This window comes from Fructilactobacillus fructivorans, from assembly GCF_001434095.1.
Lineage (GTDB): Bacteria > Bacillota > Bacilli > Lactobacillales > Lactobacillaceae > Fructilactobacillus > Fructilactobacillus fructivorans.
On the sequence record NZ_AZDS01000003.1, the window covers coordinates 173015 to 216812 of the forward strand.

A 43798-nucleotide genomic window follows, 5' to 3' on the forward strand; every position below is an offset into this window, starting at 1 on the left:
AAGTAATGACAGATGGCGTTCATTTGAACGTTCATGAGAGTAGCAAGTTTAAAACAACCGCGATGACGGTTGACTTTGTGGGACCGTTAGACCATCGAAAATTTGCGGCTAGAGCAATGGTAGCTGAAATGATGGAAAATTACAGTCAAAAGTATAATTCGAAACTTAAAGTGGCTAGAAGACTTTCTGAACTATTTGGTGCTGATTTTGGTACTAATGTCTTTAAGATTGGCAATCGAAGTGTTTTAAGAGTTGTGATGAGTTTTGTTAATAATGATTTCACGTTGGATAATTCAGATGTTTTGGATGAAGCTCTTGCTTTTCTTGCTGAAATGATTTTTCATCCTAATCAAGCTGATCATCAATATGTTGATGATCAGTTTCAGATTCAAAGGGATAATCTCGTTCAGTACCTGAATTCACTTAGTGATGATCGTCGTTATTATGCCCTAAAACGAACTCGTGAACTATATTTTTACGGTCAACCTAACTATTCAGAGTCAGTGATTGGAAGTCCCCAACAGGTTATGAGCCTTAAAAATCAAGATGTTTTAAATGAATTGAAGAACACTTTGGCAAATGATGAAATTCATATTTCAATCCTAGGACAACTCTCTCCGAAGCAAATTGAGGATGTTCAGCATCATTTGGCGTTTTCACCACGGCCAGATCTTAGTTCGAAAATAAAACCAGAGTTAGGTCAATCATCTGAACAAAGTAAGGTGGAAACCATCAAGGGTGAACAATCTAAGCTTGATTTGGCGTTTGATTTTCCCATCTTGATTGGGGATCGCAATTATTTTTCTGCCATCGTCATGAATGCATTACTTGGTGGGATGCAACAGTCGTTGATGTTTCATAATATTCGTGAAAAGCACAGTCTGGCATATTATATTTCAAGTAGTTACAATTCTACCCTTGGATATGTAGCAATTGAAAGCGGGATTAATGCGGATGATGCAGAGGAGGTTGAAGCTTTAATTCATCAGCAGATTGATTTAATTAAAGCCCAAAAATACGATGATCAACGCTTCTTGGACGTGAAATCGGCACTTATCGATGGATACGATTCAAAGTTTGATAGTCAGAGAAGGACTCTGAACGGCGACTTTGTGAATGAATTATATGGAATGGACTTGAGTGTTGACCAATGGATCCAAAAAATTAGGGCAGTTACTAAAGACGACTTAAGTAAGGTAGCTTCAATGATGAAGTTAAAGACAAGATTTTTATTGAAAGGAACAAATAATGGTTGAAGTTCGGTATGACAATTTAAATGAAACCATTCATCGTTATGATTTAGATAATGGGATGAAGGTGATGATTGACCCTAAACCAGGCTTTAATTCAACCTATGGGATCTTAAACGTTCATTTTGGTGCTATTAACAACGTGAGATTGAATGGTGATCAGCTTCAAGGGATGCCACTTGGAATTGCACATTTTTTGGAACACAAGATGTTTGATAAGCATGACTATGATTCTAGTGATCGATTTGGTAAATTTGGCTCTGATTCCAATGCTTTTACTAGTTTTGATCAAACCAGCTATCTTTTTAATACGACTAGTCATGTTAATGACAACTTAGATATTTTAATTGATTTAGTTCAACATCCATATTTTGATGAGAAAAAAGTCCAAAAAGAACAAGGGATTATTGGTCAAGAAATTCTTATGTATCAAGATGATCCTAGTTCAAGAATTTATTTCGACACGATTGGTAATTTGTATCATGGATCACCACTTGACCATGACATTGCTGGAACCGTTGATTCGATCGCTGAAATTACTGCTGATGATTTGTACGCCATGTATCGTCAGTATTATGTTCCTAATAACATGGATTTAATGTTGGTAGGAAAGGTTGATAAAGACCAGGCCATTGCGCGGATTAGTGATCTCGAAAAAGCGATCAAGCCAATTAATCCAACACAGATCGCAACGTTGAAACAAAAAACTAATGAGGCAATTCAGAAGAGTCCCATTGTTGCATCTGATTATTCTGAAATGAATCTTTCAACTGGTAAAGTAGCGGTTGGTTTCAGGGGACCAAGTGATCGAGTTTACGGTCCCCAATTTTCCAAGAATGAATTATCCCTAGGATTATTTCTATCCATGATTTTTTCCGAGGATTCAGAGTCATATCAACGTCTATATTCTGAGGGCATCATCAATGATTCTTTTGGGTATGATTTTGATATGGAAGCAGGCTGTCAATTTGTGATTTTCGCTGAGGATTCCGATCGCCCTGAGTTATTCCAGCAGTCGATTAAACGTGAAATTAAAAGAGCTTTAGATGATGCTTCAGGGTTAACTAAGATTTTCAATTTAATTAAACGGGAGGAAATTGGCCAATCAATTTCGGTCATGAATTCTAATTCAGCGATTGCTAATCAAATGGGCGATCCCTTAAATGAATACACGAATATTTTTGATGAAGTTCAGATCTTAAATCAGCTCTCACTTAGTGAAGTCATTGATTTTGCTAAATATTTCTTTGACTTTGGGAGAACGACCTTAAAGGTCATTTCTTAACGTATATCTTTTTTTAAAACAATGCGTTGTGATATACTTGCAATGAAATCTAAAACAATGGGGTTTTACATATGGATAAAGAAGATAAAAATCAAAAGAGTGTCAATATTGGTCAACTACTCCGTAAAGCAAGAGTTGACGCTGGGATGTCGATTGATGACGTTCAAAAGAAAACTAAAATTCAGAAACGTTATCTAGAGGCAATTGAGGAAGATAACTTTGCTGCGCTACCGGGTGATTTTTACGTGCGTGCGTTTGTTAAGCAGTTTGCTGATGCTGTTGGATTAAACGGAAGTGAGTTTATTCAAAAGTATGACCAAGATCTGCCAGGTGGAGAAAATGTCAATTCTATTGATAATGAAAGTCGTGAGGGTCAGAATTATACTGGGAATCAACCAGAGCCAGCCCAATCACAACAGTCTAGTCAAAGAACTGCTCGTCATGATCCATCCAGTCCAGAACCAAATCACTCTGGTTGGAATATGAGAAAGTTAGTTCCGATCGTTGGAATTGTAATTATCGTGGTTATTATTATCGGTGTAATTTGGGTTGGCGCAGGGAAATTAGCTCATCATAATTCTAATAGTGCCTCAAGCACCACCTCTGTTTCGGTCTCATCCGATAGTTCCAGCTCTAAAGCTAGCTCCAGTTCAAAACAAAAAGCTGCTGAGGATAAAGCAAAAGCTAAGTCAAAGAATACTAAGGCTACTGGAACTCAAATTACCAAAGGGTCAAATGAGAACGAGTATAACGTTAAGACCAATGAAAAAGAAACTAAGGTTAATTTAAAGGGAACCACTAAATCATGGTCGGCTGTATCCGTTAATGGATCACAGGTTTGGCAAGGAACCTTGAATCCTAATCAAACCCATGAGGTAACCATTCCTGCTAACTCTAAGGACTTTAACGTTAATTTAGGTAATGCTACTGCAACTGATATTACCATTAACGGGCAAAAGGCCAACTTAGAGAAACCTGCTAATAATGGCAGTGCTCAGGTTAGAAACGTTACTTTCAAGTTGACCAAATAAACTTTAACCAAAATAACGATCTGTTAAAGATAACAGGTCGTTATTTTAGCGTTTGATCCTAGGAGGATAGATTTTTGAACTTACCAAACAAATTAACTTTATTTAGAATAATTCTTATACCAATCTTTTTGATTTTATTGGTAGTACCCATGGACTTGGGTAGTGTGATGATTATAGGAACCATGATTCCAGTTACTCAAATTTTAGCAACGATCGTCTTCATTGTGGCCGCTTTAACGGATTTCCTGGATGGACAAATTGCTCGTCGGCAACATCTGGTGACTAATTTTGGAAAATTTGCTGATCCCTTAGCCGATAAAATGCTTGTAATGTGTGCCTTTATTGTTTTAGTAGGTTTAGGAAGTGTTGCTAGTTGGATTGCTGCCATCATTGTCTGCCGGGAATTGGCGGTTACTGGATTAAGACTCATTATCGTTGAAAACGATGGGGAAGTAGTTGCAGCAGCATGGCCTGGAAAAATAAAGACCTTTTTCCAGATGATTGCAATTATTATTTTGCTATTGAATAATGCCTTATTTAACAATCTTAACTTACCAGTGGGACAGATTTGTTTGTACATTTGTCTCTTCTTTACCATTTACTCTGGGATTGAGTATTTTTACAAAAATCGAAAAGTTTTTTCTGATTCATTTTAATTAATATTGTTAGGAGTGATTTGATGAATGCTGAAATAGTATCAGTCGGAACGGAAATTCTCTTAGGTGAGATTACTGACACAAGTGCTCCATACATTGCCCGTCGCTTAGCTAATCTTGGAATTGACGTTTATTTTCAAGATACTGTGGGCGATAACTATAAGCGACTAGAATCGGTTATTAACCTCGCTGAGAGTCGAAGCAATTTGGTTGTCTTAAGTGGTGGACTGGGTCCCACAGAAGATGACATTACTAAACTAGTTCTTGCTAAACATCTGGGACTTGCTCTCGATACAGATGAGCATGCTCTACAAAAAATTAATGACTTTTATAAGTCTTATCCAATGAAGGAACCAACGACAGCCGACATGCAAGCTAAATACATTCATGGTGCAACTGTATTACCGAATGATAATGGATTTGCAGTTGGAATGTTTTTAGAGACCAGGCAATGTGATTATTTAGTTTTACCTGGACCTCCAGTTGAAATGCAGCATATGTTTACTAAATATGCTTTGCCAATCTTGTCCAAGATGGCTAGTGGAAATCCAGTGATTGCTTCGAAAGTAATGCGTTTCTTTGGAATTGGGGAAACTGAACTTGAAGATCAATTAAAGCCTCTAATCTCTAACCAAAGTAACCCAACGCTTGCAACATATGCTAAGCATAATGAAGTTACTCTCAGAATTACTGCTAGTGGATCTAAAAAAGCTGATGTTGATAACCTAATTGATGGAATGGTTCAAAAGGTTAATACAATCGTTGGCAAGTATTTCTATGGATTCGGTGACGATAATTCCCTAGCTAAAGTGGCCGTTAGCCTTCTAAAGGATAAGAAATTGTCGATTACAGCAGCTGAGTCACTCACAGCCGGCATGTTTCAGAGTCGACTTGGAAATGTCTCTGGCGTATCTGAAGTCTTTCCTGGTGGATTTGTCACCTATTCAGCTAAGGTTAAAGAAAACGTTCTGCATATTCCCACTGAGGTCATTAACGATCATGGAGTTGTTTCGCGTGAAACCGCCGTATGGATGGCACAAAATTCAAAAAAGCTACTTAATACCAATGTTGCTGTTTCATTTACTGGAGTTGCGGGACCAGATCAATTGGAAGGACATCCAGCAGGAAACTTTTGGGTTGGAATTGCGCTCCCAGACGGAGATGTAAAGGCGAAAGAATTTAACTTTGGCAAAGATCGAAATGAGATTCGAGATTACGCTACTAAGTGTGGTCTTAAAATGGTTTACGATAATTTAAAGTAAAATAGGATGATATTTGTATCCTGTTTTTGTACATACTAGTTGACACTAATTTTTCTAAACTTTAGAATTAAGAAGTGAATAACGTTTGTGTTAGTTATTTAAATAAATTTTTTATTAGTGATACGGGGGCATATGTAAATGATAGTTACAGTTGTTTCCGCTATTATCGCTGTAGTTGTTGGTTTTTTGATTGGTCAGTTTACTTATAAGCAAGTATCTGAGAAGAAGTTAGATGCTGCTCATAAGAGTGCCAAGGATATCCTTTCGGATGCTGAGAAGCAGGCTGAAAATGCGCTTAAAGAGGCTAATTTAGAAGCAAAGGAAAAGGGTAATGCTTATCGTCTTCAGGTAGAAAAAGAACTGAAGAAGCGTCGACTTGAAGTTCAAAAACAGGAAGATCGGTTATTAAAACGTGAAGAGACACTTGATCGAAAAGATAGTGCGTTTGAAAAGCGAGATAATTCATTAGAACGTCAAGAAGAAAAACTTGAAAAAGAGAAGCAAGAACTGACTAAGAAACAACAAAAAGCAGATTCACTTATTGAAAAAAGGCAACAGGAGGTTGCCAGAGTTTCTAATTTAACTAAAGAGGAAGCTCGTACGATGGTAATTGATGAGACGAAGCAAGAATTGGCTGATACTCGTGCTCAAATGATTAAAGAAAGTTACGATTCTGCTAAGGAAGCATCTGCTAAGGATGCCAAGAATTTAATTGTTGAAGCACTTCAGCAGAGTTCAGCTGATATTGTCTCAGAAACTACTGTGTCTGTAGTAACTTTACCCAATGATGATATGAAAGGTAGAATCATTGGACGTGAGGGTCGAAACATTAGAACCTTTGAATCACTTACAGGAATTGATTTAATTATTGATGATACTCCTAATGCCGTGGTCTTGAGTGGTTTTAATCCGGTTCGACGTGAAGTCGCCAAAATGGCACTTGAAAAGTTAATTAAAGACGGAAGGATTCATCCGGCTCGTATTGAAGAGATGGTGGATAAGAGTAAGAAAGAACTCGAAGCCCAAATTCAAGAAACTGGGGAAAACGTTGTCTTTGATTTAGGGATTCATTCGATGAACCCTGATTTGATTAAATTAATTGGTCAATTGAAATACAAAATTTCATATGGACAAAATGTTTTATCACGCTCCATTCAAGTAGCAAAATTGGCGGGAGTGTTTGCTGCTGAGTTAGGTGAAGATGTTACATTAGCGAAAAGAGCGGGATTATTGCGTGAGATTGGCTTGTCGTCTAATAGTGGAACGGATGTTTCATATATTGATGCTGGCGTTGATATCGCAAAAAAGTATGGTGAGAGTCCCGAGGTAATTGATGCAATTCAATTAGGTGGACCTGAAAGTGAGCCTCATTACATGATTTCAGAGTTAGTTGATGTTGCCAACAAGATTTCAATGGCTCGACCTGGTGCAAAGAGTGACTCACTGGAAAGCTTTGTTCATCGTCTTGATAAACTTGAAAAGATTAGTAATAGCTTTGATGAAGTTTCAAAGAGTTACGCTGTTCAAGCTGGACGTGAAATTAGAGTGATCGCCAAGCCCGAAAATATCTCTGATACCCAAGCAATTGTGCTTGCTAGAGATATTAAAGATAAGATTGAAAAGGAAATGAATCATCCTGGTCACGTCAAGGTTGATGTGATTCGAGAAGTCCGTTCAGTTGAATATGCAAAGTAAAAGATCAGACATTATTCTGGTCTTTTTTATTTCAATTTATCAGTGTAAAATAAAGATATTATATTAGAAGACGGGGAATGGATATGCGATTTTTGTTTCTAGGAGATACGGTTGGTAATATTGGAGTGGCTACGGTAGAAAAATATTTACCATTATTAAAACACGATTTGAAGCCTCAGGTCACCATTGTAAATGGTGAAAATGCTACTAAGGTAGGTCGTGGGATTAATCATGAACTTTATTTAAAAATTATGAATGCTGGAGCTGATGTAATTACTCTGGGAAATCATGCCTGGAATAATTCCGAAATTTTCGAGTTTATCAATCAAACCAGAAATCTTATTCGTCCACTTAATTATCCTGGAAAAGATGTTCCAGGACATGGATACATAGAAATGAACGTGAATGGCAACCTGGTGGCTGTAATTAATCTTCAGGGACGGGTTTTTATGGATGAAATTGACGATCCGTTCGAGGATGTGGATAATCTCCTAGCTCAATTACACAAAGATAACGTGAATATTATTTTTGTTGATTTTCATGCGGAAACTACTAGTGAAAAAAAGGCCATGGCTCTTCATTTGGATGGAAGAATCTCAGCTTTGGTTGGAACTCATACCCACGTTCAAACTAGTGATGGTCAAATCTTGCCCCACGGGACAGCTTTTTTAACCGATGCCGGAATGACAGGACCAAATGATGGGGTCATTGGGATGAAGTTTGAGCCAGTCATTAATAAGTTTATGACAGCAAGGCCCAATCGGTTTGAAGTGCAAGAAACAGGTAGTGCAGTGTTATCAGGATGTTACATTGATGTTGACAGTAAATCGGGAAAAGCACGAAAGATTAAGAACATTTTAATTAATAAGGATCATCCGTACCAAGAATTTTAGAGGAGAGTAACGCATGGCAAAATCAAAACAAACAACGCCAATGATGCAACAATATCAGGAGGTTAAGGATCAGTATCCTGATGCTTTTTTGTTTTATCGTATTGGTGATTTTTATGAATTGTTTAATGAAGATGCCGTTAAGGGAGCTCAATTATTGGAGTTGACCCTAACACAGCGCAGCAGAAAATCTGATAATCCCATTCCCATGTGTGGAGTTCCTCATCAATCAGTGCAGAGTTACGTAGATACACTGGTTGATAAGGGATATAAGGTGGCAATTTGTGAACAGATGGAAGATCCCAAGACAGCTAAGGGAATGGTTGACCGTGATGTCATTCAATTAGTAACTCCAGGGACTCAGACGGATGCTAACGCTGAAAATGCAAAGATTAATAATTATTTAACTGCGGTGACCTATAGTGAAAGTAATAATGCATATGGATTCTCATACATTGACTTATCCACTGGTGAATTAAAGGTTAGTTTGTTAAAAAACGCGGAAGCTGTTTTAAATGAAGTGATTAACTTGAATTCTAAGGAAGTTGTTGTTGATGAATCGATTGATAGTGATTTAATTGATCAATTAAAGGGGATTGGAGTTCTAATTTCTCATGAAGACCAGATCTCTGAAATAGATTCAGATGAGATTATTTCTACCATTGATGATCCTACCTTACTTGATTCACTTAAAATGTTGCTATCGTATATTTCTGACACCCAAAAACGAAGTCTGTCACACATTCAACCCGCCGTTCAATATGAACCTAGTTCTTTTTTAAAGATTGATCATAATTCGCAGTATAATTTGGAACTCACCAAAAATATTCGAACCGGAAAAAAGAGTGGGACATTACTTTGGATTGTCGATGATACTAAAACGGCAATGGGTGGAAGAAAACTCAAGCAATGGTTGGAACGTCCCTTAATTGATCGAAAAGAGATTGAGCAACGGCAGAGTTTGGTTGAGACACTTTTAGATAATTATTATGAACGAAGTGAACTCGCTGATAATTTGATTAAAGTATATGACTTAGAGCGGTTAGCTGGACGAATTTCTTTTGGCGGTGTGAATGGCCGTGATCTAGTCCAATTAGAAACTTCGCTTGAACAAATTCCAAAAATCAAGCACGTGTTAAATGATCTTGATACTCCTGAATTCGATGAAATTTATCAAAAACTTGATGATGTTAATGATGTATACGAATTAATTAAAGCGGCTATTATCTCCGAGCCACCTATTTCAGTGACTGACGGAGGTTTAATTAGAGATGGCTATAGTGAACAGCTCGACCAGTATCGGGATGCCATGAAGAATGGTAAGCAGTGGCTTGCAGATATGGAAGCTAAAGAACGTCAGATAACTGGAATTCATAATCTAAAGATTGGCTATAATCGCGTTTTCGGTTACTACATTGAGGTTTCAAAGGGAAATCTAAGTAAACTGGATGATAGTCGTTATGAGCGTCTTCAGACGCTAACTAACGCAGAGCGTTTTTCGACTCCGGAATTAAAGGAAAAAGAATCGATTATACTTGAAGCTGAAGAAAAATCAAAGAGCTTGGAGTATGAAATATTCACACGGGTTCGCGATCAAATTAAAAAACAAATCCCGCGGATCCAAAAATTAGCAAGTGGAATCTCGCGATTAGACGTTTTGCAAAGTTTCGCTACCATCTCTGAGAAATATCAGTTTATTAAGCCCCAATTTAATGATGGTCATGACTTAAACGTTAAGGCAGGACGGCATCCCGTGGTAGAACGGGTAATGGGAGCTCAGAGTTACGTTCCAAATGATGTGGTAATGCATCCATCTGTTTCAGAATTGCTAATTACTGGCCCTAATATGTCAGGAAAAAGCACGTACATGAGACAATTAGCGTTGATTGTGATTTTGGCTCAAATGGGTTGCTTTGTTCCAGCTGAGAGTGCTGATATGCCTATTTTTGATCAAATTTTCACTCGAATTGGAGCCGCTGATGATCTTATTTCTGGAAAGAGTACTTTTATGGTGGAAATGAGAGAAGCTAATGAAGCTCTCAAACATGCCACAGATAATTCGTTGATTTTATTTGATGAAATTGGAAGGGGAACGTCCACGTATGATGGAATGGCACTTGCTCAGGCCATTATTGAGTATATCCATGACAATATTGGGGCAAAAACCCTCTTTTCGACTCATTACCATGAGTTAACCGATTTAGATCATGAATTAAAACATTTAAAGAATGTTCATGTTGGAGCGGTTGAAAAGAATGGTAATTTAGTCTTTTTGCATAAGATTATGAATGGTCCTGCTGATCGTTCGTATGGGATTAATGTTGCTAAGCTAGCGGGACTTCCTGACCAATTATTAAAACGAGCTAATACGGTCCTTGAGAAGCTTGAGGATGATGATCAACGGAAAAACAATCATGATGATAAGATTCAGAAAAATGAAGCACAAGTGAAGCATCCAACACTTCCCCAGAAGACTGAATCAGAAACGTCAGTTGACTTAAGTGATGGTGAACAGATGGCTTTATTTAAAGTTGATGAGCCTAAGAACCATTCACAATTAAGCAAGAATGAAAGTAAAATCATTAAAGATTTGGAGAGTACCGATCTTATGAGTAAAACCCCAATTCAAATTATGAATTTGGTGTACAAATGGAAAACTAAGTTAGAAAATTAGGAGGTGACACTATGGCAGATATTCACCAACTACCAACGATTTTATCATATCAAATTTCAGCAGGAGAAGTAGTCGAAAGGCCAGCATCGGTAGTGAAAGAGCTGGTTGAAAACTCAATTGATGCTAATAGCACCAAAATTGATATTGTGGTTGCTGAGTCGGGGCTTAAAAGCGTTGAAGTGGTTGATAATGGTTCAGGGATTGCTTCAAACCAAGTGGAATTAGCCTTTCGTCGCTTTGCAACCAGTAAGATTAGTGATAAGCGGGATTTATTTCGTGTCAGGTCACTAGGATTTCGTGGTGAAGCTCTACCAAGTATTGCTTCCGTGTCTGACGTTGATATGAAGACCTCTGATGGGAAAAAACAAGGGGCTGAGATTCAGATCCATGGTGGAAAAGTAGTTAAAATGGAGCCCTCTCAAGCTCGAAGAGGGACCTCAGTTTTGGTATCTGATCTTTTCTTTAACACGCCTAATCGGCTAAAGTATTTAAAAGCGCCAGCTACCGAATTATCTAAAATATCCGACATTGTAAACCGGTTAGCCCTTAGTCATCCTGAGATTGTATTTTCGCTTACTCACAATGGACGTGAACTCTTACGTACATCAGGCAGAAATAATATGCAGCAGGTCATTGCCGGAATTTACGGGAACCGCAACATGAAACAGATGATTGCGATCCAAGGAGAGAATCCCGATTTTAAGATCAGTGGTTATATTAGCCTTCCTGAATTAACACGGGCTAGTCGAAAATATACGTCAGTGATTGTTAACGGGCGTTTTATTCGTGATTTTGGATTGGATCATGCCATTATTGATGGTTACGGATCAAAACTAATGGTTGGTAGATATCCGATCGTGGTCATAAGCATTACGATGGATCCGAGTCTAGTGGATGTAAATGTGCATCCTTCAAAGGAAGAAATTCGAATTTCCAAAAAGAAGGAACTTAGTACTTTTATTTCGCAAACGATTTATGAGACCCTTTCTAAACAAAATTTGATTCCTGAAGCCATGAATAATAAAGCATTAAAAAACGGTGTTGCCCGGCATAATTCAACTGAAATTTCCTTTAATTTAGATCAATTGTATGAAGATGGAGAGCAAACGTTTCATGCTGATACTGAAGAATCAACTGGGAAACCCGATCCGATGGATTCTGTTACTCACATGGCCTCAGATTCATCGACCCATCAACCAATTATGATCTATCGAAAAGCCGATTTAAATGCGGCGGCAGTTCAAAATTTTAAGGCGAGATATGAGCATGAAAAGGGTGAACTCCCATTTGGCGGCAAGACTGAGGCTCCCAATGCTTCTCATGATTTTCCTCAACTAAGATATATTGGTCAAGTTCACGGAACATATTTAGTGGCTGAGAGTTCAGATGGAATGTACATTGTGGATCAACATGCTGCTCAAGAACGAATTAATTATGAATATTACCGAAAGCAAGTTGGAAGGGTCAGTGGGGACGAACAGAAAATGCTGGTTCCAATTGTACTTGATTATCCCGCAAGCGATGCTTTGGTAATTTCAAGTCATTTGGATCTTTTAGAAGAAAATGGGCTTCACTTGGAATCATTTGGAAAGAACAGTTTTGTAATAAGACAACATCCAGTTTGGTTTAAGGCGGGACAGGAGGAAGACACCATCAAAGAAATGATTGATTGGATTTTAAGCAATCAGCAATTATCAACGGCTCAGTTTAGAGAAAAAGCAGCCATTATGATGAGCTGTAAACGTGCCATTAAGGCCAATCATCATCTTGATAAACGACAAGCACAGGCGTTGCTAGACAAGTTGCCCGAGTGTGAAAATCCATTTAATTGTCCCCATGGACGCCCTGTTTTGGTTCATTTTTCGAATTCAGACTTAGAGACGATGTTCAAAAGGATTCAAGATCCACATCAAAGTGGTAAGAATGATTTTTAATTTAACGTGAAATGAGTTGATTGTATGTATGAGTATTTATATGGGATGATTACGAACGTAAGTCCCAAATACATTGTTCTCGATGTTAATGGAGTAGGTTATCTAATCTACGTAGCTAATCCTTATCACTATGATACTGATCAGCAGGTAAGAGTTTATATCCACCAGTCGGTTTCAGACAATGGGGTGGCGCTATACGGATTTATCACCTTAGAAGATAAACAACTTTTTGAGCAACTTCTGAACGTATCTGGCATTGGGTCTAAAAGTGCTCTGGCGATCATGGCGGGCAATGATAGTAATGGTTTAGTTAGGGCCATTAACGTTGGAAACATTAAATATTTGACCAAATTCCCGGGAATTGGGAAAAAGACTGCTCAGCAAATTGTGTTAGACTTAAAAGACAAAATTACATCCAATGATGTTTTTACTGGCAATGTTTCTGTAGATGATGTTGAAGACACTGGTAATAAACAATTAGATGATGCATTAAGTGCCCTCCAAGCATTGGGCTTTAAGCAACGTGAAGTTGATAAAATTAAGGCAAAACTTCAAGAAGTTGAGGAAGATTACACTACTGACCAATACATTAGTGCTGGTTTAAAACTGTTAACTAAGTAAGTTAGGAGGAAATAATGACAGATGATCGAATCGTGTCTGGAGCAAGTGATGATGAAAATGATGAATCATTTGAAATGTCACTTCGACCACAAAATTTTGATCAGTACATCGGTCAAGATGACCTAAAAAAGAAACTTAAGATATACATTCAAGCTGCACAACAACGTGAAGAATCACTTGATCACGTTTTATTATACGGGCCACCAGGTCTTGGTAAAACAACTTTAGCCAATGTTATTGCAAACGAGATGGGTGTTGACATGAAAACAACCACCGGACCAGCAATCGAAAAGAAGGGTGATCTAGTTGCACTTTTAAATGAACTACAGCCGGGAGACATTCTTTTTATTGATGAGATTCACCGCTTGCCAAAAGAAGTGGAAGAAATGCTGTATTCAGCAATGGAAGATTATTACGTTGACATTATCATTGGAAATGATGATGCGACTAAACATCCCGTTCATTTTGATTTGCCGCCCTTTACTTTAATTGGAGCAACTACTAGAGCTGGACTACTTGATTCACCGTTCAGAGATCGTTTTGGAATCGTTGAACGAATGAATTATTATAATGATCGTGATTTAGAAAAAATCGTGAAACGGTCGGCGAAAATTTTTCATAGTAAGATTAAAGAAGATGGCGCTCATGAAATTGCCCTTCGTTCGAGGGGAACCCCACGAGTGGCTAATCGTTTACTAAAACGAGTCAGAGACTTCGCTCAAGTTGCTAATCATGATGAAATCGACGTTAAAAGTGTGGATACGGCCCTTGATGCGTTAGGAGTTGATAAAAATGGATTGGATAGAACTGACATAAAATTACTTTCCACAATGATTGATTTTTATGATGGCGGACCGGTTGGTTTGAACACATTAGCTGCTAATATCGGTGAAGAATCTGAAACAATTTCAGAAATGTATGAGCCCTATTTACTTCAAATTGGTTATTTAAAACGGACAGCTCGTGGCCGAATGGTAACTAAAGCTGGCTATGAGCATTTAGGGCGGAAATATCCAGAAACTAATTAAATAAATTGGAAATTTTATCTTCAATTTGGTAAGCTATTGTTAAATAAAGAATGAGGTGAAAACATGCAAAATATATCACAATATGCTGGAATTATTGTATTAATTCTTTTGTTCGTTTTAATGTACTTTATGATGATCAGACCACAAAAGAAGCAACAACAAAAGCATCAAGACACTTTAAAGAACCTGCGCAAGGGTGATCACGTTGTTACCATTGGTAGACTTCATGGAATTGTTGATCAAATCAACAATGAAAAGCGGACAGTTACTTTGGACTGTGATGGTCTTTATTTAGTATTTGACCTCAATGCGATTGCAAGTGCAAGTCGTCCTGGAGAAGAAAAAGCTTCAGAAAATGATTCAAAGGAAAAAGAAGTTTCTAAAAAGAACGAACCAGAAAAAGCAGCTGATTCAAAGCAAACTGCAAATAGTGATGATAACGCTAAATAAAAAAGATCGGATTTATCCGATCTTTTTTATTGGAGATGAAAGAACGTACGTTTGGTGGGATTAAGGAGGATTATATTGGAAGAATCAATTAAAATTAATCATTCACGTGATATTTTACATGTTGATATGGATGCCTTTTTCGCTTCGATTGAACAAAGAGAGCACCCGGAGTTTATTGATCAACCATTAATTATCTCTAAGGATCCAAGAAAAACTGGTGGTCGTGGAGTAGTGACCACTGCTAATTATCCAGCTAGAAAGTTTGGCGTTCATTCAGCCATGCCTGCCAGTAAAGCGTTAGAATTGTGCCCAAATGGCGTTTTTAAGGCACCAGAATTCAAATTATATCGGGATGTTTCCCATCAAATTCACGATATTTTTCACGAGTATACGGATCGTATTGAAACGGTGGCCTTGGACGAAGCCTATCTTGATATCACGAAAAATAAAAAGCAAATTAGAAATCCAGTTCTCATTGCACACCTAATTCAAAGCGAGATATGGGAAAAAACGCATCTAACCTCTTCTACTGGAATTTCGTACAATAAGTTTTTGGCTAAAGAAGCCTCTGATTATCGTAAGCCGGCGGGGGTTACCATGATTGACGTTGAAGATAGTCATGAATTCTTAATGAAGCTCCCAATTGATCGGTATCGTGGGGTTGGAAAGAAAACACTTCAAAAAATGCAACAGCTAAACATTCAAAATGGGCAGGATTTGTATCGACAATCTGAAATGGACCTTATCAAAAATTTTGGGAAATTTGGTTATTTTTTATATCGTCGGGTTCGTGGTTCCGATGATCGGCCAGTTGAATATCAACGTGAGCGAAAGTCAATTGGAAAGGAACGAACTTATGGACCTGAATTAAAGAGCAGAGAAGAAGTAGAATCACAGTTGCATAAGATTGCTAAGATGGTCGAAGAATCCCTGAATAAACATGAAAAACATGGGAAAGTTTTAGTTCTAAAGGTCAGATATAGTGATTTTACGACGTTGACTAAGAGAATTTCTTGGAATGATTTTATGGAAAATGATGCTCGACTCTTCTATGATTTGGCGCTGGAGATTTTTGATGGTTTACCTGAGGCAACTTATGGCATTAGATTACTCGGGATAACGCTGACAAATCTATCAGACATTGGCTTTCAAAATATTAAGTTGCCATTGTATTCTGATCCACGCTTTGAAATGTAGCTGGAGTGGGTTATACTTAACTGTTAAATAATTAAGAGTATTAGAGGCCATTGTAATGAACGTAAAACAGCAGATTAATGAAAAAATCAAGGAATTTCCAACCATCATTATTCATAGACATCAGAGCCCTGATCCTGATGCAGTTGGGTCACAACTTGGATTAGCAAATATTATCAAAGCGTCTTATCCTGATAAGAAAGTTTTAACGGTCGGGAAGCAGTACCAAGGTTTTGATTGGTTAGGAAAAGTGACTGAGGCAAGTGACGATGATTATCAAAATGCCTTAGTAATTGTGGTAGATACTGCCAATCAACCACGAGTTGATGATAATCGTTATACTAAAGGGAAATACCTCATCAAAATTGATCACCATCCCAATGATGACCAATTTGGTGATTTGATGTGGGTTGAGCCGGAAGCATCAAGTACTTCTGAACTTATCTATGATTTATTTGCTGCAAACAATGATCTCAAGATGCCAGATAATGCGGCTCGTTTGTTGTATGCTGGAATCATTGGTGATACTGGTCGTTTCAAGTACTCCTCAACCTCTTCACATACTTTTGAGGTAGCAAGCAAGTTGGATGAATATCATTTTTCAATTACAGATGTTGCTCAAACCGAAGATGCTATAGATGTTGCTCAAGCCCGTTTGGCTGCCTATGTATACGAACATTTAACAATTGATGAAAATGGTGCAGCTTATGTGATTTTAACTAATGAAGTGATTAAGGATCTCAAGTTAGGTGATGATAGTACTTCTTCGGTAGTTCCACTTCCTGGAAATATTGGTGAAGTAGTTGCTTGGGCCATCTTCGTTCAACAAAAAGAAGGAAATTACCGGATCCGTCTACGTTCTAAAGGTCCTTCAATTAATGAACTGGCCAAAGAACACGATGGCGGTGGTCATGCGCTAGCTAGTGGTGCTAAGGCTTCCGATGACGATGAAATAAAACAGGTTGTGCAGCAACTTTCTGAAGTTGTGAAGCAGTATAAAAAGGAGAATAACTAATGGGAGCTTCGTTTAAGGATTATCATTTTCAACCCTTTATTGGTGACGCCATTAAAGATCTTGGATTTCGTAATCCCACCCCAATTCAAACCAAAGTAATTCCAACCATCAAACACGGAAAAAGTGTGATTGGTAAGTCCGCTACGGGAAGTGGTAAGACTCATGCTTTTCTTTTACCAATTTTTGATGGTTTAGATCTTAATAAGGAAGACGTTCAAGTAGTAATCACTACTCCTAGTAGAGAATTGGCTTACCAAATTTACGACAATGCCAAACAGATTGCGAAGTTTTCTGATAAAACGATCCATATCGGTAATTACGTTGGTGGGACAGATAAAGAACGTCAAGTTGAAAAACTTGAGCGTGAACAACCGCAAGTAGTAATTGGGACCCCTGGAAGAGTTTGGGATCTTGTGAAGAATGGTGATCTTGAGATTCATAGTGCCCACCAATTAGTAATTGATGAAGCTGATATGACACTTGATCTGGGATTTTTGGATACGGTTGATGAGATTGCCTCTAAAATGGCAGAAGATTTGCAAATGATGGTATTTTCTGCCACGGTTCCACCAAAACTAAAACCATTTCTTAAGAAATACATGAAAAATCCAGTAATGAATGATATTCCTACCAAAACCGTTATTAACCAAAATGTGTCAAACTGGTTAATTTCTACTAAGGGTAAGAATAAGAATGATTTAATTTATCAATTAATTACGATGGGCGAACCATACCTAGTTTTAATTTTTGCCAATACTCGTGAACGAGTTGATGAAATTTATAACTATCTAAAGCAGCAAGGATTAAAAGTTGCTGAAATTCATGGTGGAATGCAGCCACGAGTCAGAAAACGAGTCATGAAACAGATTCAGAATCTAGATTATCAATTTGTGGTTGCCTCTGATTTGGCTGCTCGAGGAATTGATATTTCTGGGGTATCGCACGTGATTAATGATGATATTCCCACTGACTTAGAGTACTTTATTCATCGGGTTGGACGAACTGGAAGAAATGGCATGAAAGGAATTGCCATGACCCTCTATGCTCCGGGTGAGGAACAAAGGGTTTCGGAACTGGAAAAAATGGGCATTAAGTTCATTCCAAAAGAGATCAAGCGTGGTGAGGTCGTTGATACGTATGATCGAAGGCGACGAATGAAGCGAAAAGAGCCCAAAAATAAGTTAGATCCGACCATGATTGGTTTAATTAAGAAAAAGAAGAAAAACGTTAAGCCAGGATACAAGAGGAAAATTAAACGAGCCATTAAACAAAAAAGTGATAAAGATCGGAAGATTGAAGTTAGAAATCAAATTCGGGCTCGAAAGAAACAGAAGAAACGTAGTTCACAGCGTTATCAATAACATTACTGATTGACAGTGTTTTATTTTCTGGATATAATTTAAGTTAATTGGATATATCAAATTAATAAGGTACCACAGAGAGGTTTGGATAATGAAAACAGACTGTGCTAAGTTATTTTGATGCTGCCAGATAGTAAATCGTTTCCCACGTTATAGGGACTAAAGAGGTAATGAACAACATCGTTGCAAGCAAAGTGGTACCGCGTTCCGGCGTCTTTGCTAGCAATGGTGTTTTTTTATTTTTTATTTTATGGAGGATATCATGAAAAAACTAAGCAGTAGTCAAGTTCGTCAAATGTTTCTTGATTTTTTCAAAGAAAAGGGTCACACTGTTGAGCCCAGTGCTTCTCTAATTCCGAAGGATGATCCAACCTTACTATGGATTAACTCCGGTGTTGCTACCATGAAGAAGTATTTTGATGGTTCAGAAGTTCCAAGCAACCCAAGATTGACTAGTTCTCAGAAAAGTATCCGAACTAATGATATTGAGAACGTTGGGAAAACCGCTAGACATCAGACCTTGTTTGAAATGCTTGGTAATTTTTCGGTTGGTGATTATTTCAAAAAAGAGGTTATTCCTTGGGCATACGAGCTTTTAACTAGTCCCAAGTGGTTTGGATGGGATCCTAACAATTTGTATGTCACAGTTTATCCTGATGATGAAGAGACCAAAAAATTATGGTTGAAGGTTGGAATTGATCCGGATCACATTGTGCCAGCTGAAGATAACTTTTGGGATATTGGTCAAGGTCCTTCAGGTCCCGATTCAGAAATTTTCTATGATCGAGGAGAAAAATATGATGATCTAGCTCCAGATGATCCTGAAAATTACCCTGGCGGAGAAAATGAACGTTACCTGGAAGTTTGGAACATTGTTTTTTCTCAATATAATCACACCCCAGAGGGGACTTATGAACCACTTCCAAGAAAGAATATTGATACTGGAATGGGTCTAGAACGAGTGGTATCCATTTTTCAAGATGCACCGACTAATTTTGAGACTGATCTATTTATGCCGATTATTAAGAAGACTGAAGAATTAAGCAACGGTAAGAAGTACGGTGGTAATCGGGAAGAGGACGTTCCCTTTAAGGTTATTGCTGATCACATTCGGGCCATTACCTTTGCCATTGGTGACGGAGCTCTTCCATCCAATGAGGGACGTGGTTACGTCATTCGTCGCTTGATTCGTCGTGCTACTGTTAATGGTCATGAATTAGGGATTAATGATGCTTTCTTATACAAGTTGGTTCCCGTTGTCGGCAAGATTATGCAAGCTTACTATCCTGATGTCCTCGAACAAAGTGACTATATTCAAAAAATCGTTAAAAATGAAGAAGAACGTTTTAATGCAACTCTAAATGATGGACTTCGGTTATTGAACGACATTATTGCTAATACCAAAAAAGATTCCAAAAAGGAGATTTCTGGTAAGGATGCTTTTAAACTATATGATACCTATGGTTTTCCACTAGAATTAACTGAGGAATATGCTGGTAATGAAGGTGTTAAAGTTGATGAAGAAGGCTTTGATGCTGAAATGCAAAAGCAACAAAATCGTGCTAGAAACGCTCGTGGTTCGAAAAAGTCAATGAAGGTTCAACGTGATTTATTACTGGACATCAAAACACCAAGTGAATACGTTGGGTATAATCAGTTAACCGTTGATGCAACTAAATTGGATGACATTATTGCGGATGAAAAATTAGTAAATAGTGTGGCACCAAGTGAAGGAGAAGTTGAACTAATTTTTGATAAGACCCCATTTTATGCAGAGATGGGTGGTCAAGTGGCTGATACCGGAAAGATTTATAATCAGAACGGTGACGAAGTGGCAGAAGTTGAGGACGTTCAAAAAGCTCCAAATGGTCAAAATCTGCACACGGTAAAAGTTATTAGAGATCTGAAAAAGGGTGAGCAGTACAAGTTAGTTGTTGACCGTAGTTTTCATGAACGAGTTGAAAACAATCACACTGCCACTCACTTATTGGATCAGGCACTGCGAAATGTTTTAGGAGGTCACACTCAGCAAGCGGGTTCGTTGGTTCGTCCCGACTACCTTCGTTTTGATTTTACTCATTTTGGTCGAGTAACCGATGATGAACTGCAAAAAGTTGAAGATATGGTAAACGAAAAGATTTTTGCATCCATCCCAGTTCAAACGGTGGTAACTGATCAGAAGACCGGAAAAAAAATGGGTGCGATCGCCCTTTTTGATGCTAAGTATGGTGACGAAGTTCGGGTGGTAAAAATTGATGATTTTTCCATTGAATTTTGTGGTGGCGATCACGTTAAAAACACCAATCAACTAGGATTATTTAAGATCGTTTCTGAAACAGGGGTTGGTTCTGGTGTAAGAAGAATTGAAGCGGTTACCTCTAAGGATGCGTTTGATCTTTTAAATGATGAGGAACGCATGTTAAAGGAAATCGGGAAAACGGTAAAAGCTTCTACCACCGATGAGACTCCAGGACGTGTAAAACAATTGCAAGCCCAAATTAAAGATTTAGAGAGTCGACAGGAATCCCTTGAAACCAAATTGGCAAACCAAGAAGCTACTGATATCTTTAATAATGTTCAGAATATTAACGGAGTCACTTTGATTGCAGGAAGTTTAAAAAATGCTAACATGAACCAACTAAGAGAATTAGCAGATTCGTGGCGAGATAAACGTGCTTCTGATGTATTGGTGCTTGGGACCGGTACTGATGACAAAGCTAATTTATTAGTGGCAGTTAGTGAGGATCAGGTTAAGTCCGGCATTAAAGCAGGCGATTTGATTAAATCGATTTCTAAGTATATTAATGGTGGTGGAGGTGGCCGTCCCAACATGGCTCAAGCTGGTGGGAAGAATCCAGCCGGAATTGAGGATGCGTTAGAGGCTGCTAAAGCTTGGATTGAGGAACGCAAGTAATAGTTGTTATTTGAAAATTAGTCGTGTATTATCATTTTTGTAGGGGAGGGATCTATGATGGAGCATAAACAAGAAGACGTTTCATTATTTGAAGACAAGTCTAATCTAGACATTCACAAGACGCTGGCAACTGTTTACCAAGCTTTAATTGAAAAGGGATATGATCCGTATGTTCAATTGGTTGGTTATCTAACATCTGGTGATCCAGCATATCTTCCAAAATTGAATAATGCACGGACACTTATGTGTCATTATGATAGAGAAGAAATAATCGATGTGCTTTTACATTCATACTTAAAGGGTAAAACACCATCGATGGATCGGACGGCAGATCAGTGAGATTAATGGGATTAGATGTAGGATCAAAAACAGTTGGGGTAGCCATGAGCGACGCTTTGGGATGGACATCCCAGGGAATTGAAATCGTTAAGATTAACGAAGACGAAAAAGAATTCGGGTTAGACCGCATTGGTGAATTGATTAAAAAATACGATGTAAATGGTGTTGTAATTGGTTTACCTAAGAATATGAATAATACTTCTGGTCCCAGAGTAGAAGCATCAAAAAATTATGGTGAGTTAATTAAAAAACACTTTAATTTACCAGTTGATTTTGAAGATGAGCGACTTACAACCGTTGAAGCTGAGCGAATGTTAATCGAGCAAGCTGATGTTTCTAGAGCAAAACGAAAAAAGGTCATTGATAAAGTTGCAGCTGAATTGATTTTACAAAGTTACCTTGATCGTAAGGGTAAATTATGTAATTTCTAATTAGAAAAGAGGGCTTAATATGAGTAAAGAAAACGAGAACAACCAACAAGAACAAGTTACACTTGTCGACGAAGATGGAAATGAGAGTTTATACAATATTTTATTTACTTTCTCATCTGATGATTACAATCGTTCATATATCTTTATTTATCCAGCAACAGATGATGATAATGATGAAGTTGACATTGAAGCCTATGCGTTACCAAAAGATGATGATCCTGCCAATCCGACTGGTGGAGAATTAGAACCAATTGAAGATGATAATGAGTGGGAAATGGTTCAAGAAATGCTTGATACATTCCTTCAATCAGGTCAAGATCAAAAATAATTAATGGGTGCTGGATTACCAGCATCCTTTTTTAATTAATTCTAAAAGATTTTCATGCTAAAATAGAAACATTGGCGGGAGGTTTTAATTTGGCAGGTAAAAATAGATTTAAAACAAAAATTGGTGGGAAAGAATATACATTTATTGGTGATGCATCTGATGAACACATGGAAACAACTGCACGTATTTTGAATAATCAACTTGCACAGTTAAAAAATTTATCTAAGGGTGTTAGTAATGAAGATGCTGCCATCTTAATTGCGTTTAACGCAATTTCTGATCAATTAAAAAAGCAACTAGAACTTGATAAAATTAATAATAAAGCGGAGGATGGCGAAGATTAATGTTGTTTACAATTATTATCATAATTGTATTGATTTTTTCAATCGTAAATGGCTACCATCATGGACTTGTAAATGAATTATTCAGCTTTATTAGTTATTTAATTGCTGCTGTCATTGCATTTGTTTATGTAATTCCGGTTGCAGATTTCTTAAGGTCTGCATCTAATATGATTTTGGCGACCCATGCTTATATCAATACTGGATTTTGGCGTGGTTTGTCGTTTTTAATAACTTTTGTAATTGTTGCGGTGGTACTCCGATGGGTTTCACACCTATTAAATCGGATTGCTTCGCTTCCAGTTTTACGTCAATTGAACTCACTTTTGGGTGCAGTTTTTGGTGCCATTATCAGTTTACTGGTTATGATGTTAATACTGGATGGATTACTATTAACTAATAATGATTGGGTTAACACTGAATATCAAAATTCAACCGTTTCACAGATGATAATGATGGATTCGCCGCATTTATTTAATCAAATGATAAATCGTTAAAATGGGATGAAAAAATGAACGAAAAAGTACTCGATACATTAGAATACGACAGAGTAAAACAATTGGTAGGACAGTTTTTAACTACTGAAAACGGATCAAGGGAGCTCAAGCAATTAAAGCCAAGTAGTGATTATGACATAGTCTCACATTCACTGAATGAAGCTGATGATGGTTCTCATATTTATCGTCTAAATAAGATGATCCCAGTCCCAAGATTAGTTGATATTACGCCATCTATGAAGCGCTTAGCGGTTAATGCTGACTTGAATGGGACTGAATTATCTCAGGTTAATGCGGTTTTGCTTGCTAGTAAGCGAGTCAGGACCTTTTTTGCAAACTTAGATGATGACAAGGTTGAATTAAACGTTCTATACGATGAAGCCAAGGATTTCAATGATCTTCCAGAAATCTCAAAACGACTTCAAGCTTCAATTGATGAAGATGGTCGTGTATTAGACTCAGCATCCAGTGAACTGCGTTCAATTCGGAGAGAAATTACACGACTAGAAACGAATATAAAAACTACCATGAATAAGTATATTCATGGAAAGCAGTCCAAGTATTTAAGTGAACCAATTATTACGGTTCGAGACGGACGATATGTGATTCCAGTTAAATCCGAGGATAAGCAAAAATTTGGTGGAATCGTTCATGACCAAAGTACAAGTGGCTTAACGCTCTACATTGAGCCTCAAAGTGTGGTTTCATCGAACAATGATTTAAGACGTTCTCAATTAGATGAGCGTAAGGAAATTCACAAAATCTTAAGTGAGCTTTCTGATATGATTCGTCCTTACCAAGAAGAATTAATGGAAAACGCAGCACAATTAGGGCATTTTGACCTTATTAATGCAAAGGCTAAGTTTGCGGATCAAATGCATGCCACTAAGCCCAGTGTTTCCAAAGAAAATCACGTTAATCTGAAAAACGTTCGTCATCCATTGATTGATCAGAAAAAAGTGGTTGGCAATGACATTCAGATTGGTTCTGATTTTCGGCAAATTATCATTACTGGTCCCAATACGGGTGGTAAAACCATTACCATTAAAACCTTAGGAATTAACCAGTTAATGGCTCAATCAGGGATTTTTGTAATGGCCAATGAGGGTAGTCAGGTTGGTGTATTTGATAACGTGTTTGCTGATATTGGTGATGAACAATCAATTGAGGCCAACCTTAGTACATTCTCATCACATATGGATAATTTAATTAATATCTTAAAGCACATTACCAATCAAAGTTTGATTTTAATCGATGAGCTAGGCGCAGGAACTGATCCTAAGGAAGGGGCAGCGCTTGCCATGTCTATTTTAGATAAAATGGGTGAATCAGGTAGTGAAGTTTTGGCTACTACTCATTATCCAGAATTAAAGGTGTATGGCTACAATCGACCAGAGACGATCAATTCTTCAATGGAATTCGATGAGAAGACCCTTAAACCAACTTATAGATTGTTACTAGGGGTTCCAGGCCAAAGTAATGCCCTTAATATTGCTAAACGATTGGGCTTGCCTGATACCATTATTTCCGAAGCTAGTTCACTAATGGACTCTGATAGTCAAGATATTAATAGGATGATTAAACAACTTACCAAACAAACCAAAGATGCGGATGAACGAGCACGTAAGCTTAAAGTTGAATTAGCTGAAAATGAGAGGCTTCATGCTGATCTAAATGATAAGCTTACTAAGTTTACTGATAATAAAGATTCAATGGTAAATGATGCTAAACGGCAGGCTAATCAAATCGTCTCAAAAACACGACGGCAAGCTAACGAAATCATCAATAATCTTCATCAAGTTCAAAAGAGAACCAATCAGCCAATCAAAGAGAATGAGTTAATTGATGCTAAAGGGAAAATTAATTCACTTGAGCAGCATCCTGAGCTTAAAAACAATCGTGTTTTAAAGCGTGAAAAAGCCAAGCATCATTTTAAAGAAGGCGATGATGTCTTGGTAAAATCCTACGGTCAACGTGGTGTTCTGTTGAAGAAGATGGGAAAAGATAACTGGGAAGTCCAACTTGGGATCTTGAAGATGAAAGTTTCTGAGTCAGATTTGGAACAAACCCACAAAGAACCAGGTAAGAAGAAACATACTCCTAGTGTAAGAAGAACCCGTTCTAGTGGAATTTCTCCAACTCTGGATTTACGCGGTGAGCGATATGAATCTGCCATGCAACGGCTTGATCGTTACATTGATTCTGCTCTTCTAGCTGGATATCCTTCGGTAACGATTATCCACGGTAAGGGTACAGGAGCTCTTCGAAAAGGTGTGATTAGTTACTTGAAACGAAACCGCCGAGTAAAGGAATTTGGTTTCTCACCGGCTAATGCAGGTGGGGACGGCTCAACTGTCGTGAAGTTTAAGTAGATTGTATGCAATTTAGTTGCATTTGAAACAACACGTGTTTATACTTACTCATAGTAAGAGAAATAAGGAGGCAAATATTATGGTTAATGAAACTAATGATGCAAACTTTAAAGAAGACACTGCCGATGGTGTTTCAGTTGTCGATTTTTGGGCTCCATGGTGTGGTCCATGCAAGATGCAGTCTCCAGTAATTGAAGACTTGTCAGAGGACCCAGAGGTTGCTGACAAAATCAAATTCTTTAAAATGAATGTTGATGATAATCCTAATACTTCACGTGAGTTTGGAATTATGAGTATTCCTACCATCATGGTGCTTAAGGATGGTAAAGTTATCGATCAAATCGTCGGCTTCCATTCAAAAGATCAATTAAAGAAATTGTTGTCTGCATATACAGCATAAAAAAAGAGCCCATTGGGCTCTTTTTATTTTGCTATATTAATTGTTTTAAAATCACTTGGGTTATTCACAGGAGCATTCGGATCGGAAACAACGGTAAAGTTCACACTGTTTAATTTAATGGTGGCTTCACACTCGGTTGAAATTTGATCGATTTGTTGTTTAGTCTGTGCTAAAAAACCAGCTTCGAGCATGAAATCAGGATCCTTATTTAGTTTTAAGCGGGTTTCTACCTTTGGTCCACTTAGTTTCCAACTGATTTTTTTGATGTTTTCTTTTTTAAGTTCTAGATTACCAAACTGACTTTGTTTAAAGAATGCCTGAAGATCATCATTTGACGCAACTGGAAACTTGGTAGCAAGATCCTTGCCAGCCCAGTATAGGATGTCATGAATATCTTGGTCTAATAGATCTGGTAAAAGGCTGTCCCTTAAAAGTTCAATTCCCCAAAAAGGTGAATCAGAATGTTCCTTGCAAAATTTTTCGTATTTATTCATATCAGAGTCCTCTTCCAAAAAGATACTTTACAAATAACATTCTATCATAGACTCCCATGAAATAAAGAAGAAAGGGTAACTTGAACTCAATTAAAAAAAACGCCATAATTAAATTTGAAGTGAATAGGAGGGATATTATGAAGGTATCACCAGTAGCTTACATGGATTCTGGAGTTGGTGGTTTGACGGTCGCAAAAGTTGCGTTAGAAAAACTACCACACGAAAATATGATTTATCTAGGGGATGAAGCGCGGCTCCCATATGGAGAAAAGACCACCAATGAGGTACGTCAGTACTCTGCTGAGATTGGCCATTTTTTTGTTGATCAAGGTGCTAAAATGATGGTAATTGCTTGTAATACCGCCACTGCAGCAGCCCTTTCGTATTTAAGGAAATTGCTTCCAATTCCTGTGATTGGAGTGATTGAGCCTGGAAGTATGGCAGCGGTCAAAAAAACGAAGAATAAGAAAATCGGAGTGATTGCCACTAGGGGAACAGTTGCTAGTCATTCATATCGTGATACAATTCAAAAAATTGATCCCAGTATTGAAGTGAAAGAAGTGGCTTGTCCAACTTTTATTCCGTTAGTTGAAAGTGGAAAGTATCATAGTAAAGATGCACAAGCAAAAGTTCAAGAAGGCTTAAAGCCATTTCAAAACAGTGGAATTGATACGTTAATTTTAGGTTGCACTCATTTTCCAATTATTGCTGATTTAATTGATAATGTAATGGGACCGGACGTAACTTTGGTTAATCCTGGATATGAAACGGTTAATGCAGTTGAAAGGGAACTAAAAGATACTGATCATTTGGCAAATGTAGCCCATCCCAATGCTCAGTTTTATACCACTGCGGACGTCAAAAGGTTCGACGAAGTTGGTAAGCAATGGTTACACACGGATATTGATGCTAAGCTTATTCCCGTAAAACAATTGGAGAAATACTAATGAAAAATAATCAGATTGTGGTTGCTTCAAAGAATCCTGGCAAGATTAATGAATTTACGGAGATGCTTTCTAAACTTGGTTTAACCGTTAAATCGATTAATGATTTTGATAATGTTCCTGCCATCAATGAAAATGGAACAACGTTTGAAGAAAACGCGACCATCAAAGCTAAGGTTGTTTCAGAATATTTGGATTTACCAGTTTTGGCCGATGATTCAGGTTTAGTTGTTGATGCCTTAAATGGAGCTCCAGGTATCCATTCGGCACGATATGCTGGTGATCATAATGATCAGGCTAATAAAACTAAGTTATTGAGGAACATGCAGGGAAAACGGAACCGGAATGCTCACTTCAATACGACTTTGATTGTTAGAAATCCAAATGGGAAACAGTTAGTGGTTGTTGGAAGAGTGGATGGTCAGATCGTTGAAACTCCACGGGGAACCAATGGCTTTGGTTATGATCCCTTATTTTATCTGCCCGAGTTAGGTAAGACATTGGCTCAATTGACTGATGAGCAAAAGAATGCGTATAGTGCACGTGGAAATGCTCTCAGAAAGTTAACTGATGTAATTGAAGATTGGTGGTAAAAAATGAGCTATCACATATGTGATAGCTCATTTTTTAATTTGTTTTTTGTGGTGGGGCAGGAACAACCAATGGTGAAAGCGGAAGATTAATGCCAGCCTTATAAATAGCGGTGAGATAAGCTCCTAAGTACTTAGCATTGACGTCAAATTCGCGTTCACTTTTGGTGTGTAGGAACACGGAGATGGCAAGTGACCCGTCTTCAAGGAAGTTGGTTCCAAAAATGACTGGTTTTCCAACAATATCAGGATCATTTGGACACTTTTCTTCATTAACTGAAGCAATAATATCTTCAACTTTATGAATGGGTGTTTCTGGTGTGATTCTGATGTTGACGATTGTCATCATTTCACCACGAGATAGATTTGAAACCGTGGTAATATTCCGATTTTGAATAAAGTTAAGGGTTCCGTTAATACTAGTAATTTGAGTAGTCCTGATACCTACGGCTTTTACGTAACCCTCAATATTATTAATGATAACTCGTTCACCAACGTCAATTTGGTGTTCAAACAAGATAAAGAATCCACTAACAATATCACTAACGAATCCCTGAGCCCCAAGTCCAATTGCTAAACTGAAGATTCCAGCACCAGCAAGCAAAGTTCCAACCGGAATGCCAATCATTGATAAAATTGAATATAACCAAAAGAAAATGACGGTATAGTAGTAGATGTTAGTAGCAAGGGTATACATGGTTTTGTTTCTTCTCGCTGCAATTGGTTCGGATGTTCCGTTAATCTTTGGTAAACTATCCTTTTTTTGTGAAATATTAGTTTGACGTTTGTTGAAAAAATGTTTTATAACGGTTTTTCCAACTCGTACAATTATTAGAAAAAGGATTGAGACTAAAATAATACTTACAATTTTGGTTGTAAGATTTGAAAGTATCTTGGTCCAATTGAAACTCCTAAAGTACTTGGTTAAAAAAGACGGATTAGCTACATTTTCCACTGACCCTGATTTAAGGGCCGATGATGCTTTGGCAGAATCGGCTACCAATTGAATAAAAATGTTCATAATTTCCTCCACTCTTGATTTTACTGTTATCAATATTTTAACAGAGAAATCTTCTAAATAAAATTAAGCTTTTTAAATTGTCATATTGACAGGATAATGCTATTCTAAATGATGAAGAAGCCATTAGGAGGATAATTAAATGGGTATCGGTGAAGTAGCAGCGTTAATTGCTGCAATTGCGTTTTTAGTTTTAGTTGTATTTTTGTGTTTCTTCTTGATCAGATTGTCAAAAACGGTTAAGGATGTCAGTGAAAGTGTTAATAGTCTTACAAATGATGCTAATCATATTAGCAAAGAATGTGAGCAAATTATGGTCATTTCAAACACCTTACTTAACAACGTTAACTCAAAACTCGATCAGGTTGATCCCGTGTTCCAGGCGGCAGCTGATTTAGGTGAAAGCGTTTCAGATCTAAATGAAGCAACAAGAAATGCAACTGAGAAAGTTAAATCGAAGAGTGGTTTGTTAGCTAAAACGTCTGCATTAACATTTGCTGGTAAGATGCTTGGCAGATTGTTCTCTAAACGCGACAAAAATTCTGAAGAAACAAATTAAGGGGTGGATTGGTTATGAATTTGAAAAAGGGAATGCTTTTAGGATCAGTACTTGGTGGAACTGCTGCTTTCGTAGCCTACAAACTATTAGATGAAGCAAAACAACGTGAAATTAAAGAGTGGATTCTAGACGCTACGGAAGATGCTAAAGACCGTGCGTTAGATTACGTTTACTATGCAAATGATACGGCTGAAGACCTTAAGGATCTTGCTTCAGATAAGATGGATGATGCTAGAGGATCGGTTCATAAAGTTAATGAATCCCTTAGTGATAAATTATCTGATTTACAGGAAGCCGTTAATTCTTTAAAGTCTGATGTTGAAGAACATCCAGCACCTAAGAATGAATTAGATGATCTTGCTAAGGAAAAAGAATCTGATGATATTGTGATTGATCCAGATGATGCATTTAGCGATCAAGATCGTGCAGAGACAATTTATCCAGTTCACGAACACCATGAAAAATAATTTATTTACCCAAATCGGACGGACGGTCCGGTTTTTTTTGCTCTCTTGATGTAACCGATTTCACTTGAATGAATTCCTTTACTTTGATATATTTATAATAATTAGTGTACATAAGTGTGCTCATAGGAGAAATCGACTTTGAAAAAACAAAATGTGACAATTTATGATGTAGCTCGCGAGGCCAATGTGTCAATGGCAACTGTCTCACGAGTGGTAAATGGTAACCAAAATGTTAAAGATGCGACCAAACAAAAAGTCTTAAACATCATTGATAAACTTGACTACCGTCCCAATGCAGTTGCTAGAGGACTGGCAAGTAAAAAGTCTACCACGGTGGGAGTTATTATTCCGAACGTAACGAATACTTACTTTGCTTCGCTTGCCAGAGGGATTGATGATATTGCAACAATGTATAAGTACAACATTATTTTAACTAATTCTGACGGTAATAATCAGCGTGAACTGACTTCAATGAATACGCTTCAGGCTAAACAAGTTGATGGGATTATCTTTATGGGAAATGAAATCTCAGAAGAGTTACGATCGGAATTCAAAAAGTCCCGAGCACCTGTGGTTTTAGCGGGTTCCGTGGATGCTAGTGGAAAGATTCCGAGTGTCAACATTGATTATAGACAAGCCGTGTACTCTGAAGTTACTAATTTAATTAATAATGGAAATGACCGCATCGCCTTTGTTTCGGGTCCCCTCGAACGTTCCATTAATAAGGACTTTCGTTTGAAAGGGTACAAGGATGCGTTGACTGATGCGGGAATCCCATATGAGAAATCATTGCTTTTTGAGACCGATGTTAGTTATTCTGGTGGATATGCTTTAAGAGAACGTTTGCAAAAGAATGAAGTAACTGCCGCAATTGTTACTGACGATGATATGGCAGCAGGAGTGATGAATTCGATGACTGATGATGGGATTAGTGTCCCAGGTGAATTTGAACTTGCAACTAGTAATGATACGAAGTTAACTGAAATGACCAGACCAACCATGTCAACGATTACTCAACCGCTTTATGATGTGGGAGCCGTTGCCATGCGTCTTTTAACGAAGTTAATGAATAATGAAGATATTGAAGAAAATAAGGTTTTTTTGCCTTTTGGTTTAAAAAAGCGTGAATCAACTAAATAGAACTTAACTTGATACTAGAGTTACTAGTTGCTATAATTAGAGAGTTAATATGTTTAAAAGAGAGAGGAGTTGCGATCATGTCAGGACATTCAAAGTGGCATAACATTCAAGGACGAAAGAACGCCCAAGATGCTAAGCGTGGAAAGATTTTCCAGAAGATCTCACGTAACTTATACCAAGCTGCAAAGGCTGGTGGAAGTGATCCAGAAGGAAATCCTCAATTACGACTAGAAATGGAAAAAGCTCGGGAAGCGAACATGCCGAAAGACAACGTTCAACGGGCAATTGACAAAGCTTCAGGTGTCGGTGGAGCAAAGTTTGAAGAAGTAACTTATGAAGGATATGGACCTGGTGGAACTGCAGTAATGGTGTCTGCCTTAACTGATAATAAGAACCGAACTGCTGCGGCCATTCGTTCCGCATTTACTCATCATGGTGGTTCACTTGGAACTGATGGTTCAGTATCATATATGTTTGATCGAAAGGGATTCATTACTATTTCAAAGTCTGATACGGATGATGATGAAGATAGTATGTTAATGGCTGCCTTAGATGCTGGTGCTGACGATATGAAGTCGACCGATGATGAATATCAAATCCTTACTGATCCTGCAAGCATGGCGAGCGTTCGCGATGCATTACAGAAAGCAGGTTATAAGTTGGATGCTGAGGTTAAGTTGGTCCCACAGAATACAACTGAAGTTCCTTCAGATAAAGTTGAACAGTATAGTGGTCTTATTGATGAATTAGAGGACAACGATGATGTTCAAGATGTTTATGAAGCAGCTGTTTTGCCGAATGAAGCTGAATAATTAAATAATTAAAAAAGGGTGCAATCTTTAATTAGATTGCATCCTTTTTTCGTATTTAGTTATGAAGGATGTGATGAAATTGAAAGTAACACAATGGTTGGATAATATTATGGAATTCGCGGTCCAACGCCAAGCTTCTGATGTTTTTATCTTACCAAAGGAAAATGAATATTGTATTAAAGTTCATACGGCAATCAGGACGATTCAAATTACAAATTTGAGTACCGAAATGGCAAAACGGGTAATTTCGTATTGTAAGTATCAAAGCGGAATGTCAGTGACGGATAGTAGAAGGCCCCAGCTTGGTGCAATGGATTATACGATCAAAGATCAGAAACTTCGTTTGCGATTATCGTCGGTGGGAAACTTTAGCCAAAATGAATCGATGGTGATTAGGATTATCTACGATACTCATCAAATCGAGAGCGGCTTTTTTAATCCGGATCAAATTCAAAAGATTGAATCGGCTTGTAAAAAGCGAGGTTTACTTTTATTTGCGGGTCCCACTGGATCGGGTAAAACAACTACTATTTATCGTGTAGTTAGAAAAATCAGTAAAAATCAAATTGTAATGACAATTGAAGATCCAGTGGAGATCTATGAAGAGTCTTTTTTACAATTGGAAGTCAATGATCAGGCCAAGATGACTTATGCAGATTTGTTAAAAGTGGGATTAAGACAACGTCCTGACGTTTTTATAATTGGTGAAATTCGGGATCATCAGACGGCGGAAGTTGCAATTTCAGCTGCTTTATCAGGTCATTTAGTTTTAAGCACTGTTCATGCCAAGTCTCCTGATGGAACGATTCAGCGACTACTAGAGTTAGGGATTGACTTTGAACGGATTCAAGCAGCCTTAAACTTAGTGGTCTATCAACGGTTAATCCCAACTAAATCTAAAGAAATTAAAACCTTATTAACCATTAAAGATGAGTTTAATAATCATCATGTGGAAAAAGATGATATGGAAGATTGGAAGGATCAGATTGAACTGCTTTTTAAAAGGGGAGTAATTAGTGAAAAAAATCGGGATAAATATTTTTACGGGTAAACGGATTTCCATAAAACAACAAGCATTTTTGTTTTCAACCTTAGGTGATTTATTATCTACGGGGTTTTCAATTCATCAGAGCTTGGAGTTTGTGAAAGTGGTCTCGAAACGGAATCAAATAATTGTAAATAAGATCATGCATGGCTTAGAAAGAGGAAATAATTTACCGGATTCGATGAAATTCTTTCTTAGTGAATCAATCTATTATCAGTTAAAAATCGCTGATGAGCATGGTGATTTAGTGAATGGAATGAAAGAAATTGGTGACTTTTTAAAATTAAGAATTACACAAAATGAGAAAATTAAAGCAGTTGTGGTTTACCCCATTTTTTTGTTCTTAGTTTTATTTAGCATCATCTTTGCCGTTAAGTTCTTGATCATGCCCAAACAGCTGACTTAACAGGACAAACAGGCACTAGGAATCATCATGTTATTTCGTATATAGTCTATGCTGTTGGGCTAGCAATTATTTTATTGGGAATGGTTTGTTACCAAAACTTTAAAGCGAAGAAATGCATTGATCGCATTAATTTATTGGTTAAAATTCCCGTGATAGGGCAGCTATTTAAAGCATATTATCAATATTTTGTTACTTCTAATTTTGCTTTGATGATTAACGGTGGCTTGGACTTGAAGCAGGTCGTTTCAGCCTTATTAAAGTTTGATCATCAAAGTCTTCTTTATGATGTTGGAAAAACAATGCACGCCAGTTTTAATGAGGGAATGAATTTTGGAGCAAGTCTAGCACACTATTCTTTTGTGTCTGAAGAAATGATCGTGTTTCTTTTAAACGGAAGTACTCAGTCGGAGTTAGCTCAAAATCTTAAGGCACTTAGTAGATTGAGCTTTAAAGAAATGATCCGTAAGTCTAACTTGTTAATTAAATTGATTCAACCAGTTTCTTTTGCAGTAATCGGAATTTTAATTGTAGGAGCTTATTTACAAATGCTATTACCAATGTATGATTCGATGAAAGGACTTTATTAATGAATAGGAAGGGTTTTACTTTAATAGAAATGACAATTGTTTTGTTTATCATTTCATTGTTAGTTTTAATTATTATCCCAAATCTTAGTAATCAGAAAGATCATGCTAAGAAAATTCATGGATCAGCAATGGTATCTGTGATTCAAACTCAAATTGATGCCTATCAGGATGAAAATCACGATGGAGATGTAACAATTAATAAGTTAGTTCGAAGTCATTATTTAACTGGAAAGCAGGCTAATCAAGCACATGCTGAAAAAATCGTTGTGGTAAAAAATCATGCGATGCAAAAATGATCAACCTGGATTTACGTTAGTTGAAAGTGTCTTAGTGTTGTTTGTTTCGTCTTTAATTCTTGGCATCACGTTAGTAGCTTTCAATTATCTCGGTGTAATAGGAAATCAAGAAAAACGTTTCTTTGAAACACTTGATTCTGCTTGGAATGAGGCATTAATTGAATCGCAAGCTCATCACCATTCAACCCGGGTATTATTTTACCCAAATGATGAAGTGGTGTTTGTTAAGCAGGAAAAGTCAAGGTTAAAAAATCGAGTAGTTAAAATGCCAAGGGGACTAAGCGTTAAAAGTTATCATGACATTGAAATTAAAAAAGATGGCTACGTTAAACCGCAAACCATTAGATGGTCTTCAAGTGGACAAAAGAGATTGATTTTACAAAAAATTCAACTGGGATGGGGTGCGTATCACCTTGAAACTATCAAACAAAATTAGATTAGGATTTACGCTATTGGATTCACTGATTGGCCTGGCATTAATTTGTAGTGGAGTGATTTTTTATTTAAATGTGAATGATTTTGAGCATCATTGTTTACAAAAAAGTAGGGATGAAATGCATGCGATGAGGAAAACTTATGAGCATAAATTACTTAAAAAGTATCAGTAAACGGGCTGGTTTCTCGATCATTGAATCAATTTTTTCCTTGCTGATAATTTCGATGGCCTTTGGTCTAATAATGTTGACCACGCAACTAATTAGAAGTGAGAAATGGGAAGATCGTGATGGAATTTTTTACCGTTATCTCGATGTGATTGAATCACCAGATTATCAGTTTAAAGTCATGAATGTCGAAAGAAATTCCGTTAAGCTCAAAAGTAAAAAAGAGAATAAAGAATACATTATGGAAAAATATGAGAACATGGTGAGGTTACGTGGGGTTAAGGGTGGTCACATCCCAATTATCTTAAGGGTGAATCATGCTTCGTGGTCTACTAATCACCATGTTTTAACTAGTCGTATCAAAATTGATGGGGTTAATTATGAAGCCAAAAGTTATTTATAAAAGAAGGGGAAGTTTAACTTTAATTGCTATTTTATTTTTGCTATTTTTATCTGGTATAATTGTTTATCGCTACCAAAAAGTAGACTTTCAAATCCAAAATAATCATATTCGGATCGCAAAATATCAAAGGTTGACTAAAGAATTGAATAATTCTAAGAGATAAACGAGAAATCTTGAATAACGGACGTGAACTCTGGTAGTATTAACCCTAGATATATAAGAAAAGGGGTTGATATTTCTGTCTGAAAAAGAATCAATATCATTGTTTCAAGTTTTTGATCAATCCAGCAAAGTTTTAAGTCAAGCTTTAGGAACGTCGTATTTGGATGCTTTCATTGAGACGGCTGATAATATGATTGATAATAATACGGTTCGAGTTGAAGATGGAGTTCCTAAACCCAAAATAGTGGACGACCTTACTAAGCTATATCGAACGGTTGACTACCACAAAATGGATAACGAATCAATTCGACGAGCCATTCAAATGGTTATGATCCGAGCCACTAAAGAAGACAAGATTCAGGCAAATCATCAAATAACTCCTGATACAATCGCCTACATCATGGGATACATAGTTACGCGGATTTATGAACATGAATCCAGTGTTAGCATCCTTGATCCAGCAGTTGGAACTGGGAATTTACTCACAGCGGTTATGAATCAATTACATGATTCACTTCATGATACTGTAAAGGGATATGGAATTGATAATGATGATTCAATGATTTCAATTGCTAGTATTAGTGCGAAAATGCAGAATTTGGATGTTGAACTAATTCAGCAAGATAGTATTGAACATTTGTTGGTTCCCAAGGTTAATTTGGTTGTCTCTGATCTTCCGGTTGGTTATTATCCAATTGATGAAAAAACCACGGGTTATGCTACTCGAGCTCAAGCAGGGCATTCATATGTTCATCATTTACTAATTGAACAATCAATGAACTACTTAAAACCAGCTGGTTTTGGAGTATTTTTGGTTCCCAGCAACATTTTTCAAACTAGTGAAGCCAAGGGCCTTTTAAAATGGTTTCAAGATTCTGTATACTTACAAGGAGTATTGAATTTACCAAAAGAGTTGTTTGCAAACGAAAATGCTCAGAAGGCCATTTTAATTTTGCAAAATCGTGGTGGAGATAGTCACCAAGTGCAAAAGGTTATGTTGGGAGAGTTCCCTTCATTTAAAGATACAGATGCCTTTCAAAAATTCATGGCTGAGATTGTTGATTGGGAAGAAAACGATTTATTAAAAAAATAGTTAAAAATAAGGAGATTACTCATGGGTAAAATTATTGCGATTAATGCTGGTAGCTCAACTTTAAAGTTTAAGTTATTCAAAATGCCAGAAGAAAAGGTTCTTGGTGAAGGATTAATTGAAAGAATTGGCTTACCAGAATCACATGTTGAAATTAAATATGATGATGGGAAGAAATTTGAAGAAACATTAGATGTTAAGGATCACGAACAAGCAATTCAAATCTTGTTAGATCAATTACTCGATCTTGACATTATTAATGACTATAACGAAATTACTGGGGTTGGACACCGAGTTGTTGCTGGTGGAGAATATTTTGATCAATCGGTAATTATTACTCCTGAAGTTCTCAAAAAGATTGAAAGTTTGGATGAGTTGGCTCCTCTCCATGAACCAGCTAATGTTTTGGGAATTAAAGCATTTGAAAAGGTTCTTCCTAATGTAACTAGTGTGGCCGTTTTTGATACTTCATTTCATCAAACGATTCCTGAAAAGAACTACCTATATAGTCTTCCATATGAATACTATGAGAAGTATCGAGCTCGTAAATATGGATTCCACGGGATCAGTTACCGTTATGTATCACAACGTGCTGCTAAATTGTTAGGTAAGCCAGTGGAAGATCTTAAGATGATTATTATGCACTTGGGTGCTGGTGCTTCTATATGTGCCGTTAAGAATGGAAAGTCTTATGATACATCCATGGGATTCACCCCAGTTACTGGCCTAACAATGGCAACTCGTTCTGGTGATGTTGATCCATCTCTTTTAGCCTATGTGATGGAAAAAGAGGGCATGACTGATATCAATGATATGATTAAGGTTTTAAACACGAAATCTGGATTACTTGGTATCTCTGGAGTTTCTGCCGATATGCGTGAAGTTGAAGAGGCTCAAAAGACCAACCATCGTGCTAAGATTGCTCGTCAAATTTATGATAATCGAATTGTTCGTTATATTGGATCATATCTAGCAGAATTGGGTGGTGCTGACGCCATCGTCTTCACTGCTGGAGTTGGTGAAAACAGTATCACTGTTAGACAAGAAGTCACTGACCAACTTTCATACTTTGGCATTGGTGTTGACAAAGAAAAGAATAATGTCAGAGGAGTTGTTAGAGATTTAAGTGCCAAGGGATCAAAGATTAAGACTTTATTAGTTCCAACTAATGAAGAATTAATGATCGCTCTTGATGTCCAACGACTTGAAAAAGAAAGCAAAGAAAAAGCAAATAAATAGTTCTAATGAGAATCCACTCATCAAGGTGGATTCTTTTTTATCATATAAATTTGGAATTTTTTAAATTTTTGGTAGTTTTTCTGACAAAATATCTGTATAATTTCCTTAAAAAGTAACAAATAGCTTCACGTATCCGTGTATAATGTAGGCATACGTAAAGAAAGGATGTTTTTGTTGGAAAAGAATACAAATAATGAAAACCAAATGTCACGGGGACTCAAAAGTCGTCATGTTCAATTAATGGCGTTAGGTGGAACCATTGGAACGGGTCTGTTTTTAGGTGCAGGACAATCAATTCACCTTGCAGGACCGTCAATCATTATTGCCTATGTAATTGCTGGAGTGGCCTGTTTCTTCTTGATGCGAGCCCTCGGTGAATTACTTTTATCAAATACTAATAGCGTTTCATTTATTGAATTTATTAACAAATATTTAGGGGAAAGAACCGGCTTTGTAGCCGGATGGACATATTGGTTCTGTTGGATCGCCATTGCGATGGCGGAAGTCACAGCAGCTGGTTTATACATGAAGTTTTGGTTCCCAGGGTTACCGCAATGGGTAACAGCTGCGTTCTTGATCCTGATTTTGTTCCTATTGAATTCGATTACGGTTTCTGCTTTTGGTGAAACGGAATTTTGGTTTGCATTAATTAAAGTGGTTGCAATTGTGGCGTTAATCATCGTTGGAATTATTTTGGTGTTAATGCACTATAAGACAAGTGTGGGGTACGCCCAGGTATCCAATTTGTATTCTCACGGATTTTTTGCTCATGGTGCTTCCGGGTTTGTGCTTTCATTTCAAATGGTTCTATTTAGCTTTGCAGGGATTGAAATGATTGGAATGACCGCATCAGAAACACAAGATCCACAAAAAATCATTCCAAAATGTATTAATGAAGTTCCTACCCGAATCATTATTTTCTATGTTGGATCTTTACTAGCCTTAATGTGTATCTTCCCATGGCAGTACATTTCCGCTAATTCAAGTCCTTTTGTTCAAGTATTTTCGAATATTGGAATTAAATCAGCAGCTGCGATCATTAACTTTGTTGTTTTAACTGCTGCGGCATCATCGTGTAATAGTGCTATTTTTACCACTGGACGAATGTTATTTTCGTTAACAGATAAAAGTCAAAACAAATTTGCCAAGAAATTGGGCACCCTGTCCAAAAGACACATTCCGGCTAACGCAATTTTGTTCTCAACCATTGTGATTGCTATCTCAGTTGTGTTGAACATTTTAATGCCTGAAGGCGTGTTTGAACTGGTCTCAAGTATTGCCACTACTTGTTTCTTATTTGTTTGGTCATTGATTGTGATCACTCATTATGAGTATCGACGATCACTTACGCCAGAACAAACCAGTAAGCTTACCTTTAAGATGCCATGGTTCCCTTACTCCGACTTCTTTGTTGTTGGATTTATGGTTTTTGTTGCCTTTGTTTTGATTTTTAAAATGCAAACGTTAGTTGCGTTGATTGGTTCAATTATTTGGTTACTAATTTTGTATGGTTTCAAAGTTTTAAGCGATAAGCATAGGGAAAGAAAAGAAGTCGATGATTAAAGTCATCGACTTTTTGATTATCATTATTAATGGATGTTAGAATAGAAAATAACGATAATTATAGAAGAAAATATTGAGGAAGTAATATGATGGATAAAGTAGCAATTTTGCATACCAATGATCTTCACTCACATTTTGAAAATTGGCCTAAAATCAGAAGATTTATGAAGTTAAGAACTAAACAATTGGAAGACAAGGGTTATCGTGTCTTTAAAGTTGATGATGGGGATGCCATTGATCGATCTAATGCACTGACTGAAGCAACTTCTGGCAAAGCAAATATTGAGTTGATGAACTCAGTGGGATACGATGCAGCTACCATTGGTAATAATGAAGCCCTTACTACTTCACATGATGAATTGGCACATTTATACGATGATGCTAATTTCCCCGTTATTTTAGATAATGTGATTGACGAAAGAACTGGGCAACTTCCAAGTTGGGCAATTCCATATCGTGACTTTCTTTTGAAGAACAATGTTAGAGTTCGTTTTATGGGATTAACTGCTCCTTATCCGACTTATCAGTACATGGATTGGAATTCTCTTCCCATCAAAAGTACAATTGAACGTTGCTTGACAGCCTGGAAGGGTCAATATGATGTTTTGATCTTACTTTCTCATTTAGGGATTAACAATGATCGAAGAATTGCAAAAGCATTTCCTGAAATTAACGTTATTGTTGGTGGTCATACCCATCATCTGTTAGTTCATGGTGAGAAAGTTAATCAAACCATGTTGACTGCTGCTGAAAAGTGGGGTCATTATGTCGGTGAAATTACGTTTGATGTCAATGATGATAAACGAGTCGAAAATATGAAAGCTCGGGTTTACAAAACTTCTGAAATGAAAGCTGATGTGAAAGATGCGGACGAAATTGAACATCTCGAAGATCGTGGTGAAGGAATTTTAGCAAGTCAACGAGTCGCTGATATTCCTCATACGATGACTACTTCTTTAACGGATGACAATGAATTAGTCGACTTAGGACTTAAAGCGATTGAGAAAAAGGCCGGTACAACGGCTGCCGTTTTGAACACTGGTTTGTTTTTAGGTAATTTGGATAAGGGTGTTGTTGATAAAAATGAACTTCATAAGTTATTACCACATTCAATTCACGTTATGAAAAGTGAATTTTATGGTTATAATTTGTGGGAAGTTGTCATGGAAATGGAAAAGAACAAGGATTTTCTAGTTCGATTTGAACAAAAAGGAATGGGTTTTCGTGGGAAATACTTTGGTCGATTAATTTATGATGGAATTCGGTATGATCCTGAAAAAAAGCAACTGTTTTATCATGACGAACTCGTGGAGCCCGACAAAAAATACACAATTGCACTGATAGATCATTATAGTTTCATCCCATTTTTCCCAGCAATTAGCATTGTGGGAAAGAATGATATTTTTTATGATGAAACCCTCCGAGATGTCTTTGGTGATTATCTGGCAAAGAAATTTCCGTTAAAGGGAGAATAGTATGGATCATAATGAAATCGAGACGTTAATTGAGACCAGAAATGATGAACGAGCAGCATTAGCTGATATCAAGCAAGTGGACGAAACTACTTTAAGTGTTAATGGTCATGTATACGTGATTGAAACAAATGTTAGAAATGCTTTTGATTTGGGTGAATTTTCGAATAAATTTAACCCAATTTTGACTAGATTTGATTATATTGTTGGTGATTGGGGATACGGACAATTACGACTAAAGGGTTTTTATGGTGACTTTAGAAACGTTAGTAAAAGTTTACGTCATTCAGCAATTCCTGATTATTTGATTGAAGATACTAATTTTGGTTCAAATTACTTCATTTTGCATAATTTAGAGGCAGAGAAGGAAAAAAATTCAAGTCATAAATCTAATAGAAAAAAACAACGGTTTGGAATGAAAAATAAAAAATCCAAATCGGCTGGTGGTCATAATTCAGCTAAAAAGCAACAAAAGAAGAGTTTAAAGACAAAACACTTTAAGAGTGGCAAACGTGGCTTTACCATTAGGCAGAAATAAGTGAGGGTTGAATGAAGAAGTATAAAGGATATTTAATTGATCTAGATGGGACCATTTACCAAGGAAAGAAAAGAATTCCTGCAGCCAAACGATTTATTGAAAGGCTCCAGCAAAATCACATTCCCTTTTTGTTTGTGACAAATAATTCAACGAAGATGCCAAGTGAAGTCGTTGATAATTTGGCGAATAATCATGATATTGATGTAGAAGACAAGAACGTTTATACTTCTGGAATTGCAACGGCGGCCTATGTGAATGATGACGCTAAAGCTAATAACATAACAAAGTCAGCGTATGTAATTGGTGAAAATGGCTTAAAAGAAGCTATGGAAGCACAGGGTTTTAATGTTTTCACGGATGATCCTGAATATGTAGTAGTTGGACTTGATCGTGATTTAACCTATCAAAAATTGTCACGGGCAGTCCTTGGAATCGCTCATGGAGCTAAATTCGTGGGCACAAACCCAGATGCTAGAATTCCAAGTGAGAATGGAATGTTACCAAGTGCGGGATCAATTATTGACTCAGTTCGTTATGCGTCGGGAGTTGATCCTATCATGATTGGAAAGCCACAGACTTTAATTGTGGAAAAAGCTCTGAAACAGTTAGGTTTAAAGAAGTCGGAAGTGATTATGGTAGGAGATAATTATGATACTGACATTATGGCGGGAATTAACGATGGAATGGATACTTTAATCACTTATACGGGAGTTTCTACCAAGAGACAGGTTGAGAAACGGGATGTTCAACCCACTTATGAGGTTAATAGTCTAGATGAATGGAATGTTTTATAGTCTAAAGGATATTGGAGTATTTATCCTAATCCTACTTTTTTTGATCACGTTTTCAGTCTTTTTTATTATTAATGCCAGTTGGTTGTATTACGTGACGATAGCGTTCATGGGATTAGCGGTTAAGTTTCATGTTTCAAACGGATTATTAATGGAAAATTTTCATAGGATGACTAATTTTATTCAAAATCCATTTACGAGTGAGCTAAAACTTAATCAGTTTCCCATTTCATCAAATGGAATGGTTCATTTTGAAAATGTCAGAACGTTAACGTTAGTTAATAATTTAGTTTTATTGATTACATTTATCAGTTTACTTATCATCATGTTTCGATTTAACTATTTTAAGAAAATGTGGAAATTACAGTCACTTTCAGAAGTGACGGTGTTAGTGATTGGTGTTTTAGCACTGTTTTGTGTTTTGGATTTCCAAGATGTATTCATATATTTCCATGAAGTATTGTTTAAAAATCAAGACTGGATTTTTAATCCAAAAAAAGATCCGATAATTAATGTATTACCGGATCAATACTTTTTGATGTGTTTTGCACTGTTCTTTTTACTGGTTATCGTTGGTTTAATAATAGTTGCCATAATTGGTAAAAGGGAATTAAAAAAAGAATCTTTCTAGCAGATTAAAATTCTGGAAGAAAGATTCTTTTTATTTTTGTGTTGAAACCTTGCTCTTTAGATAGCCAACTAAAGCGGGGATCAATGAGATGATAATGATCAAAATGATTACAAGTGAAAAGTGAGCCTGAACAAATGGGATGTTTCCGAAAAAGTATCCTGCTCCACAGCAAATTAATACCCAACAGATACAAGCGACTAAATTGTATTTTAGAAACTTTTTGTAGCTGAAGTCGGTTCCAGCGGCTACAAAGGGAGCAAATGTTCTAATAATTGGCATGAATCGTGCCAAAAAGATTGCGATTGCGCCGTATTTATTGAAGAACTCTCGTGCTCTTTTTAAATCTTTTTCCTTAATGAATTTGCCGAAGAAATGATGTTCAATTAAAGCATTGCCAACTTTTCTTCCAATAAAGAAGTTTAATGAGTCTCCAGCTGCTGATGCAGCAAAGAAGGTAAGAATGAAGATCCAAATGCTAAGACTATAATTTGAATTGGCTGATAGGGCTGCCGCAGCAAATAAAAGAGAGTCCCCAGGGAGAAATGGTAGAATAACAGCACCCGTTTCAATGAATATAATTATAAACAAAATCAGGTATGTCCAATCGCCAAACATGTTTACAATGGTAATGAGATGCTTATCAATGTGAAGTACGAAATCAATTAAAAATTTAAAAAAATCCATATTTTTCCTCTTTTAATATATGTTTTTAACTATTTAAGTGTATCAATAAAATGTATTTTTTTGAATTCAATTTTGCTTTATTTAAATTATTTTTGATTTATTTAAAAAAAGTGTTGACGATTATGGTTATAGATAGTATAGTATTAATTGTCGTCAAGAGCGGCATATCAATTTGGTTAAAATTAGTCAAACTTTTCTATTGACATTAATTTAACCACATGGTATATTAATATATGCGGCGTTGAGATGAAACAAAAGCCGTTATTAGTAAGAGTAGATCTTTGAAAACTGAACAAG

45 protein-coding genes (1 of these 45 only partly in view) are annotated in these 43798 nt (G+C 36.9%); 42 read left to right on the plus strand and 3 right to left on the minus strand.

Going from position 1 to position 43798, the window contains the following annotated elements:
* The 23 genes from yfmF to trxA all read left to right on the plus strand — a co-directional run.
* Positions 1-1256: the 3' portion of an EF-P 5-aminopentanol modification-associated protein YfmF gene (gene yfmF / locus FC73_RS04335; RefSeq protein WP_010021989.1), read on the plus strand. 7 nt of this gene lie to the left of the window's left edge; the window shows 1256 of its 1263 coding nt (coding positions 8-1263); the start codon falls outside the window, past its left edge; its stop codon occupies positions 1254-1256.
* The gene (gene yfmH / locus FC73_RS04340; protein ID WP_010021991.1) at positions 1249-2535 is read left to right on the plus strand and encodes an EF-P 5-aminopentanol modification-associated protein YfmH; all 1287 of its coding nucleotides are present in this window, start codon (positions 1249-1251) and stop codon (positions 2533-2535) included. The genes yfmF and yfmH overlap by 8 nt, the downstream gene beginning before the upstream one ends.
* A 71-nt stretch (positions 2536-2606) precedes the next feature.
* Positions 2607-3566, plus strand: a complete 960-nt coding sequence (locus tag FC73_RS04345) for a helix-turn-helix domain-containing protein (protein WP_010021992.1) — start codon at positions 2607-2609, stop codon at positions 3564-3566.
* A 74-nt stretch (positions 3567-3640) separates the two neighbouring features.
* Positions 3641-4222: a CDP-diacylglycerol--glycerol-3-phosphate 3-phosphatidyltransferase gene (pgsA, locus tag FC73_RS04350; protein WP_010021993.1), complete on the plus strand. Its 582-nt coding sequence runs from the start codon at positions 3641-3643 to the stop codon at positions 4220-4222.
* Between the two features lie 23 nt (positions 4223-4245).
* Positions 4246-5484, plus strand: coding sequence for a competence/damage-inducible protein A (locus FC73_RS04355; protein WP_010021994.1), 1239 nt, complete (start codon positions 4246-4248; stop codon positions 5482-5484).
* A 138-nt stretch (positions 5485-5622) separates the two neighbouring features.
* Positions 5623-7179, plus strand: coding sequence for a ribonuclease Y (gene rny, locus FC73_RS04360; RefSeq protein WP_010021995.1), 1557 nt, complete (start codon positions 5623-5625; stop codon positions 7177-7179).
* Between the two features lie 83 nt (positions 7180-7262).
* A complete protein-coding gene (locus FC73_RS04365; RefSeq protein WP_029327126.1) occupies positions 7263-8072 on the plus strand; it encodes a TIGR00282 family metallophosphoesterase in 810 nt (269 codons plus the stop codon).
* 13 nt (positions 8073-8085) lie between these two features.
* Complete coding sequence (gene mutS / locus FC73_RS04370) at positions 8086-10743, plus strand: DNA mismatch repair protein MutS (RefSeq protein WP_010021998.1); 2658 nt, start codon at positions 8086-8088, stop codon at positions 10741-10743.
* Positions 10744-10754: 11 nt separating this feature from the next.
* A complete protein-coding gene (gene mutL, locus FC73_RS04375; RefSeq protein ID WP_056936294.1) occupies positions 10755-12677 on the plus strand; it encodes a DNA mismatch repair endonuclease MutL in 1923 nt (640 codons plus the stop codon).
* Between the two features lie 24 nt (positions 12678-12701).
* Complete coding sequence (gene ruvA / locus FC73_RS04380; RefSeq protein ID WP_010022001.1) at positions 12702-13298, plus strand: Holliday junction branch migration protein RuvA; 597 nt, start codon at positions 12702-12704, stop codon at positions 13296-13298.
* A 14-nt stretch (positions 13299-13312) separates the two neighbouring features.
* Entirely contained in the window at positions 13313-14326 is a 1014-nt protein-coding gene (gene ruvB, locus FC73_RS04385) for a Holliday junction branch migration DNA helicase RuvB (RefSeq protein WP_010022002.1), read from the plus strand.
* Between the two features lie 63 nt (positions 14327-14389).
* Entirely contained in the window at positions 14390-14776 is a 387-nt protein-coding gene (gene yajC, locus FC73_RS04390) for a preprotein translocase subunit YajC (protein WP_010022003.1), read from the plus strand.
* Positions 14777-14851: 75 nt separating this feature from the next.
* Positions 14852-15973 carry a DNA polymerase IV gene (dinB, locus tag FC73_RS04395; RefSeq protein WP_010022004.1) on the plus strand — a complete coding sequence of 374 codons (1122 nt, stop codon included), beginning with the start codon at positions 14852-14854 and terminating at the stop codon, positions 15971-15973.
* 55 nt (positions 15974-16028) lie between these two features.
* Complete coding sequence (locus FC73_RS04400; protein ID WP_010022006.1) at positions 16029-16985, plus strand: DHH family phosphoesterase; 957 nt, start codon at positions 16029-16031, stop codon at positions 16983-16985.
* On the plus strand, positions 16985-18346 hold the full coding sequence (locus FC73_RS04405) for a DEAD/DEAH box helicase (protein ID WP_010022007.1): 1362 nt from the start codon (positions 16985-16987) through the stop codon (positions 18344-18346). Before FC73_RS04400 ends, FC73_RS04405 begins: the two co-directional genes overlap by 1 nt.
* A 262-nt stretch (positions 18347-18608) precedes the next feature.
* The gene (gene alaS / locus FC73_RS04410) at positions 18609-21260 is read left to right on the plus strand and encodes an alanine--tRNA ligase (protein ID WP_010022008.1); all 2652 of its coding nucleotides are present in this window, start codon (positions 18609-18611) and stop codon (positions 21258-21260) included.
* A gap of 54 nt (positions 21261-21314) precedes the next feature.
* A complete protein-coding gene (locus FC73_RS04415; protein ID WP_039144276.1) occupies positions 21315-21599 on the plus strand; it encodes an IreB family regulatory phosphoprotein in 285 nt (94 codons plus the stop codon).
* Positions 21600-21604: 5 nt separating this feature from the next.
* Positions 21605-22030, plus strand: a complete 426-nt coding sequence (gene ruvX, locus FC73_RS04420; protein ID WP_029327128.1) for a Holliday junction resolvase RuvX — start codon at positions 21605-21607, stop codon at positions 22028-22030.
* Positions 22031-22049: 19 nt separating this feature from the next.
* The gene (locus tag FC73_RS04425; protein ID WP_010022011.1) at positions 22050-22358 is read left to right on the plus strand and encodes a DUF1292 domain-containing protein; all 309 of its coding nucleotides are present in this window, start codon (positions 22050-22052) and stop codon (positions 22356-22358) included.
* An 89-nt stretch (positions 22359-22447) separates the two neighbouring features.
* Positions 22448-22702 carry a cell division protein ZapA gene (locus FC73_RS04430; RefSeq protein WP_010022013.1) on the plus strand — a complete coding sequence of 85 codons (255 nt, stop codon included), beginning with the start codon at positions 22448-22450 and terminating at the stop codon, positions 22700-22702.
* A complete protein-coding gene (locus FC73_RS04435) occupies positions 22702-23196 on the plus strand; it encodes a CvpA family protein (protein ID WP_010022015.1) in 495 nt (164 codons plus the stop codon). Before FC73_RS04430 ends, FC73_RS04435 begins: the two co-directional genes overlap by 1 nt.
* A gap of 14 nt (positions 23197-23210) precedes the next feature.
* Positions 23211-25568, plus strand: a complete 2358-nt coding sequence (locus tag FC73_RS04440; RefSeq protein ID WP_010022016.1) for an endonuclease MutS2 — start codon at positions 23211-23213, stop codon at positions 25566-25568.
* Positions 25569-25647: 79 nt separating this feature from the next.
* A complete protein-coding gene (trxA, locus tag FC73_RS04445) occupies positions 25648-25968 on the plus strand; it encodes a thioredoxin (RefSeq protein ID WP_010022017.1) in 321 nt (106 codons plus the stop codon).
* Between the two features lie 23 nt (positions 25969-25991).
* On the opposite strand, the gene FC73_RS04450 is transcribed toward trxA, so the two are convergent.
* Positions 25992-26462, minus strand: a complete 471-nt coding sequence (locus tag FC73_RS04450; protein ID WP_010022019.1) for a YslB family protein — start codon at positions 26460-26462, stop codon at positions 25992-25994.
* 137 nt (positions 26463-26599) lie between these two features.
* Here FC73_RS04450 and murI point away from each other — a divergent pair, with 137 nt between their 5' ends.
* Both murI and FC73_RS04460 read left to right on the plus strand, forming a co-directional pair.
* On the plus strand, positions 26600-27409 hold the full coding sequence (gene murI / locus FC73_RS04455) for a glutamate racemase (RefSeq protein WP_010022020.1): 810 nt from the start codon (positions 26600-26602) through the stop codon (positions 27407-27409).
* Positions 27409-27999, plus strand: coding sequence for an XTP/dITP diphosphatase (locus tag FC73_RS04460; protein WP_010022022.1), 591 nt, complete (start codon positions 27409-27411; stop codon positions 27997-27999). Before murI ends, FC73_RS04460 begins: the two co-directional genes overlap by 1 nt.
* Positions 28000-28033: 34 nt before the next feature.
* Here FC73_RS04460 and FC73_RS04465 read toward each other — a convergent pair whose 3' ends face one another.
* On the minus strand, positions 28034-29017 hold the full coding sequence (locus FC73_RS04465; protein WP_010022023.1) for a mechanosensitive ion channel family protein: 984 nt from the start codon (positions 29015-29017) through the stop codon (positions 28034-28036).
* A gap of 139 nt (positions 29018-29156) precedes the next feature.
* Here FC73_RS04465 and FC73_RS04470 point away from each other — a divergent pair, with 139 nt between their 5' ends.
* The 17 genes from FC73_RS04470 (at position 29157) to FC73_RS04555 (ending at position 42817) form a co-directional block, all read left to right on the plus strand.
* On the plus strand, positions 29157-29573 hold the full coding sequence (locus tag FC73_RS04470) for a DUF948 domain-containing protein (RefSeq protein WP_010022024.1): 417 nt from the start codon (positions 29157-29159) through the stop codon (positions 29571-29573).
* 14 nt (positions 29574-29587) lie between these two features.
* Entirely contained in the window at positions 29588-30040 is a 453-nt protein-coding gene (locus tag FC73_RS04475; RefSeq protein ID WP_010022025.1) for a YtxH domain-containing protein, read from the plus strand.
* Between the two features lie 138 nt (positions 30041-30178).
* Positions 30179-31180 carry a catabolite control protein A gene (gene ccpA / locus FC73_RS04480; protein WP_010022026.1) on the plus strand — a complete coding sequence of 334 codons (1002 nt, stop codon included), beginning with the start codon at positions 30179-30181 and terminating at the stop codon, positions 31178-31180.
* 77 nt (positions 31181-31257) lie between these two features.
* Positions 31258-31992: a YebC/PmpR family DNA-binding transcriptional regulator gene (locus FC73_RS04485; RefSeq protein ID WP_010022027.1), complete on the plus strand. Its 735-nt coding sequence runs from the start codon at positions 31258-31260 to the stop codon at positions 31990-31992.
* 73 nt (positions 31993-32065) lie between these two features.
* Positions 32066-33043: a competence type IV pilus ATPase ComGA gene (gene comGA, locus FC73_RS04490; RefSeq protein WP_115791454.1), complete on the plus strand. Its 978-nt coding sequence runs from the start codon at positions 32066-32068 to the stop codon at positions 33041-33043.
* Entirely contained in the window at positions 33009-33443 is a 435-nt protein-coding gene (locus tag FC73_RS04495) for a type II secretion system F family protein (protein WP_029327130.1), read from the plus strand. The genes comGA and FC73_RS04495 overlap by 35 nt, the downstream gene beginning before the upstream one ends.
* Positions 33444-33592: 149 nt before the next feature.
* Positions 33593-34030: a type II secretion system F family protein gene (locus FC73_RS04500; RefSeq protein ID WP_162250898.1), complete on the plus strand. Its 438-nt coding sequence runs from the start codon at positions 33593-33595 to the stop codon at positions 34028-34030.
* Positions 34030-34326, plus strand: coding sequence for a competence type IV pilus major pilin ComGC (gene comGC / locus FC73_RS04505; RefSeq protein WP_010022031.1), 297 nt, complete (start codon positions 34030-34032; stop codon positions 34324-34326). Before FC73_RS04500 ends, comGC begins: the two co-directional genes overlap by 1 nt.
* The gene (locus tag FC73_RS04510) at positions 34310-34762 is read left to right on the plus strand and encodes a type II secretion system protein (protein WP_010022032.1); all 453 of its coding nucleotides are present in this window, start codon (positions 34310-34312) and stop codon (positions 34760-34762) included. The genes comGC and FC73_RS04510 overlap by 17 nt, the downstream gene beginning before the upstream one ends.
* A gap of 140 nt (positions 34763-34902) precedes the next feature.
* Positions 34903-35331, plus strand: a complete 429-nt coding sequence (locus FC73_RS04515) for a ComGF family competence protein (RefSeq protein ID WP_010022036.1) — start codon at positions 34903-34905, stop codon at positions 35329-35331.
* A 262-nt stretch (positions 35332-35593) separates the two neighbouring features.
* A complete protein-coding gene (locus tag FC73_RS04525) occupies positions 35594-36586 on the plus strand; it encodes a class I SAM-dependent methyltransferase (RefSeq protein ID WP_010022037.1) in 993 nt (330 codons plus the stop codon).
* 21 nt (positions 36587-36607) lie between these two features.
* The gene (locus tag FC73_RS04530; protein WP_010022038.1) at positions 36608-37822 is read left to right on the plus strand and encodes an acetate/propionate family kinase; all 1215 of its coding nucleotides are present in this window, start codon (positions 36608-36610) and stop codon (positions 37820-37822) included.
* 165 nt (positions 37823-37987) lie between these two features.
* Positions 37988-39385: an amino acid permease gene (locus FC73_RS04535; RefSeq protein WP_040472299.1), complete on the plus strand. Its 1398-nt coding sequence runs from the start codon at positions 37988-37990 to the stop codon at positions 39383-39385.
* An 86-nt stretch (positions 39386-39471) separates the two neighbouring features.
* Positions 39472-40860 (plus strand): bifunctional metallophosphatase/5'-nucleotidase, encoded by a 1389-nt coding sequence (locus tag FC73_RS04540; RefSeq protein WP_029327133.1) that lies wholly within the window; start codon positions 39472-39474, stop codon positions 40858-40860.
* A 1-nt stretch (position 40861) separates the two neighbouring features.
* Positions 40862-41395 (plus strand): YutD family protein, encoded by a 534-nt coding sequence (locus FC73_RS04545; RefSeq protein WP_010022042.1) that lies wholly within the window; start codon positions 40862-40864, stop codon positions 41393-41395.
* 11 nt (positions 41396-41406) lie between these two features.
* On the plus strand, positions 41407-42189 hold the full coding sequence (locus FC73_RS04550) for a TIGR01457 family HAD-type hydrolase (RefSeq protein ID WP_010022043.1): 783 nt from the start codon (positions 41407-41409) through the stop codon (positions 42187-42189).
* Entirely contained in the window at positions 42179-42817 is a 639-nt protein-coding gene (locus FC73_RS04555) for a TIGR01906 family membrane protein (protein WP_225416843.1), read from the plus strand. The genes FC73_RS04550 and FC73_RS04555 overlap by 11 nt, the downstream gene beginning before the upstream one ends.
* A gap of 30 nt (positions 42818-42847) precedes the next feature.
* Here the strand turns inward: FC73_RS04555 and FC73_RS04560 are convergent, their stop codons facing one another.
* Complete coding sequence (locus tag FC73_RS04560) at positions 42848-43501, minus strand: VTT domain-containing protein (protein ID WP_010022045.1); 654 nt, start codon at positions 43499-43501, stop codon at positions 42848-42850.
* Positions 43502-43798 lie beyond the last annotated feature (297 nt).

Coding starts and splice junctions, on each gene's coding strand:
- FC73_RS04435 (WP_010022015.1), top strand. CDS start 22,702: ATGTTGTTTACAATTATTATCATAATTGTATTGATTTTTTCAATCGTA.
- FC73_RS04365 (WP_029327126.1), top strand. CDS start 7,263: ATGCGATTTTTGTTTCTAGGAGATACGGTTGGTAATATTGGAGTGGCT.
- FC73_RS04440 (WP_010022016.1), top strand. CDS start 23,211: ATGAACGAAAAAGTACTCGATACATTAGAATACGACAGAGTAAAACAA.
- ruvX (WP_029327128.1), top strand. CDS start 21,605: ATGGGATTAGATGTAGGATCAAAAACAGTTGGGGTAGCCATGAGCGAC.
- FC73_RS04460 (WP_010022022.1), top strand. CDS start 27,409: ATGAAAAATAATCAGATTGTGGTTGCTTCAAAGAATCCTGGCAAGATT.
- rny (WP_010021995.1), top strand. CDS start 5,623: ATGATAGTTACAGTTGTTTCCGCTATTATCGCTGTAGTTGTTGGTTTT.
- ruvB (WP_010022002.1), top strand. CDS start 13,313: ATGACAGATGATCGAATCGTGTCTGGAGCAAGTGATGATGAAAATGAT.
- FC73_RS04535 (WP_040472299.1), top strand. CDS start 37,988: ATGTTTTTGTTGGAAAAGAATACAAATAATGAAAACCAAATGTCACGG.
- FC73_RS04485 (WP_010022027.1), top strand. CDS start 31,258: ATGTCAGGACATTCAAAGTGGCATAACATTCAAGGACGAAAGAACGCC.
- yfmH (WP_010021991.1), top strand. CDS start 1,249: ATGGTTGAAGTTCGGTATGACAATTTAAATGAAACCATTCATCGTTAT.
- trxA (WP_010022017.1), top strand. CDS start 25,648: ATGGTTAATGAAACTAATGATGCAAACTTTAAAGAAGACACTGCCGAT.
- FC73_RS04425 (WP_010022011.1), top strand. CDS start 22,050: ATGAGTAAAGAAAACGAGAACAACCAACAAGAACAAGTTACACTTGTC.
- murI (WP_010022020.1), top strand. CDS start 26,600: ATGAAGGTATCACCAGTAGCTTACATGGATTCTGGAGTTGGTGGTTTG.
- FC73_RS04545 (WP_010022042.1), top strand. CDS start 40,862: ATGGATCATAATGAAATCGAGACGTTAATTGAGACCAGAAATGATGAA.
- comGC (WP_010022031.1), top strand. CDS start 34,030: ATGAATAGGAAGGGTTTTACTTTAATAGAAATGACAATTGTTTTGTTT.
- mutL (WP_056936294.1), top strand. CDS start 10,755: ATGGCAGATATTCACCAACTACCAACGATTTTATCATATCAAATTTCA.
- yajC (WP_010022003.1), top strand. CDS start 14,390: ATGCAAAATATATCACAATATGCTGGAATTATTGTATTAATTCTTTTG.
- FC73_RS04475 (WP_010022025.1), top strand. CDS start 29,588: ATGAATTTGAAAAAGGGAATGCTTTTAGGATCAGTACTTGGTGGAACT.
- FC73_RS04345 (WP_010021992.1), top strand. CDS start 2,607: ATGGATAAAGAAGATAAAAATCAAAAGAGTGTCAATATTGGTCAACTA.
- alaS (WP_010022008.1), top strand. CDS start 18,609: ATGAAAAAACTAAGCAGTAGTCAAGTTCGTCAAATGTTTCTTGATTTT.
- ruvA (WP_010022001.1), top strand. CDS start 12,702: ATGTATGAGTATTTATATGGGATGATTACGAACGTAAGTCCCAAATAC.
- FC73_RS04405 (WP_010022007.1), top strand. CDS start 16,985: ATGGGAGCTTCGTTTAAGGATTATCATTTTCAACCCTTTATTGGTGAC.
- FC73_RS04510 (WP_010022032.1), top strand. CDS start 34,310: ATGCGATGCAAAAATGATCAACCTGGATTTACGTTAGTTGAAAGTGTC.
- mutS (WP_010021998.1), top strand. CDS start 8,086: ATGGCAAAATCAAAACAAACAACGCCAATGATGCAACAATATCAGGAG.
- FC73_RS04355 (WP_010021994.1), top strand. CDS start 4,246: ATGAATGCTGAAATAGTATCAGTCGGAACGGAAATTCTCTTAGGTGAG.
- FC73_RS04560 (WP_010022045.1), bottom strand. CDS start 43,501: ATGGATTTTTTTAAATTTTTAATTGATTTCGTACTTCACATTGATAAG.
- FC73_RS04465 (WP_010022023.1), bottom strand. CDS start 29,017: ATGAACATTTTTATTCAATTGGTAGCCGATTCTGCCAAAGCATCATCG.
- FC73_RS04450 (WP_010022019.1), bottom strand. CDS start 26,462: ATGAATAAATACGAAAAATTTTGCAAGGAACATTCTGATTCACCTTTT.
- FC73_RS04515 (WP_010022036.1), top strand. CDS start 34,903: ATGAGCATAAATTACTTAAAAAGTATCAGTAAACGGGCTGGTTTCTCG.
- FC73_RS04555 (WP_225416843.1), top strand. CDS start 42,179: ATGTTTTATAGTCTAAAGGATATTGGAGTATTTATCCTAATCCTACTT.
- comGA (WP_115791454.1), top strand. CDS start 32,066: ATGAAATTGAAAGTAACACAATGGTTGGATAATATTATGGAATTCGCG.
- FC73_RS04540 (WP_029327133.1), top strand. CDS start 39,472: ATGATGGATAAAGTAGCAATTTTGCATACCAATGATCTTCACTCACAT.
- FC73_RS04550 (WP_010022043.1), top strand. CDS start 41,407: ATGAAGAAGTATAAAGGATATTTAATTGATCTAGATGGGACCATTTAC.
- FC73_RS04400 (WP_010022006.1), top strand. CDS start 16,029: ATGAACGTAAAACAGCAGATTAATGAAAAAATCAAGGAATTTCCAACC.
- FC73_RS04415 (WP_039144276.1), top strand. CDS start 21,315: ATGATGGAGCATAAACAAGAAGACGTTTCATTATTTGAAGACAAGTCT.
- FC73_RS04470 (WP_010022024.1), top strand. CDS start 29,157: ATGGGTATCGGTGAAGTAGCAGCGTTAATTGCTGCAATTGCGTTTTTA.
- FC73_RS04530 (WP_010022038.1), top strand. CDS start 36,608: ATGGGTAAAATTATTGCGATTAATGCTGGTAGCTCAACTTTAAAGTTT.